At 60.4% G+C, this 50,201-nt stretch carries 55 protein-coding genes (1 of these 55 only partly in view); 27 read left to right on the top strand and 28 right to left on the bottom strand.

From position 1 onward, the window contains the following. Nucleotides 1-322: 322 nt before the first annotated feature. Nucleotides 323-1,510, bottom strand: a complete 1,188-nt coding sequence (locus ACTD9P_RS05425; RefSeq protein WP_438866960.1) for a molybdopterin molybdotransferase MoeA — start codon at nucleotides 1,508-1,510, stop codon at nucleotides 323-325. A gap of 22 nt (nucleotides 1,511-1,532) precedes the next feature. Beyond that, a complete protein-coding gene (moaB, locus tag ACTD9P_RS05420) occupies nucleotides 1,533-2,072 on the bottom strand; it encodes a molybdenum cofactor biosynthesis protein B (protein WP_438866956.1) in 540 nt (179 codons plus the stop codon). Between the two features lie 76 nt (nucleotides 2,073-2,148). Between moaB and mobA the strand changes: the two genes are divergently transcribed. Continuing rightward, nucleotides 2,149-2,751 carry a molybdenum cofactor guanylyltransferase MobA gene (gene mobA / locus ACTD9P_RS05415; protein ID WP_438866955.1) on the top strand — a complete coding sequence of 201 codons (603 nt, stop codon included), beginning with the start codon at nucleotides 2,149-2,151 and terminating at the stop codon, nucleotides 2,749-2,751. Nucleotides 2,752-2,830: 79 nt separating this feature from the next. Next, a complete protein-coding gene (locus ACTD9P_RS05410; RefSeq protein WP_017136187.1) occupies nucleotides 2,831-3,052 on the top strand; it encodes a YgdI/YgdR family lipoprotein in 222 nt (73 codons plus the stop codon). Between the two features lie 56 nt (nucleotides 3,053-3,108). Here ACTD9P_RS05410 and ACTD9P_RS05405 read toward each other — a convergent pair whose 3' ends face one another. The 4 genes from ACTD9P_RS05405 to ACTD9P_RS05390 form a co-directional block, all read right to left on the bottom strand. After that, on the bottom strand, nucleotides 3,109-3,999 hold the full coding sequence (locus tag ACTD9P_RS05405) for a pseudouridine synthase (protein WP_438866954.1): 891 nt from the start codon (nucleotides 3,997-3,999) through the stop codon (nucleotides 3,109-3,111). A gap of 71 nt (nucleotides 4,000-4,070) precedes the next feature. Continuing rightward, nucleotides 4,071-4,406 carry a hypothetical protein gene (locus ACTD9P_RS05400; protein WP_003189932.1) on the bottom strand — a complete coding sequence of 112 codons (336 nt, stop codon included), beginning with the start codon at nucleotides 4,404-4,406 and terminating at the stop codon, nucleotides 4,071-4,073. A 74-nt stretch (nucleotides 4,407-4,480) separates the two neighbouring features. Next, complete coding sequence (locus tag ACTD9P_RS05395; RefSeq protein ID WP_438866953.1) at nucleotides 4,481-4,717, bottom strand: glutaredoxin family protein; 237 nt, start codon at nucleotides 4,715-4,717, stop codon at nucleotides 4,481-4,483. A 66-nt stretch (nucleotides 4,718-4,783) separates the two neighbouring features. Next, on the bottom strand, nucleotides 4,784-5,992 hold the full coding sequence (locus ACTD9P_RS05390; RefSeq protein WP_438866952.1) for an ammonium transporter: 1,209 nt from the start codon (nucleotides 5,990-5,992) through the stop codon (nucleotides 4,784-4,786). Nucleotides 5,993-6,364: 372 nt separating this feature from the next. Between ACTD9P_RS05390 and ACTD9P_RS05385 the strand changes: the two genes are divergently transcribed. The 8 genes from ACTD9P_RS05385 to ACTD9P_RS05350 all read left to right on the top strand — a co-directional run bounded on the left by ACTD9P_RS05385 (nucleotide 6,365) and on the right by ACTD9P_RS05350 (nucleotide 15,151). Further along, the gene (locus ACTD9P_RS05385; RefSeq protein ID WP_017136182.1) at nucleotides 6,365-6,679 is read left to right on the top strand and encodes an ElaB/YgaM/YqjD family protein; all 315 of its coding nucleotides are present in this window, start codon (nucleotides 6,365-6,367) and stop codon (nucleotides 6,677-6,679) included. A 5-nt stretch (nucleotides 6,680-6,684) separates the two neighbouring features. Next, entirely contained in the window at nucleotides 6,685-7,074 is a 390-nt protein-coding gene (locus tag ACTD9P_RS05380) for a phage holin family protein (protein WP_017136181.1), read from the top strand. Then, nucleotides 7,071-7,403, top strand: a complete 333-nt coding sequence (locus ACTD9P_RS05375; protein WP_017136180.1) for a hypothetical protein — start codon at nucleotides 7,071-7,073, stop codon at nucleotides 7,401-7,403. Before ACTD9P_RS05380 ends, ACTD9P_RS05375 begins: the two co-directional genes overlap by 4 nt. Nucleotides 7,404-7,495: 92 nt before the next feature. After that, nucleotides 7,496-8,659 carry an EAL domain-containing protein gene (locus ACTD9P_RS05370; protein WP_438866951.1) on the top strand — a complete coding sequence of 388 codons (1,164 nt, stop codon included), beginning with the start codon at nucleotides 7,496-7,498 and terminating at the stop codon, nucleotides 8,657-8,659. A gap of 71 nt (nucleotides 8,660-8,730) precedes the next feature. Then, entirely contained in the window at nucleotides 8,731-10,062 is a 1,332-nt protein-coding gene (locus ACTD9P_RS05365) for a deoxyguanosinetriphosphate triphosphohydrolase (protein ID WP_138816080.1), read from the top strand. A gap of 166 nt (nucleotides 10,063-10,228) precedes the next feature. Continuing rightward, nucleotides 10,229-10,624, top strand: coding sequence for a response regulator (locus ACTD9P_RS05360; RefSeq protein WP_438866959.1), 396 nt, complete (start codon nucleotides 10,229-10,231; stop codon nucleotides 10,622-10,624). Between the two features lie 256 nt (nucleotides 10,625-10,880). Continuing rightward, complete coding sequence (locus ACTD9P_RS05355; RefSeq protein WP_438866950.1) at nucleotides 10,881-11,507, top strand: response regulator; 627 nt, start codon at nucleotides 10,881-10,883, stop codon at nucleotides 11,505-11,507. Between the two features lie 8 nt (nucleotides 11,508-11,515). After that, on the top strand, nucleotides 11,516-15,151 hold the full coding sequence (locus ACTD9P_RS05350; RefSeq protein ID WP_438866949.1) for a transporter substrate-binding domain-containing protein: 3,636 nt from the start codon (nucleotides 11,516-11,518) through the stop codon (nucleotides 15,149-15,151). A 25-nt stretch (nucleotides 15,152-15,176) separates the two neighbouring features. On the opposite strand, the gene ACTD9P_RS05345 is transcribed toward ACTD9P_RS05350, so the two are convergent. Beyond that, complete coding sequence (locus ACTD9P_RS05345) at nucleotides 15,177-15,659, bottom strand: free L-methionine (R)-S-oxide reductase MsrC (RefSeq protein ID WP_438866948.1); 483 nt, start codon at nucleotides 15,657-15,659, stop codon at nucleotides 15,177-15,179. Then, the gene (locus ACTD9P_RS05340; RefSeq protein WP_138816083.1) at nucleotides 15,656-16,546 is read right to left on the bottom strand and encodes an ATP-binding protein; all 891 of its coding nucleotides are present in this window, start codon (nucleotides 16,544-16,546) and stop codon (nucleotides 15,656-15,658) included. Before ACTD9P_RS05340 ends, ACTD9P_RS05345 begins: the two co-directional genes overlap by 4 nt. Before the next feature lie 162 nt (nucleotides 16,547-16,708). Here ACTD9P_RS05340 and ACTD9P_RS05335 point away from each other — a divergent pair, with 162 nt between their 5' ends. Continuing rightward, nucleotides 16,709-19,018 carry a hybrid sensor histidine kinase/response regulator gene (locus tag ACTD9P_RS05335; RefSeq protein WP_438866947.1) on the top strand — a complete coding sequence of 770 codons (2,310 nt, stop codon included), beginning with the start codon at nucleotides 16,709-16,711 and terminating at the stop codon, nucleotides 19,016-19,018. Here the strand turns inward: ACTD9P_RS05335 and ACTD9P_RS05330 are convergent. From ACTD9P_RS05330 to msrB, 3 genes are all read right to left on the bottom strand, one after another. Continuing rightward, on the bottom strand, nucleotides 18,972-19,463 hold the full coding sequence (locus ACTD9P_RS05330; protein ID WP_438866946.1) for a MarR family winged helix-turn-helix transcriptional regulator: 492 nt from the start codon (nucleotides 19,461-19,463) through the stop codon (nucleotides 18,972-18,974). The genes ACTD9P_RS05335 and ACTD9P_RS05330 overlap by 47 nt on opposite strands. Further along, complete coding sequence (locus ACTD9P_RS05325; RefSeq protein WP_138816086.1) at nucleotides 19,460-19,945, bottom strand: glutathione peroxidase; 486 nt, start codon at nucleotides 19,943-19,945, stop codon at nucleotides 19,460-19,462. Before ACTD9P_RS05325 ends, ACTD9P_RS05330 begins: the two co-directional genes overlap by 4 nt. Before the next feature lie 215 nt (nucleotides 19,946-20,160). Beyond that, nucleotides 20,161-20,553, bottom strand: coding sequence for a peptide-methionine (R)-S-oxide reductase MsrB (msrB, locus tag ACTD9P_RS05320; RefSeq protein WP_438866945.1), 393 nt, complete (start codon nucleotides 20,551-20,553; stop codon nucleotides 20,161-20,163). 202 nt (nucleotides 20,554-20,755) lie between these two features. Here msrB and ACTD9P_RS05315 point away from each other — a divergent pair, with 202 nt between their 5' ends. Further along, nucleotides 20,756-21,967 carry a pyridoxal phosphate-dependent aminotransferase gene (locus ACTD9P_RS05315; RefSeq protein WP_027607001.1) on the top strand — a complete coding sequence of 404 codons (1,212 nt, stop codon included), beginning with the start codon at nucleotides 20,756-20,758 and terminating at the stop codon, nucleotides 21,965-21,967. A gap of 305 nt (nucleotides 21,968-22,272) precedes the next feature. Then, nucleotides 22,273-23,160: a protease HtpX gene (gene htpX / locus ACTD9P_RS05310; protein ID WP_138816088.1), complete on the top strand. Its 888-nt coding sequence runs from the start codon at nucleotides 22,273-22,275 to the stop codon at nucleotides 23,158-23,160. A 135-nt stretch (nucleotides 23,161-23,295) separates the two neighbouring features. Here the strand turns inward: htpX and ACTD9P_RS05305 are convergent, their stop codons facing one another. Beyond that, complete coding sequence (locus ACTD9P_RS05305) at nucleotides 23,296-23,952, bottom strand: thiopurine S-methyltransferase (protein ID WP_438866944.1); 657 nt, start codon at nucleotides 23,950-23,952, stop codon at nucleotides 23,296-23,298. Between the two features lie 103 nt (nucleotides 23,953-24,055). Between ACTD9P_RS05305 and ACTD9P_RS05300 the strand changes: the two genes are divergently transcribed. Continuing rightward, nucleotides 24,056-24,823 carry a DODA-type extradiol aromatic ring-opening family dioxygenase gene (locus ACTD9P_RS05300; protein WP_438866943.1) on the top strand — a complete coding sequence of 256 codons (768 nt, stop codon included), beginning with the start codon at nucleotides 24,056-24,058 and terminating at the stop codon, nucleotides 24,821-24,823. A gap of 119 nt (nucleotides 24,824-24,942) precedes the next feature. Here ACTD9P_RS05300 and ACTD9P_RS05295 read toward each other — a convergent pair whose 3' ends face one another. Further along, a complete protein-coding gene (locus ACTD9P_RS05295; RefSeq protein WP_065885148.1) occupies nucleotides 24,943-26,616 on the bottom strand; it encodes a DEAD/DEAH box helicase in 1,674 nt (557 codons plus the stop codon). Nucleotides 26,617-27,040: 424 nt separating this feature from the next. Between ACTD9P_RS05295 and ACTD9P_RS05290 the strand changes: the two genes are divergently transcribed. After that, nucleotides 27,041-27,832 carry a crotonase/enoyl-CoA hydratase family protein gene (locus ACTD9P_RS05290; RefSeq protein ID WP_438866942.1) on the top strand — a complete coding sequence of 264 codons (792 nt, stop codon included), beginning with the start codon at nucleotides 27,041-27,043 and terminating at the stop codon, nucleotides 27,830-27,832. Between the two features lie 133 nt (nucleotides 27,833-27,965). Here ACTD9P_RS05290 and ACTD9P_RS05285 read toward each other — a convergent pair whose 3' ends face one another. Continuing rightward, nucleotides 27,966-28,721 (bottom strand): spermidine synthase, encoded by a 756-nt coding sequence (locus ACTD9P_RS05285; RefSeq protein WP_438866941.1) that lies wholly within the window; start codon nucleotides 28,719-28,721, stop codon nucleotides 27,966-27,968. A 124-nt stretch (nucleotides 28,722-28,845) separates the two neighbouring features. Between ACTD9P_RS05285 and ACTD9P_RS05280 the strand changes: the two genes are divergently transcribed. Next, the gene (locus tag ACTD9P_RS05280) at nucleotides 28,846-30,192 is read left to right on the top strand and encodes a class II 3-deoxy-7-phosphoheptulonate synthase (protein ID WP_438866940.1); all 1,347 of its coding nucleotides are present in this window, start codon (nucleotides 28,846-28,848) and stop codon (nucleotides 30,190-30,192) included. Nucleotides 30,193-30,306: 114 nt separating this feature from the next. Here ACTD9P_RS05280 and ACTD9P_RS05275 read toward each other — a convergent pair whose 3' ends face one another. After that, entirely contained in the window at nucleotides 30,307-31,536 is a 1,230-nt protein-coding gene (locus ACTD9P_RS05275) for a winged helix-turn-helix domain-containing protein (RefSeq protein WP_438866939.1), read from the bottom strand. 45 nt (nucleotides 31,537-31,581) lie between these two features. Further along, entirely contained in the window at nucleotides 31,582-31,788 is a 207-nt protein-coding gene (locus tag ACTD9P_RS05270) for a DUF1127 domain-containing protein (protein ID WP_056857178.1), read from the bottom strand. Nucleotides 31,789-31,858: 70 nt separating this feature from the next. On the opposite strand from ACTD9P_RS05270, the gene ACTD9P_RS05265 reads away from it, so the two are divergent. Further along, entirely contained in the window at nucleotides 31,859-32,740 is an 882-nt protein-coding gene (locus tag ACTD9P_RS05265) for a LysR family transcriptional regulator (protein WP_438866938.1), read from the top strand. Here the strand turns inward: ACTD9P_RS05265 and ACTD9P_RS05260 are convergent. Next, nucleotides 32,730-33,479: a sulfite exporter TauE/SafE family protein gene (locus tag ACTD9P_RS05260; protein ID WP_438866937.1), complete on the bottom strand. Its 750-nt coding sequence runs from the start codon at nucleotides 33,477-33,479 to the stop codon at nucleotides 32,730-32,732. The genes ACTD9P_RS05265 and ACTD9P_RS05260 overlap by 11 nt on opposite strands. Before the next feature lie 108 nt (nucleotides 33,480-33,587). Between ACTD9P_RS05260 and ACTD9P_RS05255 the strand changes: the two genes are divergently transcribed. The 3 genes from ACTD9P_RS05255 to ACTD9P_RS05245 all read left to right on the top strand — a co-directional run bounded on the left by ACTD9P_RS05255 (nucleotide 33,588) and on the right by ACTD9P_RS05245 (nucleotide 35,725). Next, nucleotides 33,588-34,538 (top strand): LysR family transcriptional regulator, encoded by a 951-nt coding sequence (locus ACTD9P_RS05255; RefSeq protein ID WP_438866936.1) that lies wholly within the window; start codon nucleotides 33,588-33,590, stop codon nucleotides 34,536-34,538. A 78-nt stretch (nucleotides 34,539-34,616) separates the two neighbouring features. Next, complete coding sequence (locus ACTD9P_RS05250) at nucleotides 34,617-35,069, top strand: MarR family winged helix-turn-helix transcriptional regulator (RefSeq protein WP_438866935.1); 453 nt, start codon at nucleotides 34,617-34,619, stop codon at nucleotides 35,067-35,069. A 236-nt stretch (nucleotides 35,070-35,305) separates the two neighbouring features. Continuing rightward, nucleotides 35,306-35,725 (top strand): organic hydroperoxide resistance protein, encoded by a 420-nt coding sequence (locus tag ACTD9P_RS05245; protein WP_056857183.1) that lies wholly within the window; start codon nucleotides 35,306-35,308, stop codon nucleotides 35,723-35,725. 67 nt (nucleotides 35,726-35,792) lie between these two features. Here the strand turns inward: ACTD9P_RS05245 and ACTD9P_RS05240 are convergent, their stop codons facing one another. Beyond that, nucleotides 35,793-36,365, bottom strand: coding sequence for an elongation factor P (locus ACTD9P_RS05240; protein ID WP_438866934.1), 573 nt, complete (start codon nucleotides 36,363-36,365; stop codon nucleotides 35,793-35,795). A gap of 49 nt (nucleotides 36,366-36,414) precedes the next feature. Continuing rightward, on the bottom strand, nucleotides 36,415-37,548 hold the full coding sequence (gene earP, locus ACTD9P_RS05235) for an elongation factor P maturation arginine rhamnosyltransferase EarP (RefSeq protein ID WP_438866933.1): 1,134 nt from the start codon (nucleotides 37,546-37,548) through the stop codon (nucleotides 36,415-36,417). Nucleotides 37,549-37,680: 132 nt separating this feature from the next. On the opposite strand from earP, the gene ACTD9P_RS05230 reads away from it, so the two are divergent. Both ACTD9P_RS05230 and ACTD9P_RS05225 read left to right on the top strand, forming a co-directional pair. Continuing rightward, nucleotides 37,681-38,061 carry a hypothetical protein gene (locus ACTD9P_RS05230; protein ID WP_438866932.1) on the top strand — a complete coding sequence of 127 codons (381 nt, stop codon included), beginning with the start codon at nucleotides 37,681-37,683 and terminating at the stop codon, nucleotides 38,059-38,061. 5 nt (nucleotides 38,062-38,066) lie between these two features. Then, complete coding sequence (locus tag ACTD9P_RS05225) at nucleotides 38,067-38,549, top strand: GreA/GreB family elongation factor (protein WP_438866931.1); 483 nt, start codon at nucleotides 38,067-38,069, stop codon at nucleotides 38,547-38,549. A 33-nt stretch (nucleotides 38,550-38,582) separates the two neighbouring features. Here the strand turns inward: ACTD9P_RS05225 and cysB are convergent, their stop codons facing one another. From cysB to ACTD9P_RS05200, 5 genes are all read right to left on the bottom strand, one after another. Next, nucleotides 38,583-39,557, bottom strand: coding sequence for an HTH-type transcriptional regulator CysB (gene cysB / locus ACTD9P_RS05220; protein WP_128591352.1), 975 nt, complete (start codon nucleotides 39,555-39,557; stop codon nucleotides 38,583-38,585). 103 nt (nucleotides 39,558-39,660) lie between these two features. Next, a complete protein-coding gene (locus ACTD9P_RS05215) occupies nucleotides 39,661-40,161 on the bottom strand; it encodes a universal stress protein (protein ID WP_138816103.1) in 501 nt (166 codons plus the stop codon). Nucleotides 40,162-40,209: 48 nt separating this feature from the next. Beyond that, the gene (locus ACTD9P_RS05210) at nucleotides 40,210-41,127 is read right to left on the bottom strand and encodes a 5'-nucleotidase (protein WP_438866930.1); all 918 of its coding nucleotides are present in this window, start codon (nucleotides 41,125-41,127) and stop codon (nucleotides 40,210-40,212) included. Between the two features lie 16 nt (nucleotides 41,128-41,143). Continuing rightward, on the bottom strand, nucleotides 41,144-42,097 hold the full coding sequence (locus tag ACTD9P_RS05205) for a putative 2-dehydropantoate 2-reductase (RefSeq protein ID WP_438866929.1): 954 nt from the start codon (nucleotides 42,095-42,097) through the stop codon (nucleotides 41,144-41,146). Then, nucleotides 42,094-42,480, bottom strand: coding sequence for a YbbN family protein (locus tag ACTD9P_RS05200; RefSeq protein ID WP_438866928.1), 387 nt, complete (start codon nucleotides 42,478-42,480; stop codon nucleotides 42,094-42,096). The genes ACTD9P_RS05205 and ACTD9P_RS05200 overlap by 4 nt, the downstream gene beginning before the upstream one ends. Between ACTD9P_RS05200 and ACTD9P_RS05195 the strand changes: the two genes are divergently transcribed. Together ACTD9P_RS05195 and ACTD9P_RS05190 are read left to right on the top strand one after the other, a co-directional pair. Next, nucleotides 42,479-42,913: a PilZ domain-containing protein gene (locus ACTD9P_RS05195; protein ID WP_170038969.1), complete on the top strand. Its 435-nt coding sequence runs from the start codon at nucleotides 42,479-42,481 to the stop codon at nucleotides 42,911-42,913. The genes ACTD9P_RS05200 and ACTD9P_RS05195 overlap by 2 nt on opposite strands. A 130-nt stretch (nucleotides 42,914-43,043) precedes the next feature. Beyond that, entirely contained in the window at nucleotides 43,044-44,126 is a 1,083-nt protein-coding gene (locus ACTD9P_RS05190) for a 3-deoxy-7-phosphoheptulonate synthase (RefSeq protein WP_438866927.1), read from the top strand. Nucleotides 44,127-44,248: 122 nt separating this feature from the next. On the opposite strand, the gene ACTD9P_RS05185 is transcribed toward ACTD9P_RS05190, so the two are convergent. After that, nucleotides 44,249-44,530, bottom strand: a complete 282-nt coding sequence (locus tag ACTD9P_RS05185; protein WP_003233387.1) for a GNAT family N-acetyltransferase — start codon at nucleotides 44,528-44,530, stop codon at nucleotides 44,249-44,251. Between the two features lie 622 nt (nucleotides 44,531-45,152). Here ACTD9P_RS05185 and oprI point away from each other — a divergent pair. Beyond that, nucleotides 45,153-45,404, top strand: a complete 252-nt coding sequence (oprI, locus tag ACTD9P_RS05180; protein WP_003172710.1) for an outer membrane lipoprotei OprI — start codon at nucleotides 45,153-45,155, stop codon at nucleotides 45,402-45,404. Between the two features lie 134 nt (nucleotides 45,405-45,538). On the opposite strand, the gene ACTD9P_RS05175 is transcribed toward oprI, so the two are convergent. From ACTD9P_RS05175 to ACTD9P_RS05165, 3 genes are all read right to left on the bottom strand, one after another. Further along, nucleotides 45,539-46,510 carry a L,D-transpeptidase family protein gene (locus ACTD9P_RS05175; protein WP_438866926.1) on the bottom strand — a complete coding sequence of 324 codons (972 nt, stop codon included), beginning with the start codon at nucleotides 46,508-46,510 and terminating at the stop codon, nucleotides 45,539-45,541. 93 nt (nucleotides 46,511-46,603) lie between these two features. Continuing rightward, nucleotides 46,604-46,894, bottom strand: coding sequence for a hypothetical protein (locus tag ACTD9P_RS05170; RefSeq protein ID WP_438866925.1), 291 nt, complete (start codon nucleotides 46,892-46,894; stop codon nucleotides 46,604-46,606). A gap of 58 nt (nucleotides 46,895-46,952) precedes the next feature. Then, nucleotides 46,953-47,558 (bottom strand): arylesterase, encoded by a 606-nt coding sequence (locus tag ACTD9P_RS05165; protein WP_178112689.1) that lies wholly within the window; start codon nucleotides 47,556-47,558, stop codon nucleotides 46,953-46,955. Nucleotides 47,559-47,568: 10 nt separating this feature from the next. Here ACTD9P_RS05165 and ACTD9P_RS05160 point away from each other — a divergent pair, with 10 nt between their 5' ends. Beyond that, nucleotides 47,569-48,252: an ABC transporter ATP-binding protein gene (locus ACTD9P_RS05160; RefSeq protein WP_017136140.1), complete on the top strand. Its 684-nt coding sequence runs from the start codon at nucleotides 47,569-47,571 to the stop codon at nucleotides 48,250-48,252. Next, nucleotides 48,252-50,201: the 5' portion of an ABC transporter permease gene (locus ACTD9P_RS05155; RefSeq protein WP_438866924.1), read on the top strand. The gene runs 561 nt beyond the window's last position; 1,950 of the gene's 2,511 nt are visible here — the first part of the coding sequence; it begins with the start codon at nucleotides 48,252-48,254; its stop codon lies off the right edge, out of view. The genes ACTD9P_RS05160 and ACTD9P_RS05155 overlap by 1 nt, the downstream gene beginning before the upstream one ends.

Below are 50,201 nucleotides of genomic sequence, written 5' to 3'. Positions count from 1 at the left end.
CCCGTTAACCACGATGGCCGAACGCAGGCTTGAATCCGTGGGTAACCCGGCAGGACGCCGGGTTAGCCGCGCTGGGCCAAGGATGGCCCATCGCGGCGGCCCACGGATTCAAGCCTTCGTTCTGGCACACCGAGCCTAAGCGAGGTGCCGAGTGGTGGGGCGAGGACCTTTTGGTTACTTTTGACTGGGCCGGCATTCCGGTCCTTGCAAAAGTGACCCGCTGTAAGAGCGGAACCATAAGCGGCCGTTACCGCAGCAACGGATATGTACACCGAAAAACCGCCACAGCAGCCAAGCCAGCTCCCACAGTAGATCTCTATTGTCAGTTCAGGACTTCACTCAAGGGAATGAAACTGACGCGGTCGCCAATCTCGAGTGTCGTCCCCTCCAACACCTCCACAAACCCTTCGGCCCACGCCGCACTGCGCAGCACACCGGAACTCTGATTGCGGTAGATAATCGCCCGACCCTGCTCGATACGCCCGCGCAGGTACTCGCGGCGGTTGCCCGGCTGAGGCCACACGAACCCCACCGGCACTTCGAAGCGCAGCGGCGCCACGTCCTGCACGCCTTGGCGGCGCAGCAGATAGGGCCGGGCCAGCAGCGCAAAGGTCACCAAAGTCGACGCCGGGTTGCCAGGCAGGCCAATCACCGGCACACCGCGAAAGTGCCCGAAGGTCAGCGGTTTGCCTGGCTTGATCGCAAGTTTCCACAGGGCCAGTTCGCCCTCTTCGCGCAGGGCGATGCCAAGAAAGTCCGCCTCGCCGACCGAGACACCGCCGGTGGACAGGATCAGGTCGACACTGCCCAGGCTTGCCAGGCATGTGCGGGTCTTTTCCAGGTCATCCGGAAGAATCCCGGCATCGATCACTTCACAGCCCATGCGCACAAGCCAGCTGCACAACACACGCCGGTTGCTGTTGTAGATCTGCCCCGGCCCCAGCGGCAGGCCGGGTTCGATGAGTTCGTCGCCAGTGGATAGCACGGCCACACGCGCCCGCCGCACCACATTCAGGCAGTCATGCCCGAGGGAGGCAGCCAGGCCCAGTTCAATCGGGCCCAGGCGAGTGCCGGCGTTTAACACCAACTCGCCGACCGTGGTTTCCTGGCCCTGGGGGCGGATGTTTTGGCCGGCCCGCAAACGCTCGGTGAAGCTCACGCGATCGTCGGTATGGACCACGGCGTTTTCCTGCATCTCCACGCAATCGGCGCCTTCAGGCACCGGCGCGCCGGTAAAGATGCGCGCGCAGGTGCCGGCCGCCAGTGGCTGCGGTGCCTGGCCGGCGAAGATGCGCTGGCTCACGGGCAGCGGCTCGCCGGTCCAGTCGGCCAGGCGCAGGGCGTAACCGTCCATGGCGCTGTTCGGCCAGGGCGGCAGGTCGAGCGTGGAGATCAGGTCCTGCGCCAGCACGCGGCCATCGCAATCGGCCAGGGGCAGTACTTGCGGCTCGCGAATCGGCGTGGCGTCGGCCATGTCCAGCAATTGCTGCAGCGCTTGTTCCACCGGCATCAGGGCACCGGTCTTGCCTGGCTTATCCACGGGATACGCAGGGCTCAGCCTGCTTCAGGTGGGGAACGAAATTGCACGGGCGGTGACGGTTATCCAGCTGCTCGGCGAGGATGCCATCCCAACCGGTGCGCACGGCGTTGGTCGAACCCGGCAGGCAGCACACCAGCGTGCCGTTGGCCAGCCCGGCCAGGGCGCGTGATTGCACGGTGGAGGTGCCGATATCGGCCACGGAGATCTGGCGGAACAGTTCGCCAAAACCATCGACGAGCTTGTCCAGCAGGCAACTGACGGCTTCGGGCGTGCTGTCGCGGCCGGTGAAGCCGGTGCCACCGGTAATCAGCACCACTTGCACCACGTCTTCGGCGATCCAGTGGGCGACTTGGGCGCGGATTTTATAGAGGTCGTCCTTGAGCAGCACACGCTCGGCCAGGTTGTGGCCGGCGGCAGTCAGGCGGTCGACGAAGACCTGGCCCGAGGTGTCGGTTTCAAAGGTGCGGGTGTCGCTGACGGTCAGCACAGCGATATTCAGGGGTACGAAGGGCGCATCAGCCTTGGCTTTCATGGCTTGGTCCAGTTGTCGAATGAACAGCCCGATGTTATATCACAGGCCCCTATTTGCCTGCCGCAGCGGAACCACTATGTCGCTTGATTCTTCGCCCCTGCCCTGTTCGATCCTGCTACTGGCCGGCGGCCGTGGCCAACGCATGGGCGGCCAGGACAAAGGCCTGCTGCCCTGGCACGGCCAGCCGTTGGTTGCGCATTTGCAGCGCCTGACGCGCCCGCTGACCGATGACCTGATCATCTCGTGCAACCGCAACCATGAGCAGTACGCGCCGTATGCCGACCAGTTGGTGAGCGACGACAGCCCGGATTTCCCCGGCCCGCTGGCGGGCATCCGCGCGGGCCTGGCCGCCGCGCACCATGCGCATTTGCTGATACTGCCGTGTGACGTCCCCAACATCGACGTAGGACTGTTGGACGATTTGTGTGAGGCGGCACGTCGAAACCCGCAGCTGCCGGTGATGGTTCGCCATGGTGAATTCTGGGAACCCTTGATCTGCATCATCCCCACCCACCTCAAAACCCAGGTAGAACAGGCATGGGCCGCCGGTGAGCGCAGCCCGCGCAAGCTCTTCCTGCAGTTGGGCGGTGTGGGCCTGGAATGCCCAGCCTGCGACCCACGCCTGGCCAACCTGAATACACCCGAGCTGTTGCACCCAGGGTCCGGCGTGTCAGAATGAACCTCGCACAAGGAACTTTGTCGACGCCACGCGCGTCACAAGGTCAGCAATTTAAAAGAATTCTCTTGGAGACAAACTCATGACTCAACGGACCATCGCCGCTCTCATGCTTGCACTGGGCCTCGCTACTCTTGCCGGTTGCGCTTCGCCTACAGTGATCACCCTGAATGACGGTCGCGAAATCCAGGCCGTCGACACCCCTAAATACGACAAGGCTTCGGGCTTCTACGAGTTCGAACAACTTGACGGCAAGCAGACCCGCATCAACAAAGATCAGGTTCGCACCGTTAAAGACCTGTAAGTCTTAAACGCTTGCCCACAAGGCCCGCCATGTGCGGGCCTTGTCGTTTCTGGCGGTTACCAGTCGAGGGTGATGCGGCTGCGAAAATCGCGTTGTTCACCGGTTACCGGGTCGATAAAACGCACGCCTTGGGCCAGCAATTTGAGCGGGTTGGCGTAGTCGTCCTCGGCATCCTTGAGCACATCGGGGTAGAACGGGTCGTTGCAGATACTCGCCCCCAACGCGGTCATGTGTACACGCAACTGGTGTTTCTTGCCGGTCACGGGGAACAGGCCATAGCGCCACAGATCGCCATTTTTCTCGCGCACCTCCACCGCCGTTTCGGTGTTGCTGGCGCCCGGCCCTTCCTGCATGCGAAAGAACGGCTGGCCATCGACCAGGCGGCTTTTATGCACCAGCGGGAAGGTCAGGTCGGGTAAGGCCGGAGCAATAGCTTCGTAGAATTTATCGATGCGCCGCGTGGGGAACAGTTGTTGATACGCCGACCGGGTTTGCGGGTTGGCCGAGAACAGCACCAGCCCCGCCGTGTGCCGATCAATGCGATGCAAAGGCACCAGCGCGGGGTTGTCCAGGCGGCGGATCAGGCGGCGCAACAGGGTTTGCTCGACGTACTCGCCGGCCGGGGTCACCGGCAGAAAGTGCGGTTTGTCGGCCACCACCAAGTGCTCGTCGGCGTACAGGATGGTTTCCTGAACCGGGATCACCTTCTCATTCGGCACTTCGCGAAAGTAATAAATGCACAGGCCTTCCTTGTAGGCGAGGTACAGGCTGATTGGCTGGCCATTGATGTCCAAGACGCGGCCACGGGCGATGCGGTCCAGCCACTGCTCGCGGCCAATCGCCGGGAAGTGCTCGCACAGGCAATCGAGCACCGTTGCCCAGGGGCCGGGCGGCAGGTACAAGGTGCTGGCTTGATGCTGGGACGCAGAGAAACCGGATGTGGACATGCAATGCTCGAAACCTGAATAAACCGGCTGGCATTATCCCGCATGGAGCGCGGTGGAGCCTAGGGTGGATCTCAGGCCTTGGCCAATTGCGCCCGCAGTACCGGCGAAGCACTGGCCGCCTCGGTGAACTCCTTGAGCCAACGCAACACATCTACCGCTTCCCAGCGGCCAGGATCATAAAGCGCGTACAACAAGCCCTGATAACCCACCACATCCAGTTGCTTGTGATAACCGGCGCGCTGGAACAACGCCTCGATTTCAGCAAAGCAGGTATTGAAATGCACTTTGTTAAACGGCGTCTTGCCTTCCGTGACCAGGCCGTCGAGGCGCAGCTCGTTCACCGCGTCGCGCACGACGTCGGCGGACATGCGATTGACGCTGCTTTTCAGTTGTTCAACATTCACCACGGGCGTTCCCTCTATTCAATCGCTGTACAAACATACAGTAACGCAATATTTGGAAACTCGCCATTGGTTAAAACCTAAACGAGAAACGCAACGACCTGTTCCGCGTCGAACGGCCAGTCAAGTTCCGCCCCCGTGTCTACCCGGCGAAGCACCGGAATCCGCAAGCCGTAGGTTTCGGTCAAGTTGACGGGATCGGTGATATCGACCAGCTCAACCATCAACCCATGTTCGACCAACGGCATCAGAACGGCTTCCGCCACTTCGCAAAGGTGGCAACCCAGGGTGCCGAATAACTGGCATTCAGGAGGCATGACGAATGGACCCAACCAGAAAACAGGCCATCATTCTAAGCCTGCCCGGCAACTGTAGCGAGCCGATCAATCCTGGCTGACCGCGCCAATCTTGTGGATCGACAGGTCCGCGCCGTAATACTCCTGCTCCTGACTCAGGCGCAGCCCATACACACGCTTGATCACGCCATACACCAGCAAACCACCGACCAGCGCCACGGCCACGCCCAACGCGGTGCCGATCAACTGGCTGATCAGGCTGACGCCACCCAGGCCACCGAGTGCGGTCTGGCCAAAGACGCCGCAGGCAATGCCACCCCACACGCCACACAGGCCATGCAGCGGCCACACGCCCAGCACGTCGTCGATCTTCCAGCGATCCTGGGCGGCGATAAAGCACCACACGAACAACCCACCGGCGACCACACCGGTAACCAGCGCGCCCACCGGGTGCATCAGGTCGGAGCCGGCGCAAATCGCTACCAGCCCGGCCAGCGGGCCGTTGTGCAGGAAGCCTGGGTCATTGCGGCCGATCACCAAGGCCGCGACCGTACCGCCGACCATCGCCATCAACGAGTTGACGGCGACGAGGCCGCTGACACCGTTGAGGGTTTGCGCGCTCATCACGTTAAAGCCGAACCAGCCGACGATCAGAATCCACGAACCCAACGCCAGAAACGGAATGCTCGACGGCGCAAACGCGACCAGCCGCCCTTCCCTGTAACGCCCATTACGCGGGCCTAACAGCAGCACCGCCGCCAGCGCCAGCCAACCGCCCATGGCGTGCACCACCACGGAGCCGGCAAAATCATGGAAGCTGGCGCCAAAGCGCGCGAGCAACCAGGCTTGCAGGCCGAAATTGCCGTTCCACACCATGCCTTCGAAAAACGGGTAGATAAACGCCACGATCAGCGCGGTCGCACACAGCTGCGGAGCGAACTTGGCCCGCTCGGCAATGCCCCCGGAAATGATCGCCGGGATCGCGGCGGCGAAGGTCAACAGAAAAAAGAATTTAACCAGGCCATACCCGTGGTCGGCGCTGATCACCGCCGCCGGCTGCATAAAGCTCACGCCGTAGGAGATCCAATAGCCTATAAAGAAATAAGCCAGGGTCGAGATCGCGAAGTCACTGAGGATTTTCGACAGGGCGTTGACCTGGTTTTTCTGGCGCACGGTGCCGACTTCGAGGAACGCGAAGCCGGCGTGCATGGCCAGGACCATAACCGCACCGATCAGGATAAACAGGGTGTTGGAGCTGTGGACGAGGGTGTCCACTGCGCTTTGCAAATTTTCCATGGAGGTTGGCAGGCCTGCATTCAAGGCAAAAAGCACCAAAGCGGTTCAAGCCAGGTTTGCGCGCACTAAATTGGCACCACCGGCCCCACCGCTCTTCAGAGGGCATGAACCGTTTTAGCGCAGCGATCAACACAATGGCCGTGGCCGACAGGGTTTTTCCGCGAGTTTGTGTGATTTAGGGTAAGGTTTTTCCAGGCATTGGCCTTGATCCGCCCCGACTCGGCGCAAGCCTCAGAGCCTGCGCACCAAGGCAAAGCAAAAGCTGTACCAGACAATTGAAGTGAACCTTCACCGAAACCGGTGACTCGAAAACTCATCTACACAAACCACGCACACTCAGACATACAGAATCAGCCAATCACGGAGATACCCATGGCCAGAAGAACTGCAAAGACTGCTCAAGAAATACTGATGGCGGATTTCCAAACCCTGGTCAGTGACACCGAAAAGTTGCTCGACGATACCGCCGTGCTGGCGGGTGACCAGGCGGATGAGCTGCGCAGCAAGATCCACGAGAGCCTGCTCAAGGCGCGCGAAACCCTGCAACTGACCGAAGATTCCCTGCGTGAACGCGGCCAGGCGGCGGTCACGGCTACCGAAGATTACGTGCAGGCCAACCCTTGGCAGTCGGTCGGCATTGCCGCCGGTGTGGGCTTTCTGATCGGTCTGCTGGCCACAAGGCGCTAACTATCATGTCTATCGGCGAAACCGGCTCGTCCACGGGCACCAGTTCCACTTCACGACGCCTGGGCGCAGCCGTTCTGGGCTTGCTGCACAGCCACGTCGAATTATTTGGCATCGAGTTGCAGGAACAGAAGGCCCGCACCGTGAGCCTGCTGCTGTTTGCAGGCCTGGCACTGGTGTTTGCGCTGTTATTGCTGGTGGGGTTGTCGACCTTGGTGATGATTCTGGTGTGGGACACCGGCTATCGTCTCACCGGGATCATCTGCCTCTGCGTGTTCTACAGCCTGGCTGCGGCCTTCTGCGGGGTGCGCTTGAAAGCGGCGGTGTTCGATGAGTCCACGCCCTTCCACGCCACTCTTGAAGAGCTGGCCAATGATCGGGAGCGCCTGCTGCCATGAGCATGACTGAAATCCCGCAAAACACTTCGCGCCGGGAAATGCGCAAGGCGTTGATTCGCCTGCGCATGGAAATGCATCGCCAGGAGATTCGTCACGAGTCCCAGCAACTGATGGCGCCGTTGAACAAAATGCGCGACATGCGCCACAACTGGCAAGACAGCCTGGGCATCAAGCACGCGCCGCTGTGGGGCGTGGCGGCGGTGACGCTGATGGGCTTTTTTACCGGCAAGGGCGCCAAGGGTGGCGGTATCAGCAGCCTGACGCGCCTGGTGCGGCTGGGTGCCGGTTTGATCCCGCTGATCAAATTGGCCATGCAGCGTAAAGGCTGAAGCTGGCTGGCTGCTTTCTTGCAAACAGAATCGGCCCGGCCCTCGTTACTGAGGGCCGGGCCTTTTTTCGCCAGCTCTCTTAAGGAGGCCCCGTGATCGACGGGCAACCGCTCGCCTGTTTCCAGCCCTTCATCGATACCGCCACCGGACGCATTGCCGGCGTCGAGGCGCTGGGCCGTTTACGTCAGGCCGATGGCCGCCTGCAATCGGTTGGGCCGCTGTTTGCCGACCCGCGCACACCCGGCGTGGCCCTGCGCCGCCTCGACCGGCAGATCCGCGAAAACGCCTTGAGCCGCCTGCATGAAGCACCCGCCGACTGGTTTCTGAGCCTCAACATCTCACCGCGCTGGATAAACCGCCTGCGCCCTGGCCAAGCCCTCCCCAGCCTCAAACAAGTGCAGGCGCACAACGTCGATCCCCGGCGCATTGTGTTTGAAATCACCGAACTGGGCGGCGACATCCAGCGCCTGGCCGACGTGGTCGCGCGCTACCGCGAGGCCGGCGCACGCATCGCCATCGATGACTTCGGCGCCGGCTATTCGCAACTTGACCGCGTACTGGCGCTGCAGCCGGATATTCTCAAGCTCGACATGCGCCTGTTCCAGGAAGCCGCTAAAGGCGGGCCGAGCAGTGAAGTGGTACGGGCACTGGCGCAAATGGCCGAAAAAACCGGGTGCTGGATCATCGCCGAGGGCGTGGAAACCGAGGCGCAACTGAATTTTGCCCTGGAGTGCGGCGCGCGTTATGTACAGGGCTATCTGTTTGCCCAGGCCCAACTGAACTGGTTTGCAACTGATGCGTTCGTTGCGCGTTTTGCCCAACTGCGCAGCGTTTACGTGCAGCACAAACTCGCCGAACGTGGCCGTGTGATGCAGTTGCGGGTGCAATTGGCCGAGCTGATGAACATCCTGCAAAGTTGGGCACAAGGTCGCGCGCCGCTCGATCAACTGCCCCAATTGCCGAACTTCCCGTGGCTGCTGCGTTTTTACCAGTGCGACCGCCATGGCACCCAGCTGACGCCCAACTTCGAGTGGCGCCAGGATGCCTGGCAGGCCGACAGCCGCTACCTGGGCCACAACTGGTCGTGGCGGCCGTACTTCTATCACCTGCTCGCCGAAGGCTGGGAGGAGCGGCGCCTGACGCTGTCGTCGACCTACCGCGATGCCACCACCAACCAGTACTGCCTCACCGCCGGGCAGTTCTTCGATAACGGTCAACGTTTGCTGTTAATCGATATCGATGCGGCGGGCCTGTAGATTTTTGCTTGCCGATGCCGCGCTGAACCGGGAAGCTGGGAGGGTCATTCACCGCACGGAGAGTACCCGCCTTGGATTGGCCCACCCTGCTTACCCGCGAACGTCTTGGAAAGCCCCTGCACAGCCCGGAAGAACTCGGCCGTAGCCCGTTCCACAAAGACCACGATCGGATTATTTTTTCCGGCGCATTCCGCCGCCTGGGCCGCAAGACCCAGGTGCACCCGGTGTCCAGTAACGACCATATACATACACGCCTGACCCATTCCCTGGAAGTCAGCTGCGTCGGCCGCTCCCTGGGCATGCGCGTCGGCGAAACCCTGCGCAGTGCTCTGCCCGACTGGTGCGAGCCAAGCGACTTGGGCATGGTGGTGCAATCGGCTTGCCTGGCCCATGACATCGGCAACCCGCCGTTCGGGCACTCGGGTGAAGATGCCATTCGCCACTGGTTCCAACAGGCGGCCGGACGCGGCTGGCTGGATGACATGAGCAGCGCCGAACGCAACGACTTCCTGAATTTCGAAGGTAATGCCCAAGGTTTCCGGGTGCTCACCCAACTGGAATACCATCAGTTCGACGGCGGCACACGCCTGACTTACGCCACCCTCGGTACTTACCTGAAGTATCCCTGGACCGCCCGCCACGCGGACTCGTTGGGCTACAAGAAGCACAAGTTCGGCTGTTATCAGAGCGAGTTGCCGATCCTTGAGCAGATCGCCCACAAGCTCGGCCTGCCGCAACTGGAAGAACAACGCTGGGCGCGTCACCCGCTGGTCTACCTGATGGAGGCGGCCGACGATATCTGCTACGCCTTGATTGACCTCGAAGACGGCCTGGAAATGGAGCTGCTCGACTATGCCGAAGTCGAGTCGCTGCTGCTCGACCTGGTGGGTGACGACTTGCCCCAGACCTACCGGCAACTGGGCCCGGCGGATTCACGTCGGCGCAAGCTGGCGATCCTGCGCGGCAAGGCCATCGAGCACCTGACCAATGCGGCGGCACGCGCCTTCGTCGAGCAGCAGGACGCCTTGCTCGCCGGCACGCTGCCAGGCGACCTGGTGGAACACATGCATGGCCCGGCCAAGCGCTGCGTACTGGATGCCAAGGACATGGCGCGCAAGAAAATCTTCCAGGACAAGCGCAAGACCCTGCACGAAATCGGCGCCTATACCACCCTGGAAATCCTGCTGAACGCCTTTTGCGGCGCCGCCCTGGAACAACATGGCGGGCGCACGCCGTCGTTCAAGAACCGGCGCATTCTCGACTTGCTGGGCAACAGCGCGCCCGACCCTGCGTGGCCCCTGCACGCATCGTTTCTGCGCATGATCGACTTCATCGCCGGCATGACCGACAGCTACGCCACCGAAATGGCCAGGGAGATGACCGGGCGTTCCAGCCCCCAGTGAAACATCAGGTCATGCCGCCTGCGTCCCGTACAGACTTTACCTACGACGGGAACAGAGCGGCCTGATCGAATTCGCACATCCGCTCGAGGAATAATCGCGCACGCTTCTTGCGAACCTGACACGCAATTCCTACGTCACGTCCCTCTGACTGAGCCATGTGCCTTCTATGCCCATACCCCGTCTTCGAATCCTATTGGTGGAGGATCATCCCTTTCAGCTCCTGGCCACTCAGTGCCTGCTCAACAGCTTCGGTTTCGAGCAACTGACCCTTGCGGAAAATGCCGAGCAGGCAATCCGCTGGATGTCCTGCGCGCCCCACCCCTTTGATTTGATGTTGTGCGATCAATGCCTGCCTGATCTGCCTGGGCTGGAATTGATAGACATTGCCAGCCGCCAACACTTCATCACCGGCGCAATCCTGTTGAGCGGGCTGCCCGCAACAGAGTTGTCCAACCTGACACTCCAGGCCCGGCAGCGCGGCCTGCCATTGCTGGGTTACTTATTGAAGCCCCTGAATAAAGACGCACTGGCAGAATTGATTGCGCCACTGCTCTCGTTATAAATGCAGGACTATAAACACTGCTCACGGGTAAACAATCGCCGCAAAAACAGGGTTGGATCCCTGACACCGCTCCAGGGCTTACTGATTCAACTATTGCTTACATCCGACGACACGAAGCCTTATCGAACGGTAGGTCGTTACCTTTTATTATGTAGGAATTCTCCTGTTTTATATCTACTCCCCCCAACGCTCGTCCTCCTCCCTCATCTTCTGAGCTAATGTGCCCGCTTTATTTGCACTTGCATGGACTATGATTATGAACACGGTTTTTATCATTGATGACCACCCGGTTATCCGGCTGGCGATTCGCATGTTGCTGGAACACGAGGGTTATAAAATCGTTGGCGAAACGGACAACGGCTGTGACGCGATACAAATGGTTCGCGAATGCCTGCCCGACCTGATCATCCTGGACATCAGTATTCCGAAACTCGACGGCCTCGAAGTGCTCTGCCGATTCAACGCGATGAACACCTCGATGAAAACCTTGATCCTGACGGCCCAGAGTCCAACGTTGTTCGCCACCCGCTGCATGCGCTCGGGCGCAGACGGTTATGTGTGCAAGGAAGGCGACCTGAGTGAATTGCTGAGTGCCATTCGTGCGGTGCTGTCTGGCTACAATTACTTCCCCAGCCAGGCACTCAATTGCAATGGCGCCGACAGCAAGGACGCACAGGAACTTGAACTGTTCAAGGCCGTGAACGATCGGGAACTGATGGTATTGCAACTTTTTGCACAAGGCCGCACGAACAAAGAAATCGCCAAAGGTATGTTTCTAAGTAACAAAACAGTAAGCACTTACAAAAAAAGGCTGATGCAAAAACTTAAAGCCAAGTCCTTGGTAGAACTTATCGAGATGGCAAAACGAAACGCGCTAGTGTGAGAAAGCGGATGCCCAGGTGTATAAAGGACTATCTGATTATATTATTGGCCGGCCTGTGCTTGAGCACGACCGTGCCCGCGGCCCCTCAAATCGGACCGGAACACTTCACCTTATTGAGCCGCGCGGGTACCGTTCAACTCGATATTCAACTGGATAAGACCCAGCGCCAGTGGCTACAGTCCAAGCGCGAGCTGGTACTGGGCACTTCGGCACCCGACTACCCGCCCTTCGACCTCACCTCCAGCGGTCGCGACTATGAGGGCCTGACCGCCGATTATGCAGGGCTGCTGGCCAAAGCCATGGCCTTGCCCGTCAAGGTGTTGCGTTACCCGACACGTGACGCTGCGATAAACGCGCTGGAAGCCGGCGAAATCGACCTGCTGGGCTCCTCCAATGGCTTTGAGGCCGCCAACCCTGAACTCATCCTCTCGCGGCCTTATGCGGTAGACCAGCCGGTGCTGGTGACCCGCGAAGGCGAAACACGCAGTTTGAGCGATGGCCTGGCCGGGCTGCGCTTGAGCCTTGTTTACCACTACCTGCCGCTGAGCGAAGTGGAAAAGCTCTACCCGCAGGCGGATATCCGCGCCTTTCCCTCCTATCAGAACGCGCTCAATGCAGTGGCATTCGATCAGGCAGACGTGTTCCTGGGGGACACTATTTCCACCCATTACATGATCAACAAGGGCTACCTCAAAAACATCCACATGGCCAACTTCGGCAAGCATGAAGCCTATGGGTTCAGCTTCGCGTTGCGCCGCGACCAGGACGTTTTATTGAGCATTGTCGACACAGTACTGACCGCTGTCCCCATCAATGAACGGGACAACATTGCCAAGCGTTGGAGCGCCGGCAGCGACATTTTACTGACCGACAAGAAACTGCAACTGACCCAACGTGAAGAGCGCTGGCTCAAAGAGCACCCGGTGGTGAAAGTCGTGGTCAATGAGACATTCGCGCCGTTGACGTTCTTCGATGCCGACGGCAATTTTCGCGGCATCACCGCCGACCTGCTGGAGCTGATCCGCCTGCGCACCGGCCTGCGTTTTGAAGTGCAGCGCAGTCGCGAAATCAGCACGATGATCGAGCAGCTCACCGAAGGTAAAGCCGATGTTATCGGGGCCATTGTCCCCAGCGCCGAACGCGAAACTCAGCTCAGTTTCAGCCGCCCCTATCTGGAAAACTCCTATGTCCTGCTGACTCGCAAGGAGCCCGATGCGGCCGCGAACCTGGAGCAGATGGCAGGCAAGCGCCTGGCCATCACCCTGGGCAACCCGCTGGAAAAAACCTTGCAAGAGGACTTCCCGCAGATTCGCCTGGTGGAAGTCAGTGATACCTTCAAGGCCTCGGAAATGCTGGCCCAAGGGAGTGTGGACGGCGCGGTGAACTCACTGGTCATCGCCAACTATTTCCTTGCCTCCCAGGTGTTCCAGGACAAACTGCAGATCAGCGCCAGCATCGGCACGCTGCCTGCCACCTTCGCCCTGGCCACGCCACGCGGCGCCGTCGAACTGAGCTCAATCCTCGACAAGGCGCTGCTGAGCATCGCCCCGGACGAAATGGGCGTGATCAACAGCCGCTGGCGCGGTTACACGCCCGCCTCCGACAGCTACTGGCGCAATTACCACCAACTGATTGCGCAGATCATCATTGGCACCGGCTTGTTGTTGCTGATCTCCCTGACCTGGAACGCCTACATGCGTCGCCAGATCAAACATCGCAAGATGGCCGAGCGAGCCCTCAATGACCAGTTCGAGTTCATGCGCGCACTGGTCAATGAAACGCCGCACCCGATCTATGTGCGTGATCGCAAGGGCCTGTTGCAGACCTGTAATGACAGCTACCTGCAAGTGTTCGGGGTCAAACGCGAAGACGTGATCGGCAAGAGTGTGGTGCAAATGGACATGGCACTGGCGCCTGAGGCCGAGCAATACCACGCCGACTACCAGCGGGTGGTGGTCGAAGGCACCCCGCTGATCCTCGATCGCACCCTGCACATTCATGGCAAAAAACTCACGATTTACCACTGGATCCTGCCCTATCGCGACTCGGACGGCGAAGTCCAGGGCATCATCGGTGGCTGGATCGATATCAGTGACCGGCGCCAACTGTTCGACGAGCTGCGCACCGCCAAGGAACGCGCCGATGAAGCCAACCGGGCAAAAAGTACCTTCCTTGCGACCATGAGCCATGAAATCCGCACGCCGATGAATGCCGTGATCGGGATGCTGGAGCTGACCCTCAAGCGCGCCGACCAGGGCCATCTCGACCGCCCGGCGATCGAAGTGGCCTACAACTCGGCCAAGGACTTGCTGGAGCTGATCGGCGATATCCTCGACATTGCACGCATCGAATCGGGCCGCCTGAGCCTGGCTCCCGAGCGCGTTAACCTGCGCGAAGTGATCGAATCGGTGGTGCGCGTCTTTGACGGCCTGGCCCGCCAGAAGACCCTCAGCCTGTTGCTCGAATTCGACCCCAACTTCGACAACACCGCCGTGCTGATAGACCCGCTGCGCTTCAAGCAGGTGCTGTCCAACCTGGTCAGCAACGCGATCAAGTTTACCGAGCGCGGGCAGGTCAAGATCAAGGTGCAAGTGCAAGCCACCGAGCACCCCCAAGAGGTGCAGATGAAGCTGGTGGTCGAGGACACGGGCATCGGCATCAGCCGGGAGGACCAATCGCGCCTGTTCGAACCCTTTGCCCAGGCGGACAATTCCGGGCACCTGGCCAGGAGCGGAGCGGGCCTGGGGCTGGTGATCTGTCGCAGCCTGTGCGAGATGATGGGCGGGCAACTGAGCCTGAGCAGCGTGCCCATGGTGGGCACTCAGGTACAGGTCAGCTTGAGGATGACCTGCCTCAAGCCCATAGAAGCATTGGACGAGCTCAAGTCGCAGGCGCCGACCGCCGCGTCGGTGCTCAATGTGCTGGTGGTAGACGATCATCCGGCGAACCGCTTGCTGATGTGCCAGCAATTGGGCTACCTGGGGCACCAGTTCACGGCGGCCCAGCATGGCGCCGCCGGGTTTCAGGCCTGGCGCCAGGAACACTTCGACCTGGTGATTGCCGACTGCAACATGCCCGTGATGAATGGCTATGAGTTGAGCCGTTCGATCCGTGAATACGAGCAGCGAGAGCAACAGGTGCCCTGCGTGATCCTCGGTTTCACCGCCAATGCCCAACCCGAGGAAAAACTCCGCTGTGCGCAGGCGGGCATGAACGACTGCCTGTTCAAACCCATCAGCCTCACTGCACTGGAGCAGCATCTGGCGCAGATCAAACCGCAATCGAGCGGCCAGCGGCTGGACCTCGAATGCCTGGACGCACTCACCGGAGGCGACCCGCACCTGAGCCGCCGCCTGCTGGAGGAGCTGCTGAGCAGCAGCCGTCAGGACCGCGAGGAGCTGGTGGCCTTGATGGCCCGCCAAGCGGCGACCCAGGCCATCATCGAGCAAGCCCACAAAATCAAGGGCGCCGCGCGCATCGTCCAGGCAAGTTCATTGGCCGCGCAATGCGAAGCGCTGGAGCAAGCCTGTGCCCGCAACGAAGAGCGCCCCACGCTCGAAGCGGGGGTCAAGGCCCTGGAAAAACGCATGCTGGAGCTGGAGAGGACCCTGCAAGTGCAGCTCCATAAGCTGGACAGCCAATAACGGTGGCCAGCCCTCTCCTGCAAGGTCAGCAGTCGGTCAACCGCAGAAAAATCGCCGCCAACTGCTCGATGCCCGCCTGGTCCTGCTCGCTGAAACGGGCCAGCGACGGGCTGTCCAGATCAAGCACACCCACCAGCAGGCCATCCTTGACCAAAGGCACCACCAGTTCGCTGTTGGAAGCGCTGTCACAGGCAATATGGCCCGCGAATGCATGCACATCTTCCACCCGCTGGGTTTGCCGCGATGCCGCCGCCGCGCCGCAGACGCCACGCCCGAAGGGGATACGCACACAGGCGATCTGGCCCTGGAACGGGCCAAGCACCAGTTCTTCATTGCGATTGAGGTACAAGCCCGCCCAGTTCAAGTCGTCCAACTGGTTGAACAGGAACGCCGAGAACTGCGCACTGTTGGCGATAAAGTCACGCTCATCGGCGAGCAGCGACTCCAGCTGCGCGCAGAGCATGGCATAGCCATCGAGGCCGGTGCCGGCCTGTTGCAAATCGATCATGGTTGACGCTCCAACAACTTCAGACCCACCCAGTAACGGGCAAATTGATACGCGCAACGGCCGTTGCGATTGCCACGCCCGGTGGCCCAGCGCACGGCCAGGATGTCGAGGGCTTCATCACGCTGCCACTGCAAGCCGGCCTTGCTGGCCAGTTCGCCGATCCAGTGTTCAACCACATCCAGGAAGTGTTCCTGGCTGAATGGGTAGAACGACAACCACAGGCCAAAACGGTCGGACAAGGCGATTTTGTCTTCCACTGCTTCGCTGGGGTGCAACTCACCGTCCACGCGCTTCCAATTGTCATTGTCGCTCTGGTTTTCCGGCACCAGGTGACGACGGTTGGAGGTGGCATACAGCAACACGTTTTCCGGCGCTTGCTCAAGGGAGCCGTCCAGTACGCTCTTGAGTACGCGATAATCGCCCTCACCCGCTTCGAAAGACAGGTCGTCACAGAACAGGATGAACCGCTGCGGCAACTTGAGCAGTTGCTCGACCACGCGCGGCAGGTCAGCCAGGTGATCACGCTCGATTTCAATCAGGCGCAAACCGGCTTTGGCATGCTGGGCCAGCAAGGCGCGCACCATGGAGGATTTGCCGGTGCCGCGCGAGCCCCACAGCAACGCATGGTTGGCGGGCAGGCCATCGAGAAACTGCTGAGTGTTGCGAGCCAGTTGCTCACGTTGCTTGTCTACGCCGATAAGGTCGGACAGGCGCATGTCCAGGCTCACTTCCAACGGCAGCAAAAAGCCGCTGCGGCCTTCGCGCTGCCAACGGGCGGCGAGGCAATTATTCCAGTCGATGGCTTGGCGCGGTGCCGGTAACAGCGGCTCCAGGCGAGCCAGAACCGCATCGGCCCGCTCAAGAAAGGCATTCAATCGAGAATCCACGATTATTCCTCTGGCAAGTTCTTGCAAAAGATGGCGTATTGGCAACCCTGTGGCAGACCCACGAGGCTGCGTATAAAACGATTCATGCCGGCCAAGCCAAAGCCTGTGGATGTTCAGCTATGCTTGCCGGGCGAAGGGAAACGTGAAGTGGTTCAACACCCGATGGATATCAAGTTCGCCCACCGCTTGTCTTATAAACAAGCTCGATTGACTGTGCTGGTTGGTTTCGTCTTGGGAACCTTGCTCAGCCTGATCCAAATCGGCATTGATTATGCCAGCGAAGACGCCTCGATCAACCGTGAAATACGCTCACTGATCGAAATCAGCCATAACCCTGCCTCACGTATCGCCTACAACATTGATGCCGAGCTCGCCCAGGAACTGACCCTGGGCCTGTTGCACTCGCCGGCCATCACCCATGCGCAATTGGTCGATAACAATGGCGTGGTACTGGCGGATGTGAACCGGCCGCGCAAAGAAAGCGCCTACCGGCCCATCAGTGACTTTCTGTTTGGCGCCAACCGCTTGTTTGAAGACCGACTGTTCCTGAGCCACATGCCCAATGATTCCCTCGGCGTGCTGCGCCTGGACGTCGACACCTATGCGTTTGGCAGCCGTTTCCTGCACCGCGCCGAGATAACCTTGCTCAACGGGTTCGCCCGCAGCCTGCTGCTCACCGGCATTCTGCTGGGGCTGTTTTACGTGATGCTGACGCAACCGCTGGTGCGCATTATCCGTGCTCTCAGCACCAGCAAGCAGGCCCGCCTGGATTGCCCACCTGGCCACGAAAACGATGAAATCGGCGTGCTGGTGAACGTCGCCAACCAGCAATTCGAAAACATGCAGACCGAAATCCAGCAACGCCAGCATGCCGAGGACCGCCTCACCGAGTACCTGGGTCAACTGGAAGATATCGTCTCGGCACGCACCCTGGAGCTCAAGGCCAGCAACCAGCGCTTGAGCCAATCCAACGATGAACTCGAAGCCGCCAAATTGACCGCCCTGGCCATGGCCCAGGCACGCGCCGCGTTCCTGGCCAATATGAGCCATGAGATCCGCACGCCGCTCAATGGCTTGCTGGGCATGATCGCGCTGTCGCTGGACAGCCCGCTGAACGCCGAACAGCGCCAGCAACTGTCCATCGCCCACGATTCGGGCAAGGTGCTGGTGGAACTGCTCAACGATATCCTCGACCTGTCGAAGTTCGACGCCGGCCAATTGGAGCTCGAACGCATCCCGTTCGACCTCGGCTCATTGGTGGAAGACACCGCCAACCTGCTGTCGCAGAACGCCGCGCCGAGTGTCGAGTTGACCTGCCTGATCGACCCGCTGTTTCCTGCGCAGGTGATTGGCGACCCGACACGGGTGCGGCAAATCGTCAGCAACCTGCTGTCGAATGCCTTGAAGTTCACCCGCTTCGGCCGCGTGGATGTGCGCCTCAGCGCCGAGGATGGCCGGGTAAAAATAGAAGTCTGTGACACCGGCATCGGCATTGCCCAGGAAGCGCAGGTGAAGATATTCCAGCCGTTTACCCAGGCAGGTGCGGGTATCACCCGCCAGTTCGGCGGCACGGGGCTGGGGTTGGCGTTGACGCATAACCTGTGTGAAGCGATGAAGGGCCGCTTGAGCATCAGCTCGGAAGTCGGCTTTGGCAGCCAGTTCTGCGCCGACCTGCCGCTGCCCACACATTTGCCGGCCGCACGACAAGCGCCACTGCTGGGCGAAGTCATCGCCATCACCAATACCGGCAGCGGCCTGGCGGAATTGCTCGGCACCTTGCTGCCGCCTTGGGGGTTGGCGCTGCGCTGTTACTCCCAGGATGACGACCTGACCGGGCTGAACCCCGACCTGCTGATTACCGATTGCCCGGAGTGCCTGTTCCGCCTGCGCCCCGGGATCAGCGCGCCGATCCTGCTGGTAACCGCCTATGGCAACTTCATGCCCAGCGAAGAAGTCGCGGCCCTGATGCCGCTGCAGCAACAGGCACGCCCGTTGAGCCGCAATGCGCTGTACCAGATTCTGCAACGCAACCTGCGCAGCGAAGCGCAACTGATCCTCGACCCTGTCCAGATGGACGCCGTGCCCCTCGCCCATCGCGCGCGCATTCTTTTGGTGGAAGACAACCCGGTCAATCAATTGGTCGCCAAGGGCATGCTCAGCAAGCTCGGCTGCGCAGTGATTGTGGCTGCCCATGGTGGCGAGGCGCTCAAGTTGCTGGAGGAGCAGCGCTTCGACCTGGTGCTGATGGACTGCAATATGCCGGTGATGGACGGCTACGAGGCCAGCCGGCAGATTCGCCGCAGCGGGCGCTGGCCGGACCTGCCTATCGTCGCCTTGACCGCCAACGCCCTGGCGGAAGAACGCGAGCGCTGCCGGGCGGCGGGAATGGATGATTACCTGGCCAAACCGTTTCGCCGCGAAGAGCTCAAGGCCCTGCTGGACCTGTGGGTGCCGACCTCGACAAGCCTTTGATCTGCGCCAGCAACTGGTCCAGGCCATCGCGCAGGGCCTCGGCCTGATTCAGGTCGACGCCGCTGTCGCATAACAGCCGGGTTTTCAACGCATGGGCCTGGTCTCTTAGCTGCAAACCCGCCTTGCTCAAACTCAGGTGCATCTCACGCTCGTCCAACGTGCTGCGCTGACGCTTGACCAGCGCCAGCTGCTCCAGGCGCTTGAGCATCGGCGTCAGCGTTCCAGAATCGAGCATCAGGCGCTCGCCCAGGGCTTTGACTGTGGGTTGTGGCGGGATGGCGGCGTGCCACTCCCACAACACCAGCATCGCCAGATATTGCGGGTAGGTGAGGCCCAACTGATCGAGCATCGGCTTGTAAGCTCGCGTCACTGCGCGGGACGCGGCATAAAGCTTGAAACACAACTGATCGTCCAGGGCCAGGGACACGTGGGGCAAGTCGGTCATTTGAGCAGGGCTTCGATCTCTTGGGTCAGGGCTTCAGGCTTGGTGGTCGGGGCAAAACGCTTGACCACCTTGCCATCACGGCCGATCAGGAACTTGGTGAAGTTCCACTTGATGCGTTGGGAGCCGAGCAGCCCCGGCGCTTGTTTTTTCAGTTGCACGAAGAGGGGGTGGGCGTCGCCGCCATTCACGTCGATCTTTTTGAACAGCGGGAAGCTGACGCCGAAGTTCAGCTCGCAGAACTCGGCAATCGCCCCTTCGTTGCCTGGCTCCTGCTTGCCGAACTGATTGCAGGGAAAGCCCAGCACCACCAGACCTTGGTCCTTGTACTGCTGCCACACCTGCTCCAGGCCCTTGTATTGCGGGGTGAAGCCACATTTGCTGGCGGTATTGACCACCAAAATGGCCTTGCCGGCAAAATCGGCCAAGGTCTTTTGCTCACCCTTGATGGTGGTGCACGGGATGCTCAGCAGGTTGTCGCTCATGACGGCGCCTCGGATACGGGGAAAGAATTGCAAAGATAGTAGGCAATTCAATTGTGTGCAATTTAATTGACCGCAATGATGCCTGCACATAGATCGTTCCCACGCTCTGCGTGGGAATGCAGCCCAGAACGCTCTGCGTTCCGTCTAAAGTCGTGACGCGGAGCGTCACAGGAGGCGTTCCCACGCGGAGCGTGGGAACGATCAGTCACGATCAGTCAGCGAGGAACGAGGTCCAGGCACACCGAGTTGATGCAGTAACGCAGGCCGGTCGGTGGTGGGCCGTCCGGGAACACATGCCCCAGGTGCGCGTCGCACTTGGCGCAGGTGACTTCGGTGCGGATCATGCCGAGGCTGACGTCACGGATCTCGATCATCGCGCTGTCGGCAATCGGCGCGTAGAAACTCGGCCAACCGCAGCCGGAATCAAACTTGGTGGTGGAATCGAACAGCGGCTCATTGCAGCAAATGCAGTGGTACACGCCATCGGTCTTGGTGCCATTGTACTTGCCGCTGAAAGGTCGCTCGGTGCCTTTGAGACGGCACACGTTGTACTGCTCCGGATCGAGCATCGCCTTCCATTCTTCAACGGTTTTCTGCAACTTATCCATCGGTACACCTCGGCAACTGAAAAACCCTGATCTGTGTCTTTTCCATGGATCAGGCGGCACGTATGATTGCGCCTCTTCAAAACGCCAGTCTGGCACCCGCGCTACCGGCATTCAAACGTATTTATGGGTGCAGGCCCCGCAGGTTTCGCAGTACGGTAGTGTCCACGCCGTCTGGATCGTTCATTTTCAGGATCACATCGCCATGCAGGTCAGCAAATCGAACAAGCTCGCCAACGTCTGCTACGACATTCGCGGCCCAGTGCTCAAGCACGCCAAACGCCTGGAAGAGGAAGGCCATCGCATCCTCAAGCTGAACATTGGCAACCCGGCGCCCTTTGGTTTCGAAGCGCCGGACGAAATCCTCCAGGACGTGATCCGCAACCTGCCGACTGCCCAGGGCTACAGCGACTCCAAGGGCCTGTTCAGCGCGCGCAAGGCGGTGATGCAGTACTACCAGCAAAAACAGGTTGAAGGTGTCGGCATCGAAGACATCTACCTGGGCAATGGCGTGTCCGAGCTAATCGTGATGTCCATGCAGGCGTTGCTCAACAACGGCGACGAAGTACTGGTGCCCGCGCCCGACTACCCGCTGTGGACCGCTGCCGTGACCCTGGCCGGCGGCCACCCGGTGCACTACCTGTGCGATGAAGGCGCCGACTGGTTCCCGGACCTGGCCGACATCAAGGCCAAGATCACCCCGAACACCAAGGCGCTGGTGATCATCAACCCGAACAACCCCACCGGCGCCGTGTATTCCAGGGAAGTGCTGCTGGGCATGCTCGAACTCGCGCGTCAGCACAACCTGGTGGTGTTCTCCGACGAGATCTACGACAAGATCCTCTACGACGATGCCGTGCACATCTGCACCGGCTCCCTCGCGCCGGACCTGCTGTGCCTGACCTTCAATGGCCTGTCCAAGTCCTACCGGGTAGCGGGCTTCCGTTCCGGCTGGATCGCCATCTCCGGCCCCAAGCACAATGCCCAGAGCTACATCGAAGGCATCGACATGCTGGCCAATATGCGCCTGTGCGCCAACGTGCCGAGCCAACATGCTATCCAGACCGCCCTCGGCGGCTACCAGAGCATCAACGACCTGGTCCTGCCCCAGGGCCGTCTATTGGAACAACGCAACCGCACCTGGGAACTGCTCAATGCAATCCCGGGCGTCAGCTGCGTAAAACCCATGGGCGCGCTGTATGCCTTCCCGCGCATCGATCCGAAAGTCTGCCCGATCCTCAACGACGAGAAATTCGTGCTCGACCTGCTGCTATCGGAAAAGCTGCTGGTGGTGCAAGGAACGGCGTTCAACTGGCCGTGGCCGGATCACTTCCGCGTGGTGACCTTGCCGCGTGTGGATGACCTGGACATGGCCATTGGTCGCATCGGTAACTTCCTCAAGTCCTATCGCCAGTAATGTAAAAGTCGCTGTACGACCGCTATCCGGTCGTACAGCGAGTATCTGGCAACACTTCTCTAGCCTGCCTCCCCTCCTCGCTTGCCGCTGCACACCACGGACCGGTCAGCCCCTTGAAACTACAGGGCGCGAGGGCATGAGTGCGGTGATCATGAGTGCCTTTTCAGGTCAGAAATTCCCTTCAAGGCTCTACATTGATGCTGTAGGACACAGTTTGAAATAGTCGCTCGGTTGAATCACCCCAGGCCGCACCTTATATACCCCGCAGTACGCGACATATTAAGCATGAGGAGAATTCTACAACCATGATGCGCATCCTGCTGTTCTTGGCCACTAACCTGGCGGTCGTGCTGATTGCCAGCATCACCCTGAGCCTTTTCGGCTTTAACGGGTTCATGGCGGCCAACGGGGTTGATCTGAACCTCAATCAGCTGTTGGTTTTCTGTGCGGTCTTTGGTTTTGCCGGCTCGCTGTTTTCGCTGTTCATCTCCAAGTGGATGGCGAAGATGAGCACCAGCACCCAGGTCATCACCCAGCCACGCACCCGGCACGAGCAATGGTTGCTGCAAACCGTTGAAGAGCTGTCCCGCGAGGCCGGCATCAAGATGCCTGAGGTCGGGATCTTCCCAGCCTATGAAGCCAACGCCTTCGCCACCGGCTGGAACAAGAACGACGCGCTCGTTGCGGTGAGCCAGGGCATGCTCGAACGCTTCTCCTATGAAGAAGTGAAGGCCGTGCTGGCCCACGAGATCGGCCACGTGGCCAATGGCGACATGGTCACCCTGGCGCTGGTACAAGGCGTGGTGAACACCTTCGTGATGTTCTTCGCACGGATTATCGGCAACTTTGTCGACAAGGTGATCTTCAAGAACGAAGGCGGCCGCGGCATCGCCTACTTCGTGGCGACCATCTTCGCTGAAGTGGTGCTGGGCTTCCTGGCCAGCGCGATCACCATGTGGTTCTCGCGCAAACGCGAATTCCGCGCAGACGAAGCCGGTGCCCGCCTGGCCGGCACCGGGGCGATGATCGCAGCGCTGCAACACCTGCGCTCCGAACAGGGCCTGCCAGTTCACATGCCGGACAGCCTGACCGCGTTTGGCATCAACGGTGGCATCAAGCAAGGCTTTGCACGCTTCTTCATGAGCCACCCGCCGTTGGAGGAACGCATCGACGCGCTGCGTCGTCGGGGCTGATGTGACACAGAAAGGGGCGATTTGATCGCCCCTTTTTTTATGGGTGCGTGAATCGTCATCGCGGGCAAGCCCGGCTCCCACAGGGAACGCGTTCCAATGTGGGAGCCGGGCTTGCCCGCGATGGCAATGGCTTGGTCAACGCATAATCAGTTGATATACACGCTCATCAAGCCGCCTGACGCCGTCCTGAACGAACTTCCAGCTAACCCCCAGGATGTCTTGCTCCTCAAGTACCTCCAAGCCCCAGTACGCCGCAAGCAGAACCCTCACTTCGTCATTCGATACCGCAAACGGAGGCCCGGCTTTTTGCGACTGGTCGTAATCCAGGGTGATCAGCAGCCCCTTGCAACCAGGACGCAAAAGCCTATTGAGATGCTCAACGTATTGCGCCCGCATCAGTGGCGGCAAAGCGATCAACGCCGCTCGGTCATAGAGTGCAGTGCAATCGCTTACTGCATCGGCGTCGAGGGCGAAGAAGTCACCGCACCACACCTCGATCAGGCCGGACGTATACACCTTGAACGCGCCCTGCTGGCGGATATGCGGCGTCAACGACTGTTCACTGAAGAAAGATTCCACCGCCTGCTGCGACAACTCCACGCCCAACACCCGATACCCAAGGCTCGCCAACCAGATCAAATCCAGGCTTTTGCCACACAACGGCACCAGCACTTTCGCGCCGTCCGGCAATGACAGTTTCGGCCAATGCCGCTGCAGGTAAGGGTTGACGTCAGGCAGGTGAAAGCCAATCTGATTGCGTGCCCAACGCTCTTGCCAAAACTTAGGCTCCATAAATCACCCTGAAAATTCGATCAAAAGGCGCTAAAACTTATATTAGATTTAGATCAATGATCTGATTGAAGATGGGCCTATGTTAACCCTCAGGACCCGACTTATGCTCCCCAGCCTGTTTATCTCCCACGGTTCGCCCATGCTCGCCTTGCAGCCCGGTGCCAGTGGCCCGGCGCTGCGCCGCTTGGCGGCTGAACTGCCACGGCCAAAGGCGATTGTGGTGATTTCGGCGCATTGGGAAAGCCACGAATTATTGGTCACTGGCAGCGCCGCGCCTGAAACCTGGCACGACTTCGGCGGGTTCCCCCCCGAGCTGTTTGCCGTGCAATACCCGGCGCCGGGCAGCCCGCAGTTGGCCGCGCAGATTGTCGAGCTGCTGCAAGCCGATGGGCTGGACGCGCAACTTGATGAGCGCCGCCCTTTTGATCACGGCACTTGGGTGCCGCTGTCACTGATGTACCCGGCGGCGGATATTCCGGTGGTGCAGGTCTCCTTGCCTAGCCGCATGGGGCCGGCGCTGCAAACCCGAGTAGGGCATGCCCTGGCCAGCCTGCGTGAACAGGGTGTGCTGTTGATCGGCTCCGGCAGCATTACCCATAACCTGGGTGAACTGAACTGGCGTGCCGGCCCTGAGAGTATCGAGCCTTGGGCGCGGGATTTTCGCGATTGGGTGGTGGATAAACTTGCCGCCAATGATGAGACGGCCCTGCACGACTACCGCCGCCAGGCGCCGCATGCCGTGCGCAGTCATCCAAGCGACGAACATTTGTTGCCGTTGTACTTTGCACGGGGCGCCGGGGGCGATTTCAGCGTGGCGCATCAGGGCTTCACCCTGGGCGCGCTGGGGATGGACATCTATCGTTTCGGGTAAGGCAGGACGCGGAGCGTCCGGGGCTGCATTCCCACGCAGAGCGTGGGAACGATCAGGCAAAAAAAATCCCCGAACCAGTCGGGGATTTTTTATCTGCGATCAATCAGCCCAAGGGCGGATCAATCTTCGCGGTAGCGACGCAGCTTCAGCTGCTTACCGGCAACGCGAGTGTCTTTGAGCTTGGCCAGCAGTTTTTCCAGGCCGTCTTCCGGCAGCTCCACCAGGGAGAAGCTGTCACGCACCTGGATACGACCGATGGCTTCACGTGCCAGGCCACCCTCATTGAGGATAGCGCCCAGCAGGTTCTTGGCAGCGATACCATCACGCGCGCCCAGCGCGGTACGGCAACGAGCACGACCTTCAGCCAATGGAACCGGAGCGCGACGCTCACGATCACCACGGTCTGGACGGTCGCCAGTACGCTCTGGACGATCACCGCGTGGCGCGTTGTTCGGTACCAGTGGGCGTTCTTTCTCGATGGCTGCCAGGGTCAGGGCCTGACCATTGGTAGCTTTGCGCAGCAGGGCTGCAGCCAGGGCACGTGGGGTGCAACCGATATCGGCAGTCAGGCGGTCCAGCAGGTCGCCGTGGGTCGATTCAGCGTCAGCCACCAGCGGCGCCAGGCTGTTGGTCAGTTTCTTGATGCGGGCATCCAGAACAGCCTGGGCATCCGGCAGGCGGACTTCGGCAACTTTCTGACCGGTTACACGCTCGATCACTTGCAGCATGCGGCGCTCACGTGGAGTCACCAGCAGCAGTGCACGACCTTCGCGACCGGCACGGCCGGTACGGCCGATACGGTGAACGTAGGACTCTGGATCGTAAGGCATGTCAACGTTGAACACGTGGGTGATACGTGGAACGTCGAGGCCACGGGCGGCAACGTCGGTCGCCACAACGATGTCCAGACGGCCATCCTTGAGGGAGTCGATCACGCGCTCACGTTGGTTCTGGGCAATGTCACCGTTCAGCGCAGCGGCTTTGTAGCCTTTGGCTTCCAGGGCGCTGGCCAGGTCCAGGGTCGCTTGTTTGGTGCGCACGAACATGATCAGGGCGTCGAAGTCTTCGACTTCCAGCAGGCTCAATACAGCCGAGGTCTTCTGGTCAGCGTGAACCAACAGGTGAGCCTGTTCGATCGCGGTAACGGTCTGAGTCTTGGTCTGGATCTTCACGTGTTGCGGATCGCGCAGGTGGCGCTCGGCAATGGCACGGATCGACTGTGGCAGGGTGGCCGAGAACAGTACGGTCTGACGGGTCGGTGGCAGCGCCTTGAAGATGACTTCCAGGTCATCCATGAAGCCCAGCTTCAACATTTCGTCAGCTTCGTCCAGAACCAGGTGGTTCACGGTCGACAGCACTTTCTCGTCACGACGCAGGTGGTCGCACAGACGGCCCGGGGTGGCGACAACGATCTGTGCGCCGTTACGGATTGCTTTAAGTTGTGGGCCCATAGGCGCGCCGCCGTAAACGGCCACAACGGTTACGCCTGGCATTTGCTTGGCGTAGGTTTCAAAAGCGGTTGCTACTTGCAGCGCCAACTCACGGGTTGGCGCCAGGATCAGGGCTTGCGGCTCGCGCTTGGCAGGATCGATGCAGTGCAGGATAGGCAGGGCGAACGCGGCGGTTTTACCGGTACCGGTTTGCGCCTGGCCAATCATGTCCTGGCCGGCCATGATGATCGGGATCGATTGCTGCTGAATAGCCGAAGGTTCTTCGTAGCCGGTCGCGATGACGGCAGCAAGAATGTTCGGGTTAAGATTAAAAGCGGCGAAGCCGCCGGTTTCCTGGGTCATGGGTCTGCCTCTAAGTGCATCCGCAAAGACCCATGCTCCAAAGCTGCGCATGCCGTGTTGAGACTCAAGAGTCGCCCTGGCTGCTTTGTCGGCGGGGATTTGCGAAAACGAATGAATGAAAAAGATTCGTCAAGGGAGAGTCCGCTGTGCGGACGTGCAGCCGAAGCTGACTTCGGGGAATTGCGCTACCTAAACGCGGCCCGGTTAAAGGCCGGCGCGCACTATACCGGAAATAGCTGAAAAAGGGAGCTTTTTTTATCCGAAAGTGCCGATATACCGCGCTGCGTCACAGTCTTTGCGCATACCCGCGCCAAGGTCTATTTTTCAAAGGCCCGGCCCTGTTGGTCACAACACTTAAACGGTTCACCTGCCCATCAAGACCCACGGGTCTGAAAACCTACCCAAGCCCCCGAGGCCACCCCCGATGAATCAAGCCAGCAGCAGTCGCGTCAGCCGTGAATTACAGGGTCATGTCCTGCTGTTGGGGCTGGATCGAGTGGCCAAGCGCAACGCCTTTGACCTGGACCTGCTCAATGAGCTGAGCCTGGCCTATGGCGAATTTGATCGAAACGACGACGCTCGGGTGGCCGTGGTATTTGCCCATGGCGAGCATTTTACCGCCGGGCTGGACCTGGCCAATGTCAGTGGCGTGATGTCGGGAGGCTGGCAACCACCCTTGGGCGGATGCGATCCGTGGGGCGTGTTTGCCGGCCCCCGCGTCAATAAACCGGTGATCGTCGCGGCCCAGGGTTACTGCCTGACCATCGGCATCGAGTTGATGCTGGCGGCGGATATCAACCTCTGTGCCAGCAACACGCGCTTTGCACAGATGGAAGTGCAACGCGGGATCTTCCCGTTCGGCGGCGCGACCCTGCGCTTTCATCAGATTGCCGGCTGGGGCAATGCCATGCGCTGGCTGCTGACCGGCGATGAGTTCGACGCCCATGAGGCGCTGCGCCTGGGGCTGGTGCAGGAAGTGATGGCCAGTGAAGACCTGCTGCCGCGCGCCGTTGAGTTGGCCAACAGGATTGGCCGCCAGGCACCGCTGGGCGTGCAGGCGACGTTGATGTCGGCGCGCCAGGCGCGCATGGAAGGTGAAGCCGTAGCGGCGGCCGGGTTGCAGGTGGTGGTGGAGAAATTGCTGAACAGTGAGGATGCCAAAGAAGGTGTGCGGGCGATGGTTGAGAAGCGGCCGGGAGTGTTCAAGGGGATTTGAACACTTTGAACTAGCCGTCGGCAGGAATGGCCTCTTCGCGAGCAAGCCCGCTCCCACATTTGTACGCGTACATCCTTTGGAATGCGGCCGAATGTGGGAGCGGGCTTGCTCGCGAAGGCGTCGGTACAGGCGCCTAAGTCGCCGGCCGAATAGCCTTGATGAGCTGCTGCAACGAGTACCCCAACCGCGGCGCCAACGCATCGGCGCGCGCCGTGAGGCCACCCGGATCAAGCGCCTGATCCAGCTCCGAAGGCACCAGCAAAATCACATTGCCCTCCTTCACCGGCAGTTCCCAGTAATGCCGGTGATACAAACCACGCAACAATGCCGCACCCAATGGCTTGCCGTCGTCGGTCGCCCACTGGTTGATCACCAGCCAGCCGCCGGGGTTGAGCTTCTTCTGGCAGTTCTCCAGGAACGTCCAGGCCAGGTGCCCGACGCCTGGGCCGACATCGGTGTACAGGTCGACAAAGATCAGGTCGGCCGACTCGGCGGTATCGAGCAATTGCAGCGCGTCACCAATGCGGATGTACAAGCGCGGGTCGTCATCCAGCCCCAGGTACTCGATGGCCAGACGCGGCACATCCGGGCGCAGTTCAATGGCCTCGACGTCTTCCAGCGGCAGGAACTTGAGGCACGCCTGGGTCAGCGTACCGGCGCCCAGGCCGAGGAACAGCGCGCTCTCCGGTTGCTCATGGCACAACGCGCCAATCAACATCGCGCGGGTGTAGTCGTACTCGAGCCAGCTCGGGTCGGCGGTAAACACACAGCTTTGCTCGATGGCATCGCCAAACTCGAGAAAACGGTAATCGGCCACTTCGAGCACACGGATCATGCCGAAATCATCATGGACTTCGGCCAGCAGGCGCTCGACACGCTCCTCGCTCATCACTACTCCTAAAGGGTTTACCGCACGGCAAAGGCGCGATTGTCGGCCAAGCGGCGGCAACAGGTCACGCACTAATTGCTGGTAACATTGGCGCCCGACCGTCAATCAACCTATCGAGTTCATGATGAGCCAACCCTGGAGCCCCGACAGCTGGCGCGCCCTGCCGATCCAGCAACAACCCCAGTACCCGGACGCTGCGCACTTGCTGCAAGTGGAGCAAAGCCTGGCCAGCTACCCGCCACTGGTGTTTGCCGGGGAAGCCCGCGAGTTGCGCCGCCAGTTTGCCGAAGTGACCCAGGGCCGCGCCTTCCTGTTGCAAGGTGGCGACTGCGCCGAGAGCTTTGCCGAGTTCTCCGCCGCAAAAATCCGCGACACCTTCAAGGTGCTGCTGCAGATGGCGATTGTGATGACCTTCGCCGCCGGTTGCCCGGTGGTCAAGGTCGGACGCATGGCCGGCCAGTTCGCCAAGCCACGCTCGGCCAACGATGAAACCATCGACGGCGTCACCCTGCCCGCCTACCGTGGCGACATCGTCAACGGCATCGGCTTCGACGAAAAAAGCCGTGTGCCGGACCCGGACCGCTTGCTGCAGTCCTACCACCAGTCCACTGCCACCCTGAATTTGCTGCGCGCGTTTGCCCAGGGCGGGTTTGCCGACCTGCACCAGGTGCACAAATGGAACCTGGACTTTATTGCTAACTCCGCGCTGGCCGAAAAGTACAGCCAACTGGCCGACCGCATCGACGAAACCCTGGCGTTCATGCGTGCCTGCGGCATGGACAGCTCGCCGCAATTACGCGAAACCAGTTTTTTCACCGCCCACGAAGCGCTGCTGCTGAACTATGAACAGGCCTTCGTGCGCCGCGACAGCCTGACTAACGACTACTACGACTGCTCGGCGCACATGCTCTGGATCGGCGACCGCACGCGGCAGCTGGACGGCGCCCACGTCGAGTTCCTGCGCGGGGTCAACAACCCGATCGGGGTCAAGGTCGGCCCGAGCATGAAACCTGAGGACCTGATCCGCCTGATCGACATCCTCAACCCGGACAACGACCCAGGCCGCCTCAACCTGATTGCGCGCATGGGCGCCGGCAAGGTCGGCGACCACCTGCCCAACCTGATTCGTGCGGTACAGCGCGAGGGCAAGCAGGTGCTGTGGAGTTCGGACCCGATGCACGGCAACACCATCAAGGCCAGCAGCGGCTACAAGACCCGCGACTTTGCGCAGATTCTTAGCGAGGTGAAGGAGTTCTTCCAGGTGCACCAGGCCGAGGGCAGCTATGCCGGCGGGATCCATATCGAAATGACCGGGCAGAACGTCACCGAATGCATCGGCGGCGCGCGGCCGATTACGGAAGATGGCTTGTCGGACCGTTATCACACCCATTGCGACCCACGGATGAATGCCGACCAGTCGCTGGAATTGGCGTTTCTGATTGCCGAAACCTTAAAGCAAGTCAAACGCTGAGGTTTGGGTTGCCTGGGCCGACGCCATCGCGAGCAAGCCCGCTCCCACAGGGGAATGCATTCCAACAGGGGAATGCAATTTTTATGTGGGAGCGGGCTTGCCCGCGATGGCGTCCTAAAGTTCAACACCCAAGCTGAGCATCGCCACCCGAAGCCGCGCCGCACTCGGCCGCTGGCAGTTGAGCTGCACCTGCTCCAACCCAAGCCAGTTCGCCATCTGCCGCAGATTCAGGGCCAACGCCTGCATCCCTTCCTCATCCAGCCCCGGTTCTTCCTCGTGCACCGCGTGCACTGCCAGGCGCCCATTGGCGCGTTCGGCGCGCAGGTCAACCCGCGCGGCAATCCGCTCATTGTGCAAAAACGGCAGCACGTAGTAGCCATACACCCGTTTGTGTTGCGGGGTGTAAATCTCCAGCCGGTAACGAAAATCAAACAGACGCTCGGTGCGGCTGCGCTCCCAGATCAATGAATCGAACGGCGACAGCAAAGCGCTTGCCGGCACTTTGCGCGGCACTTTGGGTTCGGGCAGGCAGTACGCTGGCTGTTTCCAGCCTTGTACCTGGCACACCTGCAACTGCCCATCTTCGACCAACTCGGCCAGACGGCCGCGGCTGTCGGCGGGGGCCAGGCGAAAATAGTCGCGCAGGTCTTTTTCGGTGGCGACACCCAATGCAGTTGCGCTGTGCAGCAGCAAGCCGCGCTGAGCCTCTGCTTCACTCACAGACGCTTGAAGAATATCGGCGGGAATGACCCTTTCCGGCAAATCATAAAGCCGCTCAAACCCGCGCCGCCCCGCGACGGTGACCAAACCGGCAGCGAACAACCATTCCAGCGCGTGTTTTTCATCACTCCAATCCCACCAGGGGCCGGCACGTTCCTCGCGGGTCGACAAACTGCCCGCACCCAATGCGCCTTGCTGCTCGACGGTGTGCAACACGCGCTGGATGGTGGCTTGCTGCTCACGCCCAAAGCGCGCCATCTGCGAATAGATGCCCTGCCCCAACTTCGCTCGCTCCATGCGCCAGCGCATCAACGGGTACAACGCCATGGGCAGCAAAGAGGCCTCATGGCCCCAATACTCAAACAACGAACGCCGCCGCCCCTGGCTCCAGGCAGCGTGTTCAAGGATCAACGGGGAGTAATGGCCCAAGCGCGAAAACAGCGGCAGGTAATGCGAACGCACCACGGCGTTGACCGAATCGATCTGTAATACGCCCAACCGCTCAATCAAACGGTTGAGGTGCGCAGCCTTGATCAGTGCTGGCGCCTGGCGCCCGGAAAAACCCTGGGCCGCCAGTGCCATGCGACGTGCTTGCTTGAGGGAAAACGACAGGTCGGCGGGCATGGTTCTCTCCGTGTGGGCTCACCGACCACCCTACTGCATCCTGGGTTATTTTCGCAGCGGGTCTTGCCAGAAATGCAGGTGACGCTCCTGCTCGACATCGCCGCGGTTGAGCCCGATATCCTTAAGCGCCTCATCGCTCAAGCTTGCCAGGGTATGACGCTCTTCATGCAGTGCCTGCCAACGGGCAACCGTGCGCAACAGCCCCGAAAACGGGCGCTTGCCCAATAACACAAAACCTCTTTGACCTTTCATCTTCTCGCCCTCCAGTGGGGATGGCGTAAGTGTGTGCCGGGTCTTATGATCAATCCAACGAATGTTTCTTATGCAACCCATCTCGGAGATTGATCAATTGTCCGGCTACCCCAGCATCGACACCGAAGTGCTGCGTACCTTCGTCGCCATCGCCGACCAAGGCGGCTTTACCCGCGCAGGCGAGTTGGTCAACCGCACGCAATCGGCGGTGAGCATGCAGATGAAGCGCCTGGAAGAAGACGTGCTGCAGCGCAAGCTGTTCGAGCGTGATGGCCGACAAGTAAGGCTCACGCCGGAGGGCCAGGTATTGCTGGGTTACGCGCGGCGCATCCTGAAACTGCACAGCGAGGTGTTCAACACCTTGCGCGAGCCGCACATGGTGGGATTAGTGCGCATCGGCACGCCGGATGACTACGTGATGCGCTTTCTGCCGGGCATTCTCAAACAGTTTTCCAAGGCCTACCCACTGATCCAGATCGAGATGCACTGTGAATCGTCATCGGTATTGTTGCCGCGCAGAGACTTGGCGCTGACGGTCATCAGCCGTGAGCCCGGCAACGATATTGGTGAGTTGTTGCGCACCGAGCGCATGGTGTGGGCTGCTGCGCCGTGCTTCTGTCCGGAGGAGCACGAGACACTGCCTTTGGCAGGTTCCGGTACGGACTGCCTTTACTACCAGTGGACCCGTACAGCGCTGGATGCGGCCGGGCGCGACTATCGTATGGCGTACCACAGCTCTAACGTGGCTGCGATCCAGGCGGTGGTTAACGCCGGCCTGGCAGTGATGGTGTGCATGGAAAGCCTGGTGACCGACGACCTGCGAATTCTGAGCAGCGACGAGGGCTTTCCGCCGCTGCCCTCGATGAACCTGCACTTGTTGCGCAACCCGGCGATGACCTCGCCGATCACCGAATGCCTGGCGCAATACATCGTCGAAGGCTTCAGACTTTAAAGGTCAACATCACCGCACACACGGCCAGAAAGCCGCAGAACAGCCCGCGCAACACACGTTCCGGCAGCGCGTGGGCGACTTTCACGCCCCAACTGATGCTGAGCAGGCCGCCCACCGCCAGCGGCACGCCGATCAGCCAGTCCACCTCATGGTGCCAGGCGTAGGTGACCAGCGTCACGCCAGTGCTCGGCAGTGCCAGGGCCAGCGACAAGCCTTGCGCAACCACCTGGGTGGTGCCGAACACGCTGGTCAGCACCGGCGTGGCAACCACCGCACCGCCCACGCCAAACAAACCACCCATGGAACCGGACGCGGCACCCAACACGCCAAGCCATGGCCAGGAATAACGCATTTGCGCAGTCGGCGGTGCATTGCGGGTAAACAGACGCAGCAGGTTGTACGCCGCCAGCGTCAGCAAGAACGCGATAAAGCCGATGCGCATGGCCCCGGCGTCCAGGCCCACCGCCCAGATCGAACCGAGCCAGGCAAAGCTGAAGCCCATGACCCCCAGCGGCAACGCGTGACGCAATTCAATCCGGTTGCGTTGATGGTAACGCCACAACGCCAGCATCACATTGGGCACGACCATCACCAAGGCCGTGCCTTGGGCAATCTGTTGATCCAGGCCAAACAGCACCCCCAGCACCGGGATTGCGATCAGCCCGCCACCAATGCCGAACAAGCCGCCGACCGTACCGAGCGCCGCGCCCAATACCAGATACATTGCCAAATCCACCACAGCTCACCACTCCAGAAGCCCAGGCCTTGCATGCTACGCAGTCGGCTCTAGCGTGGAAACGCACAGCAACGCACAATGGCTGTGCCAATCTCGCATAAGCGTACGCCCATGAACCCCAATGCCCTGACCGATCAACTGAGCCTGTTTCTGGATGTATTGGAGACTGGCAGTTTTTCCGCCGCCGCGCGCCGCCATCCACTGACCCCCTCGGCGGTGGCGCGGCGCATCGACAGCCTGGAAAACTCGGTGGGCAGCCGCCTGTTCCAGCGCAGCACCCACGCGGTGGTGCCCACGCCGGCGGGCCTGGCCTTCGCCGAGCGGGCGCGGCGGATTGTCAGTGAGTTGCAACTGGCCCGCGCCGAGGCTGTGTCCTTGAGCCATGCGCCGGAAGGTCTGATCCGGGTGGACGCCCCCGCCGCCTTTGGTCGACGGCACTTGGCGCCAGTGATTGCCGACTTTTTGAACGTGTACCCAGGGCTGGACGTGCACCTGCACTTGATCGACAGCTTTGTCGATATGCAGGGCGCGCACCTGGGCAAAGTCGATCTGGTGCTGCGCGCCGGGCATATCGTTGACACGCGCCTGGTGGCCACGCCCCTGGCAAGCATTGTGCGCATCGCCTGCGCCAGCCCAGCCTACCTCAAACGCCATGGCACGCCGAGCCACCCACGCGAGCTGAGCGAGCATGATGGCCTGGACTGGGACGGCCTGGCGCCGATGTTCGCCTGGCGCTTCGAGCTGGATGGGCGCCGTACTCTCTACCGGCCGCGCCGTATCCGCATGAGCGCCAACAATGCCGAAGCCCTGCTGTCCGGCGCCCTCGCCGGGCTGGGCATTGCGCACCTGCCCACATGGCTGGCCAGCGAATACCTGGTGCGCGGCGAGCTGTTGCCACTGTTTTGCGAAAACGGTCTGCCCAGCCCGGAGACCGCCGGCATCTACGCGTTGCGCCTGGAACAGCAACCGAATGCGCGCAGCCGCTTGCTGCTGGAATACCTCAAATCGCGTTTCAGCCCGGTGCCGCCATGGGATCTGGCGCTGCAAAGCGGCTTGGTCTGACCGGCGCGTCAGAATTATCTGGCGCATTAAAGGTTTGCCCGCTAGATTCCTGGGCATACACGTTTTTTAAGGCTTCCCATGAGCAAAAATCCCGACCCGTGCGAAAACCTGATGCTGGACAACCAGCTGTGTTTCGCCCTGCACTCCACGTCGTTGCTGATGACCAAGGTCTACAAGCCCTTGCTTCAAGCCCTCGGCCTGACCTACCCGCAGTACCTGGCCATGATGGTGCTGTGGGAAGAGGATGGCTTGACCGTCGGAGAAATCAGCAGCCGCCTGCTCACCGACCCGGGTTCCCTCACGCCATTGCTCAAGCGCCTGGAGGCCGAAGGCCTACTCAGCCGCACCCGTAAGCGCGAAGATGAACGGGTGGTGGTGGTGGAACTGACTGAAGCGGGGCGTGCCTTGCAGGACAAGGCGATGGGGATTCCCCAGTGCATTCTTGGGGCAAGCGGCTTGCAGCTTGAGCAGTTGCGCAAGCTGCAGGCGGACCTGGTTGCGTTGCGTAGTAATTTGCAGGGCGCTGTCTAAAGGCAACATCGCATAAAAATGTGGGAGCGGGCTTGCTCGCGAATGCGGTGTATCAGTCGCCAGATGTGCTGACTGACACACCGCATTCGCAAGCAAGCCCGCTCCCACACTGTTTTTTTGTTAAGCCAAACATTTTGTAAATTTATCTTGCGCGCTAAATATTAGCGCTATATATTCGCCTCACCAACTACTTAGCGCGCAAATATTTAGCACTACAAACCCAAGAGGACGACACCATGCAAACACTCTATACCGCAGTAGCCACCGCCACCGGCGGCCGTGATGGTCGCGCTGTTTCCAGCGACAACATCCTCGACGTCAAACTCTCCACGCCTAAAGAACTGGGCGGCGCTGGCGGTCAGGCCACCAACCCGGAGCAACTGTTTGCCGCCGGTTACTCGGCCTGCTTTATCGGCGCGCTGAAATTCGTCGCCAGCCAGACAAAACGCAAAATCCCGGATGACGCCTCGATCACCGCCCACGTCGGCATCGGCCAAATCCCCGGCGGTTTTGGCCTGGATATCGATCTGCACATCAGCCTGCCGGGCCTGGCACAAGACGAGGCGCAAAGCCTGGTCGACGCCGCGCATCAGGTGTGCCCGTACTCCAACGCCACCCGTGGCAACGTCGATGTACGCCTGCATGTAACGGTCTGATTTACACACGCGCACAAAAAAGCCCGACGCTAGGTCGGGCTTTTTTTGTCGTACGGTTTGGCCAGAATTACTTCTTGGCGCGACCTTTGTACGAACCACCTTCACGGGTGTCGATCTCGATCATGTCGTCGATTTCGATGAAATCAGCAACTTGCAGCTCGGTACCGTTAGCCAGTTTGGCAGGCTTCATCACCTTGCCCGAAGTGTCGCCGCGAGCGGAACCTTCGGTGTAGGCAACTTTACGCACGATGGTGGTCGGCAGCTCTACGGAAACCAGACGGTCTTCGAAGAAGATCGCTTCGCAGACGTCTTCCATACCTTCTTCGATGAACGGCAGAACGGCTTCGATATCTTCAGCGTTCAGCTCGTACATGGTGTAGTCGGTGGTGTCCATGAACGTGTAGGTTTCGCCGCTGATGAAGGACAGAGTCGCTTCTTTGCGGTCGAGGATCACGTCTTCCAGTTTGTCATCGGCGCTGTAGACGATCTCGGTCTTGTAACCGGTCAGCAGGTTCTTCAGCTTGGTCTTCATGATTGCGCTGTTACGACCAGACTTGGTGAACTCAGCTTTCTGAACCAACCAAGGGTCGTTTTCGAGCTTGATGACGGTACCGGGTTTCAGCTCTTTACCAGTTTTCATTGCGTATATCCGAAATTTGGATGGGATTTACAAAAATCAAGGTGGCGTATCATATCCAACTTTCATAAAACTGTACCAGCGCCGTAGCAAGATCGGCCTGCAAGCCTTGTTCCAGACACCACGTTTGCGCGTGCTGGTGCACCTCCGGCCAGTGTTCCATGAGCATTTTCCACGCCTGTGTCATATCGCCATCAGCGTTCCAGGCTTGCCACAGGGTAACCACAGCGACCTTGGCGGCGGGCGATAAGGCGGCGGTGTAGAGCGCCAGGAAAGCATCGAGCTTGTCCAGATGGATGTCTTCGTCCTGGCGGTAGATGTGCCACAACAACGGCCGCCCGGCCCATTGGGCACGCACAAACGAGTCTTCGCCACGCACGGCGTTGAAGTCGCAGCACCACAGCAGGCGGTCATATTGTTCCTGGCGCACGAACGGCAGCACCTGCACGGTCAGGGCCTCGCGCTGATGCACATCGCCCACCGCCAGCGCCTCGACCCCGAGCCAGCGCTGCACGTCGCCGAGAATGCGGCCTTCGGGCACCAGCAGATGAGTGGCATGCCCATCCGTCGCCAACACGTCCAGCCAGCTGGCGAGCCCGGCATTTTCATAGGCAAACAACGACATCAGCCGCGCACCCGCTACCGGAACGATGCCCATCGACTGCAGGAATTGGTGTTGCGCTGCGCCGTCTTGCTGGAATGCCTGACGCTGCTCCAATAACCCGCCTTCGCGTAACAGCCCGCCCGTGCCCGGACGAAACCCCGGAAAGAAGAAGTACTTTTGCACGCCCTTGAACTTCACCGACGGCAGGCGATGGCAACCCACCACCCAGTCTTCGGCGCTGAGGTAATCGAGGTTCATCCACAGGGGCGTGCGTTCGCACGCGGCCATGGCTTCCATATAGTCGGGCGGCAACTGGCAGGCAAAGGCGGCGATCACCACGTCGGCTGACGGTGTTGGCGACCAGTGCGCCGGCCAGTAGCGCACTTCAACGCCCTCTTGCCATTGCTGATCCAACTGCACATCGATCGCGGGGCACATGCGCTCAAAGGCGCGCAGGTCATCGACCCACAAGCGCACTTCGCAGCCATGCTCCACCACCAATTGCCGGGCCAGGCGCCAGGTCACGCCGATGTCGCCGTAGTTGTCGACGACGCTGCAAAAAATATCCCAGCGGGCTTTCATTCCGGGCTCCAACATTCAAAGGCTCGATTGTCCGCATAAATGCACCGATGCAGAAGGCTTGATCGCGATTATTCTGCACAGTGGCTGTGCGACAATCGCCGCTGCGCCGCTAATGCCTGCCAGGAGGCCATCATGTCTGAACGTCCGTTGTCGCTGTTCAAGCTCAGTGCTGCCGTGGCTTTTGGCCTGTGGCTGGGGTTTATCGCCATTGTGCTGACCGCCTGGCTGGCCTCGCGCTATCTGTTCCCGCAAAGCCTCGCCCCCGCGGCTCAAGCGGTTCAACAAGCCGTTCAACAAATGGGCAAACCGGCCGCTGTGGCGCCGGAGCCGCCCAACCGAATGTTCGAGCAGTACACCGAGAACCTGCGCAAGCAGGAACAGCAACAAACCCTGGACCAGGCGCGCAACAATGCGCGCAACCTGTCCAACCCCAAATGCCGGTTCTGGCTGCAACAAGACCAGAACGCGCCCAATGAAAAGAGCAAGGCGAATGTCCTGCAATTCTGCGATTGATGACCATGAATAAACACGCCGTGCTCCAGTTGATCCTGGACAAACTCGCCCTGGACCTGGATATCGCCCAACGCGCCGCGCAGACCGCCTACGAAACCGCGACCCACGAAGAAAATATCGCGGAGAACAAATACGACACCTTGGGGCTGGAAGCTTCCTACCTCGCAGCCGGGCAAGCCAAGCGCGTCGAAGAGATCAAGCAAGCGCTGGCCCTGTGCCAGAACCTGCAACTACGCGCCTACGATGATCAACGCGGGATAGAGGTCGGCACGCTACTGGGCCTGGAAGACGAGAACGGCCGCCAGCAGTGGCTGTTCCTGGCACCGGATGCAGCCGGCCTGAAAGTGGATGTGGTGGGCCAGCCGGTGACCGTCATCACCCCGCGCTCGCCCCTGGGCAAAAGCCTGATGGGCAAGTTCGAAGGTGATGAGGTGGAGATTCTGGTGGCGGGCGCCCGGCAACACTTTACGGTTACCGAGGTCAGATAAACCACTCCCTCGCCACACCTGCAATAATCAATATCAGTGGACGGGCAATTCAACGCCGTCAAACAGCTCTTCGAGTTCCTGCTTGTTATGGCACTGGATCGCCTTGGCCATGACTTCACGGGTCAGGTGCGGCGCAAACTTCTCGATGAAGTCGCACATGAAGCCCCGCAGGAAGGTGCCACGGCGGAAGCCGATCTTGGTCACGCTGGACTCGAACAACTCGCTGGCGTCGAGCACTACCAGGTCTTTATCGAGGTGGGTGTCGACCGCCATCTTGGCGACGATGCCCACGCCCAGGCCCAGGCGCACGTAGGTCTTGATCACGTCGGCGTCGGCGGCAGTGAACACCACTTTCGGCGTGAGGCCGCGATGGCTGAAGGCTTCATCGAGCTTGGAACGGCCGGTAAAGCCGAACACGTAAGTGACGATCGGGTATTCAGCCAGGGCTTCGAGGGTCAGCTTCGGCAGCTTGGCCAATGGGTGGCCCTGGGGCACAACCACGCAACGGTTCCAGCGATAGCACGGCATCATCACCAGGTCGCCGAACAGCTCAAGGGCTTCGGTGGCGATGGCAAAATCGACGGTGCCGTCAGCGGCCATCTCGGCGATCTGCATCGGCGAACCCTGGTGCATGTGCAGGGCCACATCGGGATATTGCTTGATGAAGTCGCGGATCACCGGCGGCAAGGCATAACGCGCCTGGGTGTGGGTGGTGGCGATCGACAGGGTGCCTTTCTTCTCGTTGGAGAATTCCTGGGCGATCTGCTTGATGCTTTCGACTTTGCGCAGGATCTCGCCGGCGGTGGTGATGATGCGCTCACCGGCCGGGGTGACGCGGGTCAGGTGCTTGCCGCTGCGCGCGAATACTTCAACGCCCAGTTCGTCTTCGAGCAGGCGGATCTGCTTGCTGATACCCGGTTGCGAGGTGTAAAGGCTTTGAGCGGTAGCGGAAACGTTGAGGTCGTGGTGCGCCACTTCCCAGATGTAGCGCAGTTGTTGAAGCTTCATATATGTCCCTCAAAGCGGATAGACGCCACGGGTATCAGCGACGGTATATAACTATATTAAAGGTCAGACAGATAAATCTAGAACTTTTTATCGTTTTTACCTATCACACATCATCACTGCGTCGACGCTGCAACGACGGCACCATGTAAACCGGCACTGTCGCCAACTGCAGCACCCGCGCCGCCGTGCGCCCAAGCGGGGTGGCAGCCGCGGTTGCGTGGCTATGACTACCTACGATCAACAGGTCAACGGAAAGTTTACGCAGCTGGTCGAGAATCACCTCGCACGGGTCCCCCTGGATCACGCGCACCGAGCGAATCAACTGCAAGTCTTGCTCGCCCTCCCCCAACTCCTCGCGAAAACTGTCGAGCACCCGTTGCTCGATGGTCGCCATCACCGTGTTCAGGCCCTGGCTCTGCCATTCGCTCAGGGCCTTCTCATCAAGGTAGCTCTGCAACACCGATTCAGCGAACAAGCCAATCGGCTCAACCACATGAATCACATACAAATCCGCCTTGAACGTTCGGGCCAGCGCCAGCGCATGTTGCATGACATACGGCGCATACAGACCGAGGTCCGTGGCATACAGCATCGAACGAATCATAGAACCTCCTGGACTGCCAGGATGGCGGGGTTTGATTGAGCTTAGCAGCTAGCTCTCGGTCTGGATTCTCAACTCATTGCTGATGCCATGGGGCACATGCCCGGTGGTCACCACCTCCCTGGCTTTCTCACAATGACCGGCCTGGTCATCGAAAAATACATCGGCGGCGAACGCCTCCAGGAACGCGGATTTTTCCAGGCCGCCAAGGAACAGTGACTCATCCAGGCGGATGTCCCATTCGCGCAAGGTGCGAATCACCCGCTCATGAGACGGCGCCGAACGCGCCGTGACCAGAGCGGTGCGGATCGGGCAGGCGTCGTCCGCAAACTCGCGCTGCAACAGGTTGAGCGCCGCCAGGAAGCCCTTGAACGGGCCGCCGTGCAAAGGCTCGCGTGCCGACTCGCGCTCGCTGGCATGAAACGCCGCTATCCCGCCGGTTTGATACACACGCTCGGATTCATCGGAAAACAACACCGCATCGCCGTCGAACGCAATGCGCAGTTCTTCACTCGATGCCCGGCGCGCGCCGCCGGACAGAATCGTCGCCGCAGCAAAACCTGCATCCAGGGCACTGCGCACGTCTTCAGCATGGGTGGACAAAAACAGATGGCAACCAAACGCGGCCAAATAAGGATAGGGGCTACGCCCACCTACGAAAGCGGCGCGGGAAATATCCAGGCCGTAATGCTGGATCGAATTGAACACGCGCAAACCGGTATCGGCGCTGTTGCGTGACACCAGTACCACTTCAACGCGAGCACGCCCGAGGCTGGCATTGAGGCTCAGCAGCTTCTTGACCAGCGGGAAGGCGTCGCCAGGTTCGAGGGTTTCTTCCTCGTGTTCGATCTGGTACTTGCGATAAGCCTCGACCCCTTCGGTCAGGTAGACCTTGTGGCTGTCGCTCAGGTCGAACAGTGCCCGCGACGAAATCGCCAGCACCAGTTTGTCGCCCAATCCTTTCGCCATGGTGTTTCTCCCCGAATCAGCGGTTGCGCCGATCAATAAAACTCAAGGCCTGGTAGAGCGCCTGCATGCGTGGCAATTCGCAGCCCGCCGCTTTGGCAGCGGCCAATGGCCGGGCGTAGATCGCCGCCAGTTCCAGCGGGCGTTTGTGCACGTGGTCGTGGTACATGCTGGGCAGGTAGTCAGCCATCGTGTCGGTCATGGTGAGCATTTGCTCGACGTAACTGCCGGGAATTTCATGGCCACAGGCGTGGGCGCCCTGCACCACTTCAGTCATCAAGGCCTGGATCAGTTCGCGACTGGACTCATCGGCCATCATCGCGCTGGTGCCGGTGCCCAGCAACACCGAGAGGCCATTGAACGGCACATTCCAGACCAGTTTATGCCAGCGGGCCTGGTGTACATTGGCCATCGCCTGGGATTCGATACCGGCCTGGTGAAACAGCGCGGCGCCCTCTTCGACAATGGCTTGCTGGCGTGCCTCATCGTTGGCCGCCGTGCCACTGTGATAGCCAAGATTCACCCGGCCCAACGCCTGATGCTCGACGACGCCCGGCCCGGAACGATGCACGCCGATGTAACACAGGCCACCCAGCAGGTGCAGCGACGCTGGCAGGTGTTCGCGCAGGCTGTCTTCAACGTCGAGGCCGTTTTGCAGAAGCACTACTTTGGCGCCCGGTGCAGCGACCTGGGCAAGGGTTGGGGCCAGCTCCACATTGCCGGTGGACTTGGTGCCGACCAGCAGCCAGTCGCACGCCGGCATATCGGCAGCCTGGGCATAGGCCTGCACCGGGTGCAGGTGCAGCTTGCCGTGCAAAGTACTGTTGAGGTGCAGGCCTTGCTCGGCGACCGCCGCATATTCGCTGCGCAACAGAAAGTGCACATCGAACCCGGCACGCGCCAGCATCAGGCCGTAGAAACCACCGATGGCACCGGTGCCGATAATGCCGATTCGGGGCGACTGTGCTGTCATGGCAGATCCTCTGGAGTACGGGTAAGTGCTTGATTAATCGCGTCTGTAAGTTCGGCCTGGGTGAGACGCGCCTGTAACTGCCCAAGGAACTGACCCTCGCACACGAGGAACAACGCGGGCAAATGAAAGATCTGGTAGCGTTCGACCGCCCCGCCATTGTGCCCGGCGTCCACCCAGCACACGCGCTCGACCGGCAACGTCCAGCCCGGCAGTTGCTGGCGTGCCCAACGGCAACTGGAACAGCCTACGCTGGTAAACGCCAACAGCGAAATACCTGGCAATCCCAGCAATTGCTGGTCAATATCCAGGTCGGTCAATTCCAGTTCCTTCACTATACTGCTGCCACTGCCGTCAATTGGACGGTGCTCGGAGTCCGTGTACATGGGTCGTTTTTTACCTCACCCTGATGATGTCGCTGTCGAGTTAATCCAACGTCCCGCCCCCGCTATTCCCCGCCAACGCCTGCACACTATCGGCCTGGGCGGCGTCGCCTGCAATTGCCCGCGTGCCTGGCGCCAGGGCACGGCGGTTGATCTGCGCATCCCGTCACTGGGCGCCAGCGCCCGTTATCCGGGCTATGTGGCCTGGTGTCGCAAAGTCGACAATGGCTACCGCATCGGCATCTCCTTTACCGATGAACATGCCTTGTTCGGTGCGCGCATGGGCGAGCAAGTGTGCCAGATCGAACGCTACTGCCGCCTGCACGAAGACGCCGAGCCAACCCCTGCCCAGCTCGAAACCATGGCCCGTGAATGGGTTTCGCGCCATGCCAGTGAGTTCGCCCACGACACCTTTGTGGCGCCGGTGCTGGATTAAAGCCGGCTTTGCCCATTGTCGCGGCCCCGTGTTACGCGCTAAGGTTCCTCCCCCCTGCATTCAAATCATGCTGTGCCCGCCGCACGGGGATAGCTGGCGGCCGGCACCCGTGACCCTGGCGAGTAACACGATGGCTGATTTACCGATCAATGACCTTAACGTCGAATCCAACGAGACCCTGATCACCCCCGATCAGCTCAAGCGCGAAATCCCTTTGAGCGATGCTGCCCTGCAGACCGTGACCAAGGGCCGCGAAGTCATCCGCGAGATTCTCGACGGCACCGACCACCGCCTCTTTGTCGTGATCGGCCCCTGCTCGATCCACGACCTCAAGGCTGCCCACGAATACGCCGAGCGCCTTAAAGTGCTGGCGGCCGAAGTGTCCGACACCTTGTACCTGGTGATGCGCGTCTATTTCGAGAAACCACGCACCACCGTCGGCTGGAAAGGTTTGATCAACGACCCGTACCTGGACGACTCGTTCAAGATCCAGGACGGCTTGCATATCGGTCGTCAATTGCTGCTGGACCTGGCCGAAATGGGCCTGCCGACCGCAACCGAAGCGCTGGACCCGATCTCCCCGCAGTACCTGCAGGACCTGATCAGTTGGTCGGCCATCGGCGCACGCACCACCGAGTCCCAGACCCACCGTGAAATGGCGTCCGGTCTGTCCTCGGCCGTGGGCTTCAAGAACGGCACCGATGGCGGCCTGACGGTTGCGATCAACGCCCTGCAATCGGTGTCCAGCCCGCACCGTTTCCTGGGTATCAACCAGGAAGGTGGTGTGTCCATCGTCACCACCAAGGGCAACGCCTACGGCCACGTGGTATTGCGCGGCGGCAACGGCAAGCCCAACTATGATTCGGTCAGCGTGGCACTGTGCGAGCAGGCGCTGAACAAGGCCAGGATCAAGCCAAACATCATGGTCGATTGCAGCCATGCCAACTCCAACAAAGACCCGGCCCTGCAACCCTTGGTGATGGAAAACGTCGCCAACCAGATTCTTGAAGGCAACCAGTCGATTATCGGTTTGATGGTCGAGAGCCACTTGAACTGGGGCTGCCAATCGATTCCAAAAGACTTGGCCGACCTGCAATACGGCGTGTCGATCACCGATGCCTGCATCGACTGGTCCGCTACCGAGACCACCCTGCGCAGCATGCATGCCAAGCTCAAGGACGTGTTGCCCAAGCGCAAACGCACCTGGCCTTAAACTGCACACACAAAAACGCCGGGCTTAGCCCGGCGTTTTTTATGGTGCATCTGATGTTGATCGTTCCCACGCTCTGCGTGGGAATGCAGCCATGGACGCTCCGCGTCCGCCTGCCTCAATATTCAGAGCTTCGCGGCATGGCGCTGATGACGCTCCATGTAGCGCTCTACATAAGAGCACGAAGGGATCACGGTATACCCGGACTCTTCGGCGAACTTCAACGCTTCCTCGGTCAACGCAGCAGCAATGCCACGCCCGCGCAAGGCGTTGGGCACGAAGGTGCGATAGATGTCCAGGGTCTGTTTGCCCAGGTCCATATAGGTCAGATAGGCACGATGACCGTCCACATTGGTCTCGAACTGATGACCAGCCTGGTCATGGTGGATGGACAACGCCTCGCTCATCACTACTCCTCGCGGGTCTTGGATCTCGACCCCTACCTTACCGATGTTTTTCCGGCGAAGGAACATCTACGCCACCCCGTGCCGGTTTCGACAACGAGAAAACCTATAGCGCTCACAACCAGCACGTAGGGAATAGTAGGCACCAATGCTGCAATAGCTCAAGGCGCGCTCGTCATCCCCTGCCGCTGGTGGTTACAGAAAGGGCTTCGATCAATCGATGATCGATAGCCTGAACATTGCCGGCAGTTGAAGCTTGAGACGAACTGCCGCTCTTAAAGTCACCTCTAGATGCGCCTACATGCGCAAAAGATGCCGGGCACGGCAAAGGCCAAGTGAAAAAAAGTGTCATCGTAGATATATAAATTTACACCTGCTTGTCCAGCCTGACACAGGCTGGCCGGACCTCTCAGCCTGGATCCAGTTCCCGACAAAATGAAAATTCCTGAGCGGTTTTTATACAAACCTCCAAAAGATTAGCCAAAATAGATACGGCACAAGAATTTTTTTTGCTTCTTGCGCTACGTCAGTTTACTTACTACAAGTAATGAGTAGTATGTACGCCGGCTATCAGCTCACCCTGAGAAAGTAGCCATTTAATAGAAAGTCCTTGAAGGGGAACACGATGAACAACGTTCTGAAATTCTCTGCTCTGGCTCTGGCCGCAGTTCTGGCTACCGGTTGCAGCAGCGTCTCCAAAGAAACCGAAGCTCGTCTGACTGCAACTGAAGACGCAGCAGCTCGCTCCCAGGCTCGTGCAGACGAAGCCTACCGTAAAGCTGATGAAGCTCTGGCTGCTGCTCAAAAAGCACAACAGACTGCTGACGAAGCTAACGAGCGCGCTCTGCGCATGCTTGAAAAAGCAAGCCGCAAGTAATAATCCTTCGGGGTTGTTATCAAGCCGATCCATTCTTGGATCGGCTTTTTTATTGCCTGAAATTCAGCCCTGAACCCCGCGCAATAAAAAGCCCGCCGTAGCGCAAGGCTTTGGCGGGCTTTTGATCAACAGGCTTATTGCTGTAGATCGATCGGCGTGCTGGACACCACCGGCGTGCTGGCACCCGGTACACCAATCTCAGTGGGCAAGCCATCTTCGGCGGCCACTACGTCACGCACCTGGTCCCAATTGACGCGCAAGTTGTTGGCCAGGTCTTCGCGCTTGAGCAGGGCATTGATGACGGCGGTGTGCTTGTCGACCACCGAAGGCGTGCCATCGTCATTCAATGGCGTGTGCGCTTCAAGGTAGACCTTGCCGCCACTGCTGCCGAACTTGTAGGCATCGTTGATGATGCGCACCGATGTGCCGACCGGCACCATGTCGGCCATCTCCAGCACGTTGTTGTTGAACATGCGGAAGCAACCGTGACTTGTACGCGTGCCGATACCAAATTTCATGTTGGAACCGTGGATCAGATAACCCGGCGTGCCCAAAGTGAACTTGAACGGCCCCAGCGGGTTATCCGGCCCGGCCGGCACTACGTTGGGCAGCGGGTCGCCATTGGCGGCGTGCTCGGCCTTGATCGAGGCCGGCGGGGTCCAGGTCGGGTTGGGGATCTTGCCGGTGATGGTGGTGTGCGCGACCGGCGAACCCCAGCCCTCACGGCCAATGCCCAACGGGAAGGTGTACACCACGTTCTGGCCCTTGGGGTAATAGTAAAGCCGGTATTCCGCCAGGTTGATCACGATACCTTCGCGCGGGCCGGGCGGCAGGATGAACCGCGTGGGCAGCACTATCTCGGTGCCCGCACCCGGCAACCAGGCATCCACACCGGGGTTGGCCGCGACCATTTCCGAATAGCCCAGGTCATAGGTGGTGCCCAGGTCGGCAAAGGTGTCTTCGTACTTGGCCTTGATCACCTGGACCTGACCGACGATGTCTTCACCCGGCGGGGGCAAGGGCAACTGCAAGGCTGACGCCGAACCGGCTGCACACAGGGCAGCAAGAGACAGGCAGCAGGTAACGACGGAAAGGCGCGACAACATCCGGAAAATCCTTCGCAGAACGACGGGTAGGTAAAAAACGAGCCGCAAGCAGCAAGCTTACAGCTTATAGCTAGAAGCTTGCAGCTGCTTCAATTATTCAAAGCGCAGCTCCGGCCAGATCAGCGGCGTGCCGCGCTTTTGCGATTCGAGAATTGCCCGGCACAGCGGGCACAGGCGCTGGTCCTGGAAAATCGCACGACCGACCGATGACCAGCGTGGTTGCGCCGGCAATAAAGTGCCGCAAAGCGTGCGGTCGATCGAGCCACCCAACTCCAGTTGACGCGCGACCAGATGCACCCGGACTTCCTGGCAGGCGAACAGATCCAGCTGCTCGTCAGGCTCGATCAGTTGGTAGTTGAACAGGGACCAGGCAGGGCGCGACATCGGGGGCTCCAGATCGGGGGGGCGCCACCTTAGCCGAAAGCCTGCCGGTAGAAAAGCGTCATAGCAGCGGTTTTAGCGTCGGCCAGACATTTTCCAGCAACTTGCCCTGTGCGCCGACGGCCGGGTGAAGCTGATCGGCCTGCATCAACTCGGGATGACCGCCCACGCCCTCAAGGAAAAACGGCACCAACGGGATGTTTTTTTCCTTGGCCAACGCACCGTAAACCTCGGCAAATGCCGTGGTGTATTTAGGGCCATAATTTGGGGGCAACTGCATGCCCAGCAGCAGCACCTTGGCGCCCTTGGCCTTGGACTGATCAATCATCGACGCAAGATTTTGTTTCAATTGCGCTGGCGGCTGCCCACGCAGGCCGTCATTGCCGCCCAACTCGAGAATAACCACATCCGGTTTATGCTCTGCAAGCGCCGCCGGCAGCCGCGCCAGGCCTCCGGCACTGGTGTCGCCGCTGATGGAGGCATTGACCACTTTATCGTCGAAACCTTCGCTCTTGAGCCGTTGTCCCAGCAACGCTACCCACCCTTTGCTGGTATCCAGCCCGAAACCGGCACTGATACTATCGCCAACGATCAGGACTGTACCCGCCGCTGCGTTCTGGGCCATGCACATCAAGGCCAGGCCAGCACTCAAAAACCACATTCGCATCGGATTCTCCATGGGCGCAAGCATTCTCACCGCGCGAAACCTTAGCAAAGTGGTTCCCAGCGCGGAAGGTGAACTGACTATCCTGCACGAACTGAGCCTGGAACTGAACAAGGGCGATAGCCTGGCTATCGTCGGCAGCTCCGGTTCCGGCAAATCCACCCTCCTCGGCCTGCTGGCCGGCCTTGACCTGCCCAGCAGCGGTGAAGTCACGCTCGCAGGCCAAGCCCTGAGCACCCTCGACGAAGACCAGCGTGCACGCATACGCGCCGAGCACGTGGGGTTTGTCTTCCAGTCATTCCAACTGCTCGACAGCCTCAATGCGCTGGAAAACGTCATGCTGCCGCTGGAACTGGACGGGCGCAAAGACGCCCGCGAGCGCGCCACCCACCTGCTGGAACGGGTGGGCCTGGGCCAACGCTTGACCCATTCGCCGCGCCAGCTGTCCGGTGGCGAGCAACAGCGCGTCGCCATCGCCCGGGCCTTTGCCGCCGAACCGGACGTGCTGTTTGCCGATGAGCCCACCGGCAACCTCGACAGCCACACCGGCGAGCGCATCAGCGACCTGCTGTTCGAACTCAACAAAGAAAGCGGCACGACCCTGGTGCTGGTCACCCACGACGAGCGCCTGGCCCACCGTTGCCGTCGCCTGATCCGCCTTGAAGCCGGCCTGATGGTCGCGCCCCTGGAGCCTTGATGGCACGTTTGCCGCTGTTGCGCCTGTTCAGCCTTGCCATGCGCCAATTGCTGCGCGACGCCCGCGCCGGCGAGTTGCGCGTGTTGTTTTTCGCCCTGCTGGTGGCCGTCACGGCCAGCACCGCCATCGGCTACTTCGGCGCACGCCTCAACGGCGCCATGCTGTTGCGTGCCACCGAATTCCTCGGTGCCGACCTGGTGTTCGAAGGCAGCTCACCCGCCCGCCCCGAGCAAATAAGGTCAGGGACCGAACTGGGCCTGGATCACGCACGCATTGTTGAGTTTTCCAGCGTTATCGCGACCGATAACGGCATCCAGCTCTCCAGCATCAAGGCGGTCAACGAGCAGTACCCGTTGCGCGGCGAACTTAAAAGCGCCACTGAGCCCTTCGGCACAGAAACCGCGGGAGGCGGGCCCAAACCCGGCGAAGCCTGGGTGGAAGCACGGCTGCTGACCGCGCTGGACCTCAAAGTCGGCGACAGCATCGACGTGGGCATGAAAACCCTGCGGTTGACGCACATCCTGACCTACGAGCCCGACCGCGCCGGTAACTTCTATAGCCTCACGCCACGGGTGATGATCAACCTCGCCGACCTGGATGCCACCGGCGTAGTGCAACCCGGCAGCCGCGTGAGCTACCGCGAACTGTGGCGTGCGCCCCAGGGCAGCACGGCGCTGCAAACCTATCGCGACCTGGTGAAGCCCGGCCTTGCCGCCAACCAGCGCTTGCAGGATTCGCGTGACGGCAACCAGCAGATCGGCGGCGCCCTGGGCAAGGCCGAGCGTTACCTGAACATGGCCAGCCTGGTGGCAGTGCTGTTGGCCGGCGTGGCCGTGGCGCTGTCGGCCAACCGCTTTGCCAGCCGCCGTTTCGACGCCAGCGCGCTGCTGCGCTGCCTGGGTTTGTCTCGCCGCGAAACAATGCTGCTGTTCAGCCTGCAATTGAGCGTACTCGGCCTGCTGGCCAGCCTCACCGGCGCCGTGCTCGGCTGGTTGGCGCAATTTGGCCTGTTCTATTTCCTGCATGACCTGCTGCCCGCCGACGTGCCGCCCGGTGGGCTATTGCCGGCGGTGGCGGGTATCGGCACCGGGCTGGTCGCCCTCGCCGGCTTCGCGCTACCGCCCCTGGCAGCGTTGGGCCGGGTGCCGCCGCTGCGGGTTTTGCGGCGCGACATGCTGCCGATCCCTTCCAGCACCTGGATGGTGTATGGCGCTGCGCTGTTCGCCCTGGGCCTGATCATGTGGCGACTGAGCCTCGACCTGGTGCTGACCTTCGCGTTGCTCGGCGGTGGCGTGATGGCCGCGCTGATCCTCGGCGGCCTGCTGTTGTTGTTGCTGCAAAGCCTGCGTCGGCTATTGGCCCGCGCCTCGCTGCCCTGGCGCCTGGGCTTGGGCCAACTGCTGCGCCACCCCTTGGCAGCGGCCGGCCAGTCCCTGGCGTTTGGCTTGATCCTGTTGTCCATGGGTTTGATCGCCCTGCTGCGCGGCGAATTGCTCGACACCTGGCAAAACCAGCTACCCAAGGACGCCCCCAACTATTTCGCCCTGAACATCCTGCCGGCCGACAAAGACGCCTTTGGCGCCCGCCTGCTGGAGTTGCAAGCGCAAGCGGCGCCGCTGTACCCGGTGGTGCCGGGCCGCTTGATCAGCATCAATGGCGAGCCGGTGCAGGAGATTGTCAGCAAGGACTCCAGCGGTGACCGCGCTGTGCAGCGCGACCTGAGCCTGACATGGGCAGCCGACCTGCCACCGGGCAACGTCCTCACCGCAGGCGCTTGGTGGTCACAGCAACCGGGCGATGGCATCCCAGGCGTATCGGTGGAAGCCAAGGTCGCTGAAAGCCTGAAGCTCAAGCTCGATGATCACCTGGTGTTCACCGTCGGTGGCGAGAACCGCGAAGCACGGGTCACGAGCCTGCGGACCATCAACTGGGACAATTTCCAGCCCAAC

Source organism: Pseudomonas onubensis (assembly GCF_965653655.1).
Taxonomy (GTDB): Bacteria; Pseudomonadota; Gammaproteobacteria; order Pseudomonadales; family Pseudomonadaceae; genus Aquipseudomonas.
The sequence above is the reverse complement of the archived record's forward strand: the minus strand, read 5'-3'. Positions and strand labels throughout refer to the sequence as shown.

What these genes read in the sequence shown, in the direction of transcription:
- ACTD9P_RS05425 (WP_438866960.1), bottom strand. Translation starts at nt 1,510, where the DNA reads ATGCCGGTGGAACAAGCGCTGCAGCAATTGCTGGACATGGCCGACGCC.
- moaB (WP_438866956.1), bottom strand. Translation starts at nt 2,072, where the DNA reads ATGAAAGCCAAGGCTGATGCGCCCTTCGTACCCCTGAATATCGCTGTG.
- mobA (WP_438866955.1), top strand. Translation starts at nt 2,149, where the DNA reads ATGTCGCTTGATTCTTCGCCCCTGCCCTGTTCGATCCTGCTACTGGCC.
- ACTD9P_RS05410 (WP_017136187.1), top strand. Translation starts at nt 2,831, where the DNA reads ATGACTCAACGGACCATCGCCGCTCTCATGCTTGCACTGGGCCTCGCT.
- ACTD9P_RS05405 (WP_438866954.1), bottom strand. Translation starts at nt 3,999, where the DNA reads ATGTCCACATCCGGTTTCTCTGCGTCCCAGCATCAAGCCAGCACCTTG.
- ACTD9P_RS05395 (WP_438866953.1), bottom strand. Translation starts at nt 4,717, where the DNA reads ATGCCTCCTGAATGCCAGTTATTCGGCACCCTGGGTTGCCACCTTTGC.
- ACTD9P_RS05390 (WP_438866952.1), bottom strand. Translation starts at nt 5,992, where the DNA reads ATGGAAAATTTGCAAAGCGCAGTGGACACCCTCGTCCACAGCTCCAAC.
- ACTD9P_RS05385 (WP_017136182.1), top strand. Translation starts at nt 6,365, where the DNA reads ATGGCCAGAAGAACTGCAAAGACTGCTCAAGAAATACTGATGGCGGAT.
- ACTD9P_RS05380 (WP_017136181.1), top strand. Translation starts at nt 6,685, where the DNA reads ATGTCTATCGGCGAAACCGGCTCGTCCACGGGCACCAGTTCCACTTCA.
- ACTD9P_RS05375 (WP_017136180.1), top strand. Translation starts at nt 7,071, where the DNA reads ATGAGCATGACTGAAATCCCGCAAAACACTTCGCGCCGGGAAATGCGC.
- ACTD9P_RS05360 (WP_438866959.1), top strand. Translation starts at nt 10,229, where the DNA reads ATGCCCATACCCCGTCTTCGAATCCTATTGGTGGAGGATCATCCCTTT.
- ACTD9P_RS05355 (WP_438866950.1), top strand. Translation starts at nt 10,881, where the DNA reads ATGAACACGGTTTTTATCATTGATGACCACCCGGTTATCCGGCTGGCG.
- ACTD9P_RS05350 (WP_438866949.1), top strand. Translation starts at nt 11,516, where the DNA reads ATGCCCAGGTGTATAAAGGACTATCTGATTATATTATTGGCCGGCCTG.
- ACTD9P_RS05345 (WP_438866948.1), bottom strand. Translation starts at nt 15,659, where the DNA reads ATGATCGATTTGCAACAGGCCGGCACCGGCCTCGATGGCTATGCCATG.
- ACTD9P_RS05335 (WP_438866947.1), top strand. Translation starts at nt 16,709, where the DNA reads ATGGATATCAAGTTCGCCCACCGCTTGTCTTATAAACAAGCTCGATTG.
- ACTD9P_RS05330 (WP_438866946.1), bottom strand. Translation starts at nt 19,463, where the DNA reads ATGACCGACTTGCCCCACGTGTCCCTGGCCCTGGACGATCAGTTGTGT.
- ACTD9P_RS05325 (WP_138816086.1), bottom strand. Translation starts at nt 19,945, where the DNA reads ATGAGCGACAACCTGCTGAGCATCCCGTGCACCACCATCAAGGGTGAG.
- msrB (WP_438866945.1), bottom strand. Translation starts at nt 20,553, where the DNA reads ATGGATAAGTTGCAGAAAACCGTTGAAGAATGGAAGGCGATGCTCGAT.
- ACTD9P_RS05315 (WP_027607001.1), top strand. Translation starts at nt 20,756, where the DNA reads ATGCAGGTCAGCAAATCGAACAAGCTCGCCAACGTCTGCTACGACATT.
- htpX (WP_138816088.1), top strand. Translation starts at nt 22,273, where the DNA reads ATGATGCGCATCCTGCTGTTCTTGGCCACTAACCTGGCGGTCGTGCTG.
- ACTD9P_RS05305 (WP_438866944.1), bottom strand. Translation starts at nt 23,952, where the DNA reads ATGGAGCCTAAGTTTTGGCAAGAGCGTTGGGCACGCAATCAGATTGGC.
- ACTD9P_RS05300 (WP_438866943.1), top strand. Translation starts at nt 24,056, where the DNA reads ATGCTCCCCAGCCTGTTTATCTCCCACGGTTCGCCCATGCTCGCCTTG.
- ACTD9P_RS05295 (WP_065885148.1), bottom strand. Translation starts at nt 26,616, where the DNA reads ATGACCCAGGAAACCGGCGGCTTCGCCGCTTTTAATCTTAACCCGAAC.
- ACTD9P_RS05290 (WP_438866942.1), top strand. Translation starts at nt 27,041, where the DNA reads ATGAATCAAGCCAGCAGCAGTCGCGTCAGCCGTGAATTACAGGGTCAT.
- ACTD9P_RS05285 (WP_438866941.1), bottom strand. Translation starts at nt 28,721, where the DNA reads ATGAGCGAGGAGCGTGTCGAGCGCCTGCTGGCCGAAGTCCATGATGAT.
- ACTD9P_RS05280 (WP_438866940.1), top strand. Translation starts at nt 28,846, where the DNA reads ATGAGCCAACCCTGGAGCCCCGACAGCTGGCGCGCCCTGCCGATCCAG.
- ACTD9P_RS05275 (WP_438866939.1), bottom strand. Translation starts at nt 31,536, where the DNA reads ATGCCCGCCGACCTGTCGTTTTCCCTCAAGCAAGCACGTCGCATGGCA.
- ACTD9P_RS05270 (WP_056857178.1), bottom strand. Translation starts at nt 31,788, where the DNA reads ATGAAAGGTCAAAGAGGTTTTGTGTTATTGGGCAAGCGCCCGTTTTCG.
- ACTD9P_RS05265 (WP_438866938.1), top strand. Translation starts at nt 31,859, where the DNA reads ATGCAACCCATCTCGGAGATTGATCAATTGTCCGGCTACCCCAGCATC.
- ACTD9P_RS05255 (WP_438866936.1), top strand. Translation starts at nt 33,588, where the DNA reads ATGAACCCCAATGCCCTGACCGATCAACTGAGCCTGTTTCTGGATGTA.
- ACTD9P_RS05250 (WP_438866935.1), top strand. Translation starts at nt 34,617, where the DNA reads ATGAGCAAAAATCCCGACCCGTGCGAAAACCTGATGCTGGACAACCAG.
- ACTD9P_RS05245 (WP_056857183.1), top strand. Translation starts at nt 35,306, where the DNA reads ATGCAAACACTCTATACCGCAGTAGCCACCGCCACCGGCGGCCGTGAT.
- ACTD9P_RS05240 (WP_438866934.1), bottom strand. Translation starts at nt 36,365, where the DNA reads ATGAAAACTGGTAAAGAGCTGAAACCCGGTACCGTCATCAAGCTCGAA.
- earP (WP_438866933.1), bottom strand. Translation starts at nt 37,548, where the DNA reads ATGAAAGCCCGCTGGGATATTTTTTGCAGCGTCGTCGACAACTACGGC.
- ACTD9P_RS05230 (WP_438866932.1), top strand. Translation starts at nt 37,681, where the DNA reads ATGTCTGAACGTCCGTTGTCGCTGTTCAAGCTCAGTGCTGCCGTGGCT.
- ACTD9P_RS05225 (WP_438866931.1), top strand. Translation starts at nt 38,067, where the DNA reads ATGAATAAACACGCCGTGCTCCAGTTGATCCTGGACAAACTCGCCCTG.
- cysB (WP_128591352.1), bottom strand. Translation starts at nt 39,557, where the DNA reads ATGAAGCTTCAACAACTGCGCTACATCTGGGAAGTGGCGCACCACGAC.
- ACTD9P_RS05215 (WP_138816103.1), bottom strand. Translation starts at nt 40,161, where the DNA reads ATGATTCGTTCGATGCTGTATGCCACGGACCTCGGTCTGTATGCGCCG.
- ACTD9P_RS05210 (WP_438866930.1), bottom strand. Translation starts at nt 41,127, where the DNA reads ATGGCGAAAGGATTGGGCGACAAACTGGTGCTGGCGATTTCGTCGCGG.
- ACTD9P_RS05205 (WP_438866929.1), bottom strand. Translation starts at nt 42,097, where the DNA reads ATGACAGCACAGTCGCCCCGAATCGGCATTATCGGCACCGGTGCCATC.
- ACTD9P_RS05195 (WP_170038969.1), top strand. Translation starts at nt 42,479, where the DNA reads ATGGGTCGTTTTTTACCTCACCCTGATGATGTCGCTGTCGAGTTAATC.
- ACTD9P_RS05200 (WP_438866928.1), bottom strand. Translation starts at nt 42,480, where the DNA reads ATGTACACGGACTCCGAGCACCGTCCAATTGACGGCAGTGGCAGCAGT.
- ACTD9P_RS05190 (WP_438866927.1), top strand. Translation starts at nt 43,044, where the DNA reads ATGGCTGATTTACCGATCAATGACCTTAACGTCGAATCCAACGAGACC.
- ACTD9P_RS05185 (WP_003233387.1), bottom strand. Translation starts at nt 44,530, where the DNA reads ATGAGCGAGGCGTTGTCCATCCACCATGACCAGGCTGGTCATCAGTTC.
- oprI (WP_003172710.1), top strand. Translation starts at nt 45,153, where the DNA reads ATGAACAACGTTCTGAAATTCTCTGCTCTGGCTCTGGCCGCAGTTCTG.
- ACTD9P_RS05175 (WP_438866926.1), bottom strand. Translation starts at nt 46,510, where the DNA reads ATGTTGTCGCGCCTTTCCGTCGTTACCTGCTGCCTGTCTCTTGCTGCC.
- ACTD9P_RS05170 (WP_438866925.1), bottom strand. Translation starts at nt 46,894, where the DNA reads ATGTCGCGCCCTGCCTGGTCCCTGTTCAACTACCAACTGATCGAGCCT.
- ACTD9P_RS05165 (WP_178112689.1), bottom strand. Translation starts at nt 47,558, where the DNA reads ATGCGAATGTGGTTTTTGAGTGCTGGCCTGGCCTTGATGTGCATGGCC.
- ACTD9P_RS05160 (WP_017136140.1), top strand. Translation starts at nt 47,569, where the DNA reads ATGGGCGCAAGCATTCTCACCGCGCGAAACCTTAGCAAAGTGGTTCCC.